The sequence below is a fragment of the Erythrobacter sp. CCH5-A1 genome, assembly GCF_001557115.1.
In the GTDB taxonomy this organism is placed as follows: Bacteria; Pseudomonadota; Alphaproteobacteria; order Sphingomonadales; family Sphingomonadaceae; genus Erythrobacter.
Window position 1 is genome coordinate 56,429 of sequence record NZ_LSKQ01000202.1, and the last position, 41,527, is coordinate 97,955.

A 41,527-nucleotide genomic window follows, 5' to 3' on the forward strand; every position below is an offset into this window, starting at 1 on the left:
GCAGGTCTTCACCGTCAGCGGTGCGGACTTCCGGGCCAACCCGGCGCTCGGCCACGAAGTGTTCGGCCCCTCCTCGATCATCGTCACCTGCGCCGACTTGGCCGAGGTTGCGGCGATCCTCGAAGGGATGGAAGGCCAGCTCACCGCGACGCTCCACATGGCTTCCGCAGATCACGAGGCGGCGCGCAACCTCCTCCCGATCCTCGAGAACCGCGCGGGGCGGATCATCGCCAATGCCTGGCCCACGGGCGTCGAGGTGACCCACGCGATGGTTCACGGCGGCCCCTTCCCCGCCACCTCCGACGGGCGCAGCACCTCGGTCGGGACGCTGGCGATCGCGCGCTTCCTGCGGCCCGTCAGCTACCAGGACCTGCCTGCCGCACTTCTCCCAAAGGCGCTGCTCGACGGGCCGAGCACGGTGCTAAGGCGGGTCGACGGGCGTTATGAGGCGTGAAAGGTGACGGGCGGATGGGAGTGCGAGGCATGACACGCAGGCAGGCAATCGAAGCGGGCACCGCTGCAGCGGCAGCGATGGCGGCAAGCGGCGCGTTGGCAAAGGGCCCCGCGGCGGTGGCGAAGGGCCAGCCGCTCCCTGAAGGCGTTACGCTTCCCGCCACGCCCCCGCCCGCGCCGCGCCCGGGCAGCGTCGGCTTCGCGATCATCGGGCTGGGCGATTACGCGCTCAAGCAGATCATGCCGCGTTTCGCCCAGTCGCAGCGCTGCCATATCGCCGCGCTGGTCTCGGGCAATCCCGACAAGCTCGCGCGGGTGGGCGAGGCCTACGGCGTGCCCGCGAGCGCCCGCTATTCCTACGAAAGCTTCGCCGAAATCGCCGCCAACCCTGCCGTCGAGGCGGTCTACATCATCCTGCCCACCGGCCTCCACGCCGAATGGGCTGAGCGTGCCTTCGCGGCCGGCAAGCACGTCATGTGCGAAAAGCCGATGGCGCTCTCGGCCGCCGAGTGCGAGCGGATGATCGCCGCCAGCGAGCGCGCGAAGCGGAAGCTGATGATCGGCTACCGTTGCCATTTCGAACCCTTCAACCGCGCCGCGATGGAGCTGACCGCCACCAAAGCGCTGGGCGACTTGCGGCTTATCCGCACCGAGCATTCCTACCGCCTCGGGCCAGACACACCTGCCACCAACTGGCGCATTGCCGCGGCCCAGACCGGCGGCGGACCGCTCGAGGATTACGGGATCTACGGGCTGCAAGCCGCGCTCTACCTCTCGGGTGAGATGCCCGAACGGCTGAGCGCGTCCGCCTTCCGGCCTGAGGGCGACCCGCGCTTTGCCGAGGTCTTCGCCCATGTCGCGGTGCAGATGCACTTCCCCTCCGGCGCGGTGGCGCAGGTCGTCACCTCCTACGATTCGGCCGGGATCAACATGGTCGAGGCGCGCGGGACTGCGGGCGCGCTCAGGATGCATCCGGCAACCGGCTATGGCGGCAATACGCTGGTGGTCGAGAACGGGCGCGAGCGCCGCACCTTGGAGCCGGGCGATCCCGAAGTGCAGTTCGCCGCGATGCTCGATCACCTCGCTGCCGCCGTGCGCGAGGGCGCGGTCGTCATCACCCCGGGCGAGATGGGCCTGCGCGATCTGCGGCTGATGGAGGCGGTCTACGCCTCGGCCGCAAGCGGACGCAGCGTGGCGCTGAACCCCGACGGCACGATGCGCGGCTGAAGGGGGCGGGGCTAACCGGCCGAGAGCCCCGCAACCGCCTCCTCGAACGGCGCCTGGTCGACCGTGATCGCGCCCGAGCGCGGCCGGTCGAGATCGAGGATCACGCCGAAAGCGAGCGCGATCAGCAGATAGAGCGTGGTCGAGGCGACCCGGTGCCGTGCCCGCGCCGCGGCGAGCGCATAGCCGAGCATCGCCGCAGAGATCGTCGCATAGACCGCCAGCAGCCACAGCACGCGCGCGGGCAGGTGCGCCTGGGCGAGCGCCTGGCGCCGCACCGCGCTGTCCTCGACCGCGTCATAAGCCCCTGCCAGCGCCACGGTGAGGGGGCCGGAGGGAAGCTCGCGCATCGCCGCGCGCACCTTGTTCGCGAGCGGCGCGCGCAGGACTGCTGCCCGCTCTTCGGCCGCGCGGCGCTCTGTCCCGTCGGCCATCTCCGCCGCGGCGAGCCGCGCTGCGGCATAGGCCTTGAGGTCCGCCTGAAGCGGCCCCGCGCGTTCCGGCGGCAGGCCCTCGGCAAGCATCGCCAGATAACCGACCGCGCTCGTCTCCTTGAGCATCAGCTCGCGGCGATCCTCCAGCCGGTCGAGCGCCATCGAGAAGGAAAAGCCCATCAACAGCGCGAGCAGGCCGAGCACGCCCGAGAGGATGAACCCCTCGTCGCTCCCCGCCGCGTCAGCCTTGTCGCTGGCCGCCGGGCGCAGCCGGGCGTGAACCCTCAGGGCCAGCTCGTGTGCGGCGATCATCGCGACAAGCAGCGCCGGCACCAACACCAGCAGCGACAATGACCAGAAGCCGTCCACAATACCCCCCAAAAAACCGGCCCACCTCGACGAGACAAGAGTAAAGGCCGGATGCCCGCCCTGTGAGCGCCGCCCGTGCCTATCATCGCGCAATGTCATGGGGAATCCCCTTGATCGTGGGCGGCGCGAAAGCCCTTGCCGGTCCCCGGTGAACCTTTCGTCGAAAAAGCGTCACGTTTCGTCGGCTCCATGGACCGCTGCCCCTCCGGCCTGCTAGCAATGGCGCAGCGGGGGAGCTGGCCTCACGGGAAGGGCCGTGCCGGGAACGGTCGTTCGGGCTTATGGCCCGTGGCCGCATCGTCCGGCAGCGCGTCTCCCCCGCTGCTGATCAATGGCCCGATTGCCTTCGGATCCCCCGAAGGACAGGGGCGGCCCGGGTGTGGAGCATAGAAATGGACCGAAGGGATTTCCTGGCGCTGAGTACGTTCTTCGCCGGAGCCACGCTGTCGCCATCCGTCTTCGGCAAGGCGATCGCCGCCGAACAGCTGCAGGACGGGATCGACATCGCGGTCAAGAAGCGCCTTGCCGACGCAGCGCTCGGCGCGGCGACGGCGGCAGGGGCAAGCTATTGCGACGTGCGCGTCGGGCGCTACCTGCGCCAGTTCGTCATCACCCGCGACCGCAATGTCGAGAACATCGTCAACACCGAATCGACCGGCACCGGCGTGCGCGTGATCGCTGATGGCTCGTGGGGTTTTGCCGCGACCGGCACGATGACCGAGGACGCGGTCGCCGAGGCCGCCCGTCAGGCGACCGCGATGGCCAAGGCCAATGCCCGGATCAACGCCCAGCCGGTCAAGCTCGCCCCGACCCCGGGCGTGGGCGAGGTCAGCTGGCGCACCCCGATCAAGAAGAACGCCATGGAGGTGCCGATCGCCGACAAGGTGAACCTGCTCATGAGCGTCAACGAAGCGGCGCTCGGCGCAGGTGCGAATTTCGTCAATTCGCTGCTGTTCCTCGTCAACGAGCAGAAGTATTTCGCCTCGACCGACGGGTCCTACATCGATCAGGACGTGCACCGCATCTGGGCGCCCTTCACCGTTACCGCAGTCGACACCACCACCGGCAAGTTCCGCTCGCGCGAGGGGCTTTCGGCACCGATGGGGCTGGGCTACGAATACATGGACGGCCGGAGCGAGGACAAGTTCGTCCTCTCCAACGGGCTCACCACCTACGGCAAGTCCTACGACATGAAGGAGGACGCCATCGCCGCCGCCAGAGACGCGCGCGAGAAACTGAAGGCGCCTTCGGTGAAGCCTGGCAAGTACGATCTCGTGCTCGATCCCAATCACCTTGGCCTCACGATCCACGAAAGCGTCGGCCATCCGCTCGAGCTCGACCGCGTGCTGGGCTACGAGGCGAATTACGCCGGCACCAGCTTCGCCACGCTCGACAAGCGCGAGTCCGGGTTCAAATACGGCAGCGAGATCGTCAACCTGTTCGCCGACAAGACCCAGCCCGGATCGCTTGGCGCAGTCGGCTATGACGACGAGGGCGTGAAGACCAAGCGCTGGGATCTGGTCAAGGACGGCATCCTCGTCGACTACCAGACCATCCGCGATCAGGCGCACATCCTCGGCAAGAGCGAGAGCGATGGGTGCTGCTATGCCGATAGCTGGTCGACCGTGCAGTTCCAGCGCATGGCCAATGTGAGCCTCGCGCCGGGCAAGGAGAAGATGAGCCCCGAGGACATGATCGCCGGTGTCGACAACGGCATCTACATCGCCGGGCGCGGCTCCTTCTCGATCGACCAGCAGCGCTACAACGCGCAGTTCGGCGGGACGGTGTTCTACGAGATCAAGGGCGGCAAATTGGGCCCGATGATCGAGGACGTCGCCTACCAGATGCGCACCCCCGAATTCTGGGGCGCGTGTTCGGCGATCTGCGACGAGAGCGACTATCGCATGTTCGGTTCCTTCTTCGACGGCAAGGGCCAGCCGAGCCAGGTTTCGGCGGTCAGCCACGGTTCGTCGACCACCCGGTTCGACGGCATCAACGTCATCAGCACCGCACGGTCGCTGGGTTAAGCGCGCGCAGGAGACTTAAGACATGAGCATTCTGACAGAAGCGCAGGCCAAGGCCATTCTCGACAAGGTCATCGCCTTTTCCACCGCTGACGAGTGCAGCGCGCAGATCGGCGGCGGCACAGAAGGCAACGTGCGGTTCGCGCGCAACGATATCTCGACCTCGGGGATCGTCGACAGCATCGATCTGGGCGTGCAGGTCGCGTTCGGAAAGCGGGTCGGCACCGCGTCCATCAACCAGTTCGACGATGCCTCGCTCGAACGGGTGGTGCGCCGCGCGGAGGATCTCGCCAAGCTGGCACCGGAGAACCCCGAATTCGTGCCCGCGGTCGGCAAGCAGACCTACAAGGCGACCAACACCTGGAGCGAGGCGACTGCCGCACTGACTCCCGAAGCGCGCGCCAAGATCGCCGAAGCCGCGATCCTGCCGTGCCGCGACAAGTCGCTGGTGGCGGCCGGCTTCCTCGAAGACGGCGCGACCTTCTTCGCCCACGCCAATTCCAACGGTAATTTCGGCTACCAGAAATCCACGAGCGCGGATTTCACCTGCACCGTGCGCACCGAGGACGGACGCGGGTCGGGCTGGGTCGGCACCAATGTGCAGGATGTCGCCGGCTTCGATGCCGGCAAGGACGTGCAGATTGCGATGCGCAAGGCGGCGGCCTCGGTCGATGCGCAGGCGCTGGAGCCGGGCAAGTACACCGTCATCCTCGAACCCGCAGCCGCGGCGGGGCTCATCAGCTTCATGATGGGCTTCTTCGATGCGCGCTCGGCCGATGAGGGGCGCAGTTTCCTGTCCAAGCAGGGCGGCGGCAACAAGATCGGCGAGCAGATGATGGACCCGCGGGTCAACATCTACACCGATCCCTGGCACCCGCTGGTCCCCGCCCTGCCGTGGGATGGCGACGGCCTCCCGCGCGAGAAGGCGCCGATCATCGAGAACGGCAAGATCGCGAACCTCGAATATTCGCGCTACTGGGCGCAGAAGCAGGGCAAGCCGGAAAGGGCCGGCTGGGGCAACGTCATCATGGACGGCGGCACCAAGTCGACCTCCGAGCTGATCGCGGGCACCGAGCGCGGCATCCTGCTGACCCGCACCTGGTACATCCGCCTCGTCGACCCGCAGACCGTGCTGCTCACCGGCCTCACCCGCGACGGCACGTTCTACATCGAGAACGGCCAGCTCAAGTACCCGATCAAGAACTTCCGCTTCAACGAAAGCCCGGTGATCATGCTCAACAACATCGAGGAGCTGGGCCGTTCGGTACGGGTCAAGGCGGACGAGGGCGGCTCGATGCTGCTGCCGCCGATGAAGATCCGGGACTTCACCTTCACCTCGCTGTCCGACGCGGTCTGACGGTCAGGAAAAACGGGCGCGGGATTTGTGAGCAGATCAGCCATGACCCGCGCCGGTTTTCTGCGCCTGCTGGCAGGCGGGCTCGCAGGCACGCTGCTCGCCCGCCCGCTGGCGAGCGCCGCGCAGCGTCCTGTGGGCGGCTATGATTTCTGGTTCACGCGGCTCAAGTACAATTCGGGCGACTGGGACGTCGACCAGCGCATGCCGGCGAACCTCATCACCTCGCTGATCGATTACACCACCCTGCGCGTCGACCCCAAAGAGCGCGTCGTCGCCCTTGCCGATCCGGCGATGCTTTCCGCGCCGTTCTGCTACCTTGCGGGGCACAAGGCGGTCGAATTCTCCGATGCCGAGCGCCGCAATTTCGAACGCTACGTCCGGAACGGCGGCTTCGTGTTCGTGGACGACTGCAACCACGATATCGACGGGCTCTTCGCCAAATCCTTTGAAGCGCAGATGGCGCGGATCTTCGGCGCGGAGGCGATGAAGAAGCTGCCCAACACCCATCCGCTCTATTCGAGCTTCTTCAAGTTCACCGGCCCGCCCGCGACCTCCTTCGAACTGAACGGATGGGGCGATGACCTCATTCACGATTACCTCAAGGGCATTACCATCAACGGCCGCCTCGGCTTGCTCTACAGCAACAAGGACTATGGCTGCGAGTGGGATTACGACTGGCGCAACAAGCGCTTCCTCGCCGAGGACAACACCCGTTTCGGGGTGAACATCGTCATGTATGCGCTGAGCAATTGAAGGGCTGGAACAGGTGGCAGATGAGGTTGCGGTGAATGCCGCCGGGATCGAACAGCGCATGGCGAGCCTCGCCGGGCTGAAGCGCGCGATCGCCACAGCGATCGTCGGGCAGAGCGATGTGGTGGAGCAATTGCTGATCGGGCTGCTCGCGGGCGGGCACTGCCTGCTGGAAGGCGTTCCCGGCCTCGGCAAGACGCTGCTGGTGCGCACGCTCGGCGAGGCGCTGGAGCTCGATTTCCGCCGCGTGCAGTTCACCCCCGACCTGATGCCGAGCGACATCCTCGGCACCGAGCTGCTGGAGGAGGATCACGGCACCGGCCACCGGAGCTTCCGGTTCCAGAAGGGCCCGGTGTTCACCAACCTGCTGCTGGCAGACGAAATGAACCGCACGCCGCCCAAGACCCAGGCCGCGCTGCTCGAGGCGATGCAGGAGAAGACCGTCAGCTATGGCGGCCAGACCTACCAGCTGCCCCGCCCCTTCTTCGTGCTGGCGACGCAGAACCCGCTCGAACAGGCGGGGACCTATCCGCTGCCGGAGGCGCAGCTCGACCGCTTCCTGCTGCTGGTTCGCGTCGGCTATCCGACCGCGGAGGAGGAGCGCGACATCCTCGCCATGACCACCGGCAAAGCGGGCGAGGCGGTGCCCTGCGTGATGCGGGCCGAAGACGTGCTGGCGCTGCAGCGCGACGTGCGCGAGGTTTACCTCTCCGAAGACCTGCTCGGCTGGATCACCACGCTTGTCCGCGCGACCCGGCCCGGCGATCCGGCAGCGCCCGCCGCGGTGGCCGACTACGTGCGCTGGGGTGCGGGTCCGCGCGCTGGCCAGGCGCTGGTCCTGTGCGCCAAGGCGCGGGCGCTGCTCCACGGCCGGTTCGCCGCCACGCGCGAGGATATCGCCGCCCTTGCCGCCCCGGTGCTGCGCCACCGCCTGCTGCTCTCCTTCGCTGCCGAGGCCGAGGGCAAGAGCGCGGACGATATCGTCGCCGCCCTGCTTGCGCACCTGCCGCCGCCCTCGGCCTGATCCATGGCGCCCCCGCCGCTCACCATCCCGCCCGAGGTGCGCAGCCGACTGAAGCGCCTGTCCCTGCGCACCCGGCGCGACATGGGTGACCGCGGCTTCGGCATGCACCAGAGCCGCAACAAAGGCGCCGGCATCGAATTCGCGCAATACCGCGCCTACGAGCCGGGGGATGAGCCGCGCCGCATCGACTGGAAGCTTTTCGCCCGCTCGGACAAGTTCTTCGTGCGCGAAGCGGAGGAGGAAAGCCCGATCGCGGTGTGGATCCTGCTCGATGCCAGCGCCTCGATGAGACAGACGGACCGGGCGCGGCCCGGTTGGTCGCGGATGGACGCGGCCAGGCTGCTCGCGCTGTGCACCGCGCAACTTGCGCTGATGCAGGGCGACCGCTTCGGGTGGATCGGACTGCGGGATGGCGGGCTGGTGGTCGCCGATCCGCACCGCGGCCGTGCGCAATTCGAGCGAATGCAGATCGCCCTTTCGCGGCTAGAGGCGGCGGGGAGTTTTCCCGACGCGGCCACCCTCGCGCCCCTCTGGGAACGCATCGGCGCGCGCGATCTGGTGCTGTTCCTGTCCGATTGCTTCGACGAGCGCGGCATCGCCATGATCGAACGCCTCGCCAAGGCGGGGCGCGAGGTGCTGGCGGTGCAGATGCTGACAGTGGAGGAGCGCGACTTCCACTTCGATGGCGGCTACCGCTTCATCGATCCCGAAAGCGGCGCGGACCTGATCGGCGACGGTGCGGCCTTGCGCGACACCTTCCTTTACCGTTTCGCCGCAGCACGGGCGATGTTGGCCGAACGGCTTGATGCGGCGGGCATCCGCCACACCGCCCACGTGCTCGACGAGCCGATCGACCGGCCGCTGCATGCCTTCTTCGGCCGTGGAGCGCTGCCGGCGTGACCCCCCTGCTGCTCGCCCCGTTCGGCCTTGCCGCGCTGGCAGCGCTGATCGTGCCACTGCTTGTCCACCTGCGCCGCCGGACCGAGGAGGTGCCGCTCGATTTCGCGGCGATGCGCTGGCTCGAGGCGCTACCCCGGCCCCGGCGCCGCATCCGGTTCGACGAGTTGCTGCTGCTCGCGCTGCGGCTGCTGCTGGTCGCGCTGTTGGCGCTGCTGCTTGCACAGCCGGCGGCGCTGGGGTGGGAGGACAAAAGCGCGCGCGTGCTGGTCGCGCCCGGGGTCGACGCCGCGGCGGCGCGCACGGCGGCGGGGACGGAAACGGAGGCGCATTGGATTGCGCCCGGCTTTCCCGCTCTAGCCAATGCACCACCCCAAGGCCCGGTCCTGCTCTCCAGCCTGATCCGCCAGTTCGATGCCGAGCTGCCGCAGGGCGCGCCGCTGACGATCCTCGTGCCGCCGGTGCTGGGCGGGGTCGATGCCGAGCGGCTCAAGCTCACCCGCAAGGTCACATGGCGAACCCTCGCCGCCGCACCCGGCGCGGCAGGTGCGCAGCCTGCCCCAGCCCCGGCCCTCGCGGTCCGCTACGCCGAGGGCCGGACCGCCGCGCCCTTGCGCTATTTCCGCGCCGCCGCTGCCGCTTGGGAAGCGACCGCAACCTTCACCGCCGAGGCGGGGGACACTCTCCCCCCGCGTGGATCGGTGCTGGTCTGGCTGCACCCCGGCCCCGTCCCTTCAAACGTGACCGATTGGGTCGAGGCCGGCGGCACCGCGCTGCTCGCAAGCACGGCGGAGATCGCGATGCCTGCCGCGAGCGGACCGCTGTGGGCGGATGCGGGCGGCAATACGCTGGTCGAGGGCGGACCGCTCGGCACGGGCCGGGTGATGCGCTTCACCCGTCCGCTCGAACCAGCGGTGATGCCCGATCTCCTCGATCCCGGCTTTCCGGCCGCCTTGCGCGATCTCGTCTCGCCCCTCGCCCCGCCGCCTGCGCGGGTCGTCGCAGCCGCCGCTTCGCCTGCGAGCGGCGCCGCGCCCTACCCCCTCCCCCCGCGCGAACTGTCGGCGTGGCTCGCTGTGCTGATCGCGCTCGTCTTCCTTGCCGAGCGGATGCTGGCGAGCCGCGCCCGGAGATTTGCAGCGTGAGCCTCGAACTCGGCCCCGACCCGTGGCTTGCCCCCGCGCGCCGCCGCGCCGCTGCGGAGGCAGTGCTGGTGTGGAGCCCGCTCGCATTCGTTATCGCCGCGCTCGGCGTGGCGCTTGCCGGGATCGTGGCGGGCGCAGGGCTGCTGATCCTCGGGGGAATCGCCATCGCCTTCGTCGCCACGCGCAGCGCCGCGCGGCGCGACACTGGCTGGCTGGTGCGCCGCCTCAACGCGCGCGAGGCAAGCCTCGAAGACAGCGCCGCGCTGGTGTTCTCGCCCGGCGAGCGCTCCCCGCTCGAACGGCTTCAGGCCGAACGCATCGCTGCGCGTGTCGCGGCGGTCGATCCCGCCGGACTCGCCGATGCCTGGCCCTGGCGCAGGATCGCGCTTGCGTGGGGCCTGGGCATCGCGGCGCTGGCAGGGGTTGCCGTGTGGCAGATGCACACCAGTGCCCCGCCCCCGCTCGCCCCTGTGGCGGGCAGCACTGCCGCAGCGCCGGGCGAGCCGCGCCTCACGGGGCAGCGCGTGCGGATCGTGCCGCCCGCCTATACCGGCCTTGCGCCCCGTTACGCCGAAGGCCTCGACATCCGCGCGCCGCAAGGCACGCGCATCGAATGGACCCTCGCCTTCGCGCCGGAGCCACAATCCGCAGGTCTGCAACTGGTCGGCGGTCAGCGCGTGGCGCTGACGCAGGGCGCGGAGGGCTGGACGGGGGCGCTGCGGCTTGATGTGCCCGCGCTCTACCGCGTCACCGCGCAAGGCATGCGCACCGCCCTCCCCGCCCACCGCCTCGAGCCCATTGCCGACGAGCCGCCGCAAGTGCGCGTGGTCGAGCCTGCCTCGGGCCTTGCCACCATGCAGCCCGGCCAGCGCAGCTGGCGCATCGTGTTCGAAGCGGCCGACGATTACGCGGTCGATACCCTTGCCCGCCTCACCGTCACCACCGCGATCGGCGAGGGCGAGAACGTGCGTTTCTCGGAGCGCAACATCACCGTCACCGGCACCGGCGATCCGCGCCGCCGCCGCTTCACCATCGATCTGCCGCTCGGCGGATACGGCCTCGTGCCGGGCAGCGATCTCGTCGCGCAGCTCACGGTCGCCGATACCCGCTCCCCCGGCCCGCAAGTGGTGCGCGGCCCCGGCGTGATCCTGCGCTTCCCCGCGCCCCGGCCAGCCGAGGCTGAAGGCCTCGACCTTATGGCCAAGCAGCAGATGCCCGCCTATTTCCGCAGCCAGCGGCAGGTGATCATCGACACCGAGGCGCTGATCCGCCAGCGCCGCAGCCTCAGCGCCGACGAATTCCTCGTCCGTTCCGACACCATCGGCGTCGACCAGCGGTTGCTGCGCCTGCGCTATGGCCAGTTCATGGGCATGGAGGCCGAGGAGACCCCCAAACCCCCGCTGCCCACAGCCGAAAAAGACGAGCACGGGGACGAACCCGAAGAGCCCGAACATTATGACGGTGACGGCCACGACCACGGCGAGGCGCCAGAAAGCCCGGTGTTCGGCGATCTCGGCAATGTGCTGGCCGAATACGGCCACACCCATGACGAGAGCGAGGCGGCGACCCTGCTCGATCCCGGCACCCGCAACCTGCTCAAGCTCGCGCTCGATGCGATGTGGGAGGCCGAGGTCAATCTGCGCAGCGGCAGGCCCGAGGCGGCGCTCCCGTTCGAGAACAAGGCGCTCGATTACATCAAGCGCATCCAGCAGGCGACGCGGATCTACCTGCCCAAGATCGGCTCGCAACAGCCGCCGATCGACATGGCCCGTCGTCTGACCGGCAAGCGCGTGGGGATCGTCGGTGGCCCTGCACGGCTGACCCCCTTCGTGATCGAGGATGCGGTACCGGCGACAGCATGGCGCGCTCTCGCCCAGCCCGGGGCAATCGACCTTGCCGGGCTTGAGGGCTGGGTGCGCGGCAACAGCGCCCGGATCGGCGATCCCCTCGCGGTGCTCGCCGCCATCGACGCGGTGCGCGGCCAGCCCGGCTCGCGCGCCTTGCGCGAGAAGCTGCGCGGGCAATTGTGGACCGTGCTCACCCGCCCGCCCGCGCAAGTCCGGCGCCGCGGCGATGGCGGCGCGCTGGGTCGCCGCTATGCCGAGGGGCTGCGCTGAATGATCGCGCCCGAAACGCTCGCCGCTGTGCTGATCGCCGTGGGCGCGCTGGCCGCGGCGGTGCGGATCGCGCTGCTGCGGCGCGGCTGGCTGGCGTGGCTGCTTGCGGGCCTTTCGCTGGCGAGCGGCGCGCTCCTCCATCTCGCCCTCTTCCCTCCCGCAATCCCGCTCGGCGGCGAGACGCTGCTGGTGGCCACCGCCGAGACGCCTGCGGGCACGCGCGCCGGGCCGAGCGAGCGGCTCGTCGCCCTGCCCGAAGCACCTGCTCTCGCCGGAGCCGAGCGGGTCCCCGATCTCGCCACTGCGCTGCGCCGCTACGCTCAGGTGCAGCGCCTGCGCATCGCCGGTCGCGGGCTGACAGCGCGCGATCGCAACCATGCCGCCGGCATCCCCGCCACCTTCACCTCGATGCCGCCCCCGCGCGGGTTGATCCGGCTCGATCCCCCCGCCGATACCACCGCAGGCGCCGTCTTCACGCTCGCGGGCGAAGTGGCGGGCATGGCGGGCGGCACGGCCGAACTCATCGATCCGGCCGGACAGCGGGTCGACAGCCGCGCGCTTGGCGACGCGGGGCAATTCACGCTCGGCGGCACCGCGCGCGCGCCGGGGCTGGCCACATTCACGCTCCGCCTGCGCGGGCGCGACAAGGCCATCGTCTCGGACACTCTCGTCCCGCTGCGTACGCTGGAGAACCGCCCGGTGCGCGCTCTGCTGATCGGCACCCCCTCGCCCGAGACCAAGTATCTGCGCCGCTGGGCGGAGGATTCAGGGATTGCGCTCAAGAGCCGCCTCGATGCCGGCGCGGGCGTCGATCTGGGGGGCGACGGGGTGCGGATCGATGCGGCAAGCCTTGCCGATAGCGACATCGTGATCATCGACGACCGGTCGCTCGCGGCGCTCGGCGGCGGCGGGCGGGCGGCTTTGGCGCGGGCGGTCGCAGGGGGGCTGGGCGTGGTGGTGGTGATGACCGGCCCCGCGACCGCCGGCACGCGCGAGACGTGGCGCGATCTGGGCTTTGCCAGCGAGGGCGGCGGCGAGATGGCACCGGTGGCGCTGGCCCCGCTCGCCCCGGACGCCGAGGCGCTCGCGGCACGGCGCGGCCCGCCGCTGCCCGATGCGGCGGAGGATCTCAACACGCTCGATGATCCCGCCCCCGAACTCGGGCGCTGGGCGCTTCGCACCGGGCCGGAGGTGGTGCCGGTCGTGACCGATGCCGAGGGCGCGCTCATCGCGGGCTGGCAGCAGCGCGGGGCCGGGCGCGTGGCGGTGTGGACGCTCGCGGGCAGCTTCGCGCTGGTGCTCGGCGGGCAGCAGGATCGTTACGCGCAGTGGTGGAGCGCGGCGCTGAGCGCAGTCGTGCGGCCCGACGCCGTGTTCCGCCCCGATGTTCCCGCGCTGGTGCGGGCCGGAGAGCGGGCCGCGATCTGCGGCATTGCCCCGGGCGCGCGGGTTGTCGTGCCCGACAAGGCCGAAATCGCGCTCGTCATCGACCCCGCGGCCGGACCGCGCGGATGCGCCGCCTACTGGCCGCTCGCACCCGGCGAGCACCGGATCGTGCAGACGGGCCGCGATGGCGAACAGATCTTCGCCTTCCCCGTCTTTCCCGAGGCTGCCTTCGCATCGCTGCGGGCCGCCGAAACCGGGCGGGAGACAATGCGCTGGGCCGCCGAGCAATCCGCGAGCGCCGCCCGCACTCTGCCGGAGCGACGCTCGCCCGCGTGGCCCTACTTCCTCGGGTGGCTGGCGGTCACCGGCGCGCTGTGGTTCGGGGAACGGCGCCTGCGCGCCTTGCCCGCGACCTGAGGGCGCTAAGCTGCCCCGGTGGCGGCCGCCGCGTCCTCACCCATGGCCGGCCATCGGCACCCTCAGGATGAAGCGCGCGCCGCCTCCACCCTCGGCATCGCTCTCGTCGAGCCGCAATTCGCCCCCGGCGGCCGCAGCCAGCGAAAGGACGATCGGCAGACCGAGCCCGCTGCCCCCGCTCGCGCGGCGGGTGGTGAAGAAGGGCTCGAACACCCGCGCCCGGTCACCCGGCGCGATGCCGGGGCCATCATCGGCGATGGTGATGTGCGCCATGCCTGTCACCGGCTCGGGCTTCGCGGCAAAGGTGATCCGCCGGGCTCCCGCCTGCCGCGCATTGTCGATCAGCGCCCCGACAATCGCCTCTAGCGCGGCTTCAGGCATCGCCAGCAGCGGCAGGCCGGGCGCGATATCGGCGTCGACCGCAAAGCCCGCCGCGCAGGCATCGGCCTGCCGCCGCAGGATATCGGCAAGATCGGCCCGCGCCGCCGGATCATTGGCGCCAAGGTCCGCCCGCGCCATCTCGAGCAGCCTTGCGGTCAGCATCGTCAGCCGCGCCGCATCGCCATCGGCATTGGCAAGAAACCGCCGCCGCTCGTCGGGGGCCATGGTCTCGCCGTGATCGGCGAGGATTTCGAGCGTCCCCCTGATCCCCGAAAGCGGGGTCTTGAACTCGTGGCTCACCGCATGGGCGAAATCGCGCAGGTAGCGCGAGCGCCGCTCGATCGCCTCGGCCATGCGGGCGAAATCGGCATAGAGCGCCTGGATCTCGGTCGCGGCGGTGCGCGGCGGTTCGGGGATGGTCTCCTGCCGCCCCGAAGCGAGCGCGCGGCTTGCCTGTGCCAGCGCCTCGACCGGCTGGACAATCCCGCGCGAGAGCACGCCCGAGAGCACCACCAGCACGCCCAGGATCGCGACAATCCCGAAGGCGATCTTGCCGCGATCGGCATAAAGCCCCTTGAACAGCGCCCGTGCGGAGCGCGACAGCAGCAGCACGCCGACGACCTTGCCGTTCACGATCACCGGGCGGGCATGATGCACCCTCAGCGCGGCGGCGCGGCTGAGCCATTCGAGATCGTAACCGGCCCGGTAATCGCCATTGCGGCGCAGCACGGTCGCAGGCCGCCCGGCGAGCGCGGCGCGCACTTCGGGCAGCGCGGCGAGGCTTTGCGCATTGCCTTGGGCGGCAACCAGACCCTGCCGGTCGAGCAGGACAATGGCCGAAAGCGTCACCTGCCGGGTGCGCGCCGCCACCGGCGCGAGCGTCCGGGCGGCGGCAAGCGCTTGCGGGTCGGGGACGGCCGGGACCTGTGCGGGCGCGGGCCGCTCGGGCAGGATCGGGGTGCTGCTGAGGTCGATGGTCGGCACCTCGGGCGCCAGATCGCGCGGGTCGGGCAGCGTGGCGGGCGGCGCTCCGGGCCAGCCTGCCGCCGCGGTTGCCGCCAGCGCCGCCCCTTGCGCGACCAGCTCGGCCTCGGTCTGGCGCACCAGCGTGTTCTCGTAGACGCGCAGGAACATCGCCGCGATCCCCGGCAGCGCGGCGACGGTGAACAGCGTCGCGAAGACGATGGTGCGCAAGCTCAGCCGCGGCCAGCGCGCCTTGAGCCATTCCTTGGCGGCGCGGATCATCCCGCTGCCGCGCTGCCGGACGAGCAGGGCCCGAGCGCGTAGCCGATCCCCGCACGGGTCTCGATCAACCCCGCCCCGCCGACTGCGGCGAATTTGGCGCGGATGTTGCGGATGTGGCTGTCGATGGTGCGGTCGGTGACGGCAAACCCGGGGCCGTGCAACCGGTCGATCAGCTCGTCGCGGCTGAACACCTTCCCCGGCCGGGCCGCAAGCGCGCGCAGCATGGCAAATTCGGTGACGGTGAGGACCACCTCGCGTCCGTCCCAATGCGCGCGCCAGCCTTCGGTATCGAGCATGAGGCAGCCGTGAGTGACACGCGCCCCCTGTGGCTCGGGCGGAGCCGCAGCGCCGGCACCTCCGCCCGCGCGGCGCAGGATCGCCTGCGTCCGCGCCACCACCTCGCGCGGGGAGAAAGGTTTGACGACATAGTCGTCTCCCCCCAACTCGATCCCCAGCACCCGGTCGATCTCGTCATCGCGCGAGGACAGGAACAGGATCGGCACACTGCTGGTCGCGCGTACCCGGCGACACACCTCGAGCCCGTCCATGCGCGGCATGTTGATGTCGAGGATGACGAGATCGGGCGGGCAGGCCGCGATCATCGCCACCGCCTCCTCGCCATCGGCGGCCTCGTGGCTGGCCAGCCCCGCCTTGCCGAGCGCGAAGACCAGCAGCTGGCGGATGTGGGGATCGTCGTCGACGACAAGGATGGTGTGGGGCATGCTCCGCAAGATCACCGGATTTCGCCTTTCGTCAATCCGCGACGATAGGGCGGCACAACCGGCAGGTCCGGTTCGCCGGACACAGGCGCGGGGGGCGCGGCGGGCTGGTCCGCGACGGGCGCGGTCTCGGCAGCCTCGGGCGCCTCGACAGGAGGCGGCGGAGGCGGCGGCGGGAGAATGTCGCCGCCGCAATCGCGGCCGTAGGGGGCGGCCACGGCCACGCGGGTGTCGCCCGCCAGCATCGCCTCGGCCCGAGCGAGCCGCCACGCGCCGCGCAAGGTCCAGGCCTGCCAGTCGGCCTGCCGCGCGGCGAGCTCGGCATAGGCCTTGCCGCTGATATAGACGGCCCGCTCCTGCCGCTCGGCCCCGATCGGGGCATCGCGCAGCTCGATCAGCGGGATCAGCGCGGCGCTGTCCAGCCGTTCGAGATAGCACAGGTCGAGCGCGACCAGCTCGCTCGGGTGATCGACATTCCAGCGCGCCGCGACCGCGCCGAAATCGACGATGCTCGCCCCGGTCAGCGCGATGCCCGCGGTCAGGGCATTGGCGTTGATCAGCCAGGCCGCGCTCCTGTTGGTGGCGAAGCGCCAGCCGATCAGCATCAGCCCGCAGGCGACCAGCACCATCCACACCAGTGCGGCGATGCGCAGTTCGGTGAGCGAGTAGGCCGCGATGTAGTCGGCAAGGCGCAGCATGCTCGAGGCGACCAGCAGGATGTTCTGCGCGACCCAGACCAAGACCAGCCGGCGCACCCAATCGTGGCGCGCGAGGGCCGTGCCGGGGCGCAGGACGGCAAGGACGAAGAGGCCCGCCAGCAGCGCGGTGGCGATCAGGGTGTAGGCGCCGCGGTGCGCGTAATCGGCCAGGGTGATGTCCCCCGGCAAGGGCGCGCCGCTCCACAGGAAGGCGATATCGAGCCCGTTCTCCAGCGCGAAGACTGCGTTGAAGATGCCGAGCGTGATGAGCGCGGAGGTGACCGGCGGGTCGGGCAGGCGCGGCAGGATGCCCCAGGTCCCGCCCGCGATCCGCAGCGCGCGCGGGCGCAGGGTCGGCCAGACGAAGCCGAGGATCACGGTCCACAGTATCGCGTGCAGGATCAGCGTGCCGGTATCGGGCAGCCGGACCGCATCCAGCGCTTGCCCGAGCACCGGGTTGGCGCTGGCGAACAGGGAGAGGAACACCGCCCCGCCCGATAGCGGCAGGACAAGGTTCATCACCAGCGCCCGCGCGCTCGAGGATCCGCTGCGTCCGGGCAGGCGGAGCATGCGCCAAAGGTCGCCGGGCGGGCCGAAGGGTGCGCGAAGGCCCAGGAAGCCGAGCCGCACGCCCCACAGAATGGCATTGTCGAACACGTGGCGCACCAGCAGCGCGGCGCTGCCGATCGCGGCGAGGAACAGCATCGCGGCAAGCAGCGAGGGCTCGAGGACCAGCATCAGCACGTAGAGCGCGGCGCAGCCAAGCGCGATCCATGCCCCGCGGGCGCGGAGCACGGCGGGGCGGGCGAGGATCAGCGCTGCGAGCCAGACGAGGGCGAAGCCGCCGATCACCGATCCGCCCCCGTAGCCGTAGAGCAGCAGGTCGCCCACCGTTATGACGGCGGCGGCTGCAGCGGGTTTTGCAAGGAAGCGGAAGCGCGAGAAGGCAGGCGGGGCAATGGCATGGGGCATGTTCATTCTCCGGTTGTCGCCGGAGGATTTGCCGCCTGACGGTGCGCAGAAGATGGTGCCCGGCTTGTGCTGCCCGCATGATTTTCGTGCAGAACTTGTGCAGACGGGCTGCCAAACCCCTCTGTTTCATCGACAACAACCGCAATACAGTCGACGAAGGCGCGTTGTGTGCGGTCGCATCGCGCTGTAGCAACTTATGGTGTTCCGGGGACTTGGCACCGTCGGGGTCAAAGACCGCGCAAGTCGGTCGGGGCAGAAAAGGGGTTGCACTTGCAGCGTGACAATCATCGCAACGCGGCTGCTGAGCCGCATGCAATGACGGCGGCATGGCGCGCGGCATGGTGTCTCGCTATCGCCGCGCCCGCGCTGTCCGGCTGTGCGCTCTCGCGCGAGGATCCGCCCGCCATGGCAAGCGCCCAGCCTCTTCCCGAGCGATGGGTGCTCGCGCCTCCGGGCGAGACCGCGGTGCCGCTCGATCGCTACTGGACGATGCTTGACGATCCGCTGGTGAGCGAATTCGTCGCCAGGGCGCAGGCCGAGAACCTCGATCTCGCGCAGGCCGCCGCCCGCCTCCGGGCAGCGCGGGCGGGGCTGCGGCAGGCCGAGGCCGAGTTCCTGCCGACCATTTCGGGCAGCGGCGGCGCGCAGCGCGATGTCGGCGATCTGGCGCGCAATGGCGTGCAATTCTCGCTCGGCGCCAATGCGCAATGGGAGGCGGACCTGTTCGGCCGGATCGACGCCTCGCGCGATGCCGCGCGCGGCGATCTTCAGGCTGCGGGCTATTCGCTCGGCGATCTCGAGCGGGTGATTGCGGCGCAGGTTGCGACGCAAGTGATAAGCGCCCGCGCGATCGCCGGGCAGCTTGCCATCGCCCGCGAGACGCTCGCCGTTCAGGACGACAACCTCCAGATCGCCCGCTGGCGCAATCAGGCGGGGCTGGTCTCCAGCCTCGATGTCGAGCAGGCGCGCACCCAGCGGGCGCAGACCGCGGCCTCGATCCCGCTGCTCGAAAGCAACCTCGTCGCGGTCGCCAATGCGATTTCGACGCTGATCGGCGAGCCGCCGGGGCGGGTCTACCGTGCCTTCACCGAGGCCCCGCGCGCCGTGCCGGTGCCGCCGCAGCGTGTAGCGCTTGCCGCGCCGGCCGACCTGCTGCGTCGCCGCCCTGATGTGAGCGCCGCCGAAGCGCGGCTTGCGGCCAGTCTCGACCGCATCGGCGTCGCGCGTGCGCAGCTCTATCCGCTGGCGCGCCTCAGCGGCACGCTCAACACCGGCGCGAGCGATGTTGGCAACCTGTTCGACATCGTCACCGGCAATGTCTTTGCCAGCCTATCGCAGCTGATCTTCGACGGCGGGCGGGTGCGCGGGCAGATCGACGCCGCGCGCGCCAATGCCGACGGCTCGCTCGCGGCGTGGCGGCAGAGCATCCTTGCCGCGCTCGAGGAAGTCGAGAGCGCCGCGGTCGATCTCGATACCAGCGACGCCCGCGTCATCGCGCTGACCGAAGCGAGCGAGGGCGCGCAAAACGCCGCGATCCTCGCCCGCAGCCAGTATCAGGCGGGGCTGATCGATTTCCAGACCCTGCTCGTGACCGAAAGCCAGCTGCTCTCCGCCCGCAACGCACTGGTCAGCGCGCAAGGCGCGCGCGCGCAGGCCTTCATCGCGCTTGCCCGCGCCATGGGCGGCGGGTGGAGCGTGCCCGATGCCGCGGCCATCAATCCAGTTTCAGGGGAGCCCGAAGCGTGATCGATCTGACGAAACCGGCGGCAGATAGCCCCGGGGTGGACGAATTCCTCGGCACCAAGCCCGTCCCGCGCTGGCGGCGCTGGATGAAGTTCTGGCTGCCGGCGCTGATCCTGATCGCGCTGGCGTTGCTCATCGCCCGCTGCACGGCCGAGGCGCCCGGGCCCGACTACATCACCGAGCCTGTCACCCAGGCCTCGCTCGCGCTGTCGGTGACGGCCACCGGCAACCTGCGCCCGACCAACCAGGTCGAGGTCGGCGCGGAAGTCACCGGTCCGCTCGATCAGGTGCTGGTCGACGTCAACGACCGGGTCACCAAGGGGCAGGTGATCGCAGTGATCAACACCGAGATCATCGACCAGCAGATCGCCCAGTCGCGCGCCAATGTGGGCGCGGCGCGCGCGGCATTGGGCCAGGCGCAGGCAACCTTCGATATCGACACCATCCAGCTGAAGCGGCTGGAGGAAGTGCGGCGCCTGTCGGGCGGGCGCGTGCCTTCGCAGATCGAGCTCGAACAGGCCGAGGCCGCCGTACAGCGCGACCGCGCGACACTGGCTTCCGCGCGCGCCAATATCCAGGCCGCCGAAGCCTCGCTCAAGGCCAACCTCACCACCCGCAGCCGCGCCGTGATCCGCGCGCCGGTGACCGGCGTGGTGCTCGCCCGCCGGGTCGAGCCGGGCCAGACCGTGGTCGCCAGCTTCAACACCGTCACCCTGTTCGTGATCGCCGAGGACCTGTCGGAGATGCAGCTGCGCGTCGCCATCGACGAAGCCGACGTCGGTCAGGTCAAGCCGGGCCAGAGTGCGACCTTCACGGTCGATGCCTACCCCGGCAAGCGTTTCCCGGCGACGCTCCAGCGGGTCGATCTGGCCTCGAAGAGCACGGTCGAAGGCTCCGCCGGCGGCAGCAGCGGCGCGGCGGCCTCGGCTTCGGGCAATTCGGTGGTGAGCTACGAAGCGCGGCTCGATGTCCGCAACCCCGAAGGCCTGCTGCGCCCGGGCATGACCGCGACCGCGACCATCGAGACCCAGAACACCGGCACCGCCTTGCTGGTCCCCAACGCCGCGCTGCGCTTCCGCCCCGACACCAAGCAGGAGGAAGGCGGCGGGGTGTTCCAGCCGCAGATCGGGCTCGAGGACGGCAAGCAGCAGGCGACCATCGGCGAAGGAAGCCGCCAGCAGGTGCAGGTGCTCCAGGCCGACGGCACGCTGAAGGCGATCGAAGTCATCACCGGGCGCAGCGACGGGCGGCTGACCGTGGTCCGGGGCAAGGACCTGAAGCCCGGCATGAAGGTCGTCACCGGCGTCAAGGCGGCCGGCAAGTGACAGGCGAACCGCTGATCGAGCTGAAGGGGATCACCAAGACCTTCGGCACCGGAGCGGCGGCGTTTCAGGCGCTGAAGGGCGTCGATCTCACCATCATGCGCGGCGAGTTCGTGGCGGTGATGGGGCCTTCTGGCTCGGGCAAGTCGACGACGATGAACATCCTCGGCTGTCTCGACGTGCCCACCGGGGGTGTGTTCCGGTTCAGGGGCGTGGAGGTGCAGAGATTGGACCGCGACCAGCGTAGCCTGCTCCGGCGGCGCTATCTCGGCTTCGTATTTCAGGGCTTCAACCTGCTCGCGCGCACCACCGCGCTCGAGAATGTCGAACTGCCGCTGCTCTACCGCGGCGAGAAGAAATCCGTGCGGCGCGCAGCGGCAATGCGCGCGCTCGATCAGGTGGGGCTCGTGCCCTGGGCCGACCATACGCCGGCCGAGCTTTCGGGCGGCCAGCAGCAGCGCGTCGCGATCGCCCGCGCGCTGGTGACGCAGCCCGACGTGCTGCTCGCGGACGAGCCGACCGGCAACCTCGACAGCGAGCGCTCGGTCGAGATCATGCAGCTGCTCCAGCGGCTGAACGGCGAAGGCATCACCATCCTGATGGTCACCCACGAGGAGGACATGGCCGCCTATGCCGGCACCATCGTCCGCTTCCGTGACGGGCTGGTCGAGCGGATCGAGCGCGGCGCGCTGGCCGAGGCGGGCGCCTGATGCTCGGTACCTCGATCCTGCTCGCGCTGCGCGAAATCCGGCGGCACATCCTGCGCTCGATCCTGACGACGCTCGGGATCATCATCGGGGTCGCGGCGGTGGTGACGATGGTGACGCTCGGCAACGGGGTCACGGCCTCGGTGCAGAACGAGATCTCCTCGCTCGGCGCGAGCAATTTCATCGTCTTCCCGGTGCGCACCGACCGCGGCACCATCCGCCCGTTCGACGACGCCGATGTGCGCGCTGTCGGCCAGCAGATCGCCGGAGTCGAGATCGCGGCGGGGCAGGTCAATGCCAATGCCACCGCCTTTTACAACGGGCAGGATTGGGACACCCGGGTGCAGGGGGTGAGCAACGATCTGCTCGCAGCGCAATCGGTCAAGGTCGACGAAGGCCGCCTGTTCACGCGCGACGAGGAGGAATCGGGCAAGAACGTCTGTCTGCTCGGACTGAAGGTGCGCGAGGCGATCTTCCCGCCCTCCGGCAGTCCGATCGGTGCGCGGATGCGGATCGGCGATGTCTCGTGCGAGGTGATCGGGATGGTTGCCGAGCGCGGCCAGGGCGGCAATGGCGCGGATGACGACGATGCGGTTTACCTGCCGATAAAGAACGTCCAGCGCCGGTTCCGCGGCAACGAGAACCTCGATTTCTTCGTGGTCAAATACGATCCGTCCTATTCGGCCAAGACGGTGCAGGATGCACTGGTCGGCCTGCTGCGCGAACGGCGGCTGTTGCAGGACGGGGCGCCCAATGATTTCAACGTGATTGACACCGCGCAGGTCAACCAGGCGCTCGGCGCTGCAACCGGCGCGCTGACCGCGATGGTGGCGGTGATCGCCTCGATCAGCCTGCTCGTCGGCGGAATCGGGATCATGAACATCATGCTCGTTTCGGTCACCGAACGCACCCGCGAGATCGGCATCCGCCTCGCCATCGGTGCGCTCGCGCGCGAGGTGCGGCTGCAATTCCTGACCGAAGCGGTGGTGCTGTGCGCGCTGGGCGGGCTCGTGGGGATTGCGCTGGGCTTCGTCGCCTCGATCGGGCTGGCATCAGCCATCGACGTGCCTTTCGCCTTCGATCCGGCGATCAACATCCTTAGCTTCCTGTTCGCCGCCGGGATGGGGGTGGTGTTCGGCTACTACCCCGCCAGCCGCGCCTCGAAGCTCGATCCGATTGACGCGCTGCGGCACGAATAGCGCCCGGCCGCCGCTTCGGCAGCGTTGGCGCGCCCGGCAGGACTGTCCGCGTCGCTTGCGCGCCGCGTTCATCTGCGCAGCCTGCGGCTGCTCCGATTCCGAACAAGGCTCGGGCCTTGAGAGCCCGCCAAATCCCCCGCCCCGAAGGGACGGAAGATTTGGCGCGCCCGGCAGGACTCGAACCTGCTGCCTCAAGATTAGAAGTCTCGCGCTCTATCCAGATGAGCTACGGGCGCGCGCCGGATGGGGCATTAGCGCGCTTTGCGCGCCAAGGGAATCGCGCTAACCGTCCGGGCGATGGAAAACACCGCTTCAGCCGCCCAATCCGCCGATCCCGCCGCCGCCTTCGACCGCGATCCGACCGACGGGATCGTTGCGACCAGCCGCGCGCCGGTGACCTTCCGCTTCTATGATCTGGTGATGGCAGGCTTCGTCACCATCCTGCTGCTCTCCAACATCATCGGCGCGGCGAAGCTCACCTATGTCGACGTGCCGTTCTGGCCCGAGGGCCTGTGGCCCGCCCCTGATGGCACCTTCATCTATGGCGCGGGCATTCTGTTCTTCCCGCTCGGCTACGTGATCGGCGACGTGCTGACCGAGATCTACGGCTTTGCCAAGGCGCGCCGGGTGATCTGGGTGGGGACGGCGGCGATGATCTTCCTCGCCTTCATGTCCTACGTCGTCACCGCCCTGCCCCCGTTCGGCGGGTGGGAATGCGCGGCGAGCGGCTTTGGCGGGGAGCGTCCGCCCACTACCACGGCCGACCCCGCGGTGCCGGGCGGGGCGATCTGCCAGATGACCTACGAAAGCGTCTTCGGCAGCACCTGGCGCATCGTCCTCGCCTCGATCACCGCTTTCTGGGCGGGCGAGTTCGTCAACTCCTTCGTGCTTGCCAAGATGAAGGTCTGGACCAAGGGCCGCGCCCTGTGGACCCGCACCATCGGCTCGACCTTTGTCGGCCAGGCGGTCGACAGCCTGATCTTCTACCCCGTCGCCTTCCTCGGCATCTGGACGACCGAGGCGGTCATCACCGTGATGATCACCAACTGGGCACTGAAGGTGGCGTGGGAGGCGGTGCTGACGCCGGTCACCTATGTGGTGGTGAACCGGCTGAAGCAGGCCGAGGGTGTCGACCTGTTCGACATCGACACCGACTTCTCGCCCTTCGGGAGCGAGAAGCCAGCGTAAACCTACATCACGATCTCGTCGACAATATCGACCCGCCAGCCGAGGCCCAACCGGCCGGCGAGCAGCTTCATGTCCTTCTCGGTCGGCGCGCCGAACAGCGCGGCGTGGCTGGCGGCGAGTTCGAGCACCAGCATGCTCTCCTCCACCCGCAGGCGGCTGACCTCGAGCGAGCGAGCGCTCTGCGCCCCGAGCCTTCGCGCGAGCCGCAAGGCAAGGCCCCAGCGCACCGCCTCCTCGAGCGCCTCTTCGCTGGCGAGCGCGCGCACTTCGCTCGGGAAGGACAGCTGGTTGCCATTGGCCGCCACCGCCGCGGCGAGCATTGCGCGACCCTTCCCGTCGACGCCGATCCAGCGCTTGTGCAGCGCCCAGTTGATCGCCTGCGGCAGGCGGATGTTCGGTTCGATCTGCATCGAGGCAAGCGCGAGCATGGTCGCCGCCAGCCGCAGCCGCTCCGAGCCGTGGCCCCGCGCAGGGGCGGCGTCGAGGGTCCAGGCCGCCATCCGCGTCGCCAGCTGGGGCTGCGTGCCGCGCTGGCCGGCGAAGGCCGCAACCCCTGCGAGCAGCGGGTCGGCTGCGCGGGTGGCTTCCGGCAGGCGATCGTAGAGCAGCCCCTCGCGCAGGCCCCACGAGGAGAACACCACGCGCTCCGGCGCCAGCCGGGCAAGCAGCGCCTGGAGCAGCACCGCGGCGTCGGGGAGCTTTTCGGCACGCATCGTCGAGATGCGTTCGCGGGTCTTGAGCGCGTCGCTCTCGCTCGCCGCCAGCGCCGTGGCCAATTCCTGCGCGCCCGCTGCGTCGAGCTCGAAGCCGTGCGGATCGCTCAGCGGCCAGCCCTTCGCGGCCATCGCATAGACCGCCATCGCCCGCCACGTGCCGCCCACTAGGTAGAGCGCGCCATTCTCGGCCGCGGGATTGGCGGCAAGGTCCCACCCGCCCTTGCGGATCGCCTTGTCGAGCGACTTCTTCATCTCGGCACTGGCCGTCTTGGGGTTCTTGCCGCGATGTTCGGGCAGGCGCAGCGTGCCCAGCGGAAGCGAACTCGCGCCCTCGCAGGCCCCGCCCGCGACGCGCACCAGCTCGAGGCTGCCGCCACCCAAGTCGGCGACGATCCCGTGCGCATCGGGGAAGGCCCCGATCACGCCGTGAGCGCTGAGCAGTGCCTCTTCCTCGCCCGATATCACCCGCGGCTTCAAACCGATCGCGCGCAGCTCGGCCACGAATTCCGGGCCGTTGGCCGCATCGCGCACCGCCGCGGTGGCGACGGTCTCGATGTCCTTGATGCCCAGATCGGCGAGCAGCAGCGCGAACCGCCTGAGCCCCCGCATCGCCAGCGCCATCGCCTCGTCGGCCAGCCTGCCAGTGGCGGCAATCTCGCGCCCGAGCTTGGCGGTGACCTTCTCGTTCAGCAGCACCGTCGGCGCGCGCATCGTGCCGCCATAGACGACAAGGCGCACCGTGTTCGAACCGATGTCGATGATCGCACGCTCCGCCCCCGCACCGCCGAGCGAGCCGTTGCGGTCTGCCCGCCGCTTGCCCCAGATCATGCCACAGCGCCCCGTCGCAGCGAAAGCTTGGGCACCGCGCCCGCCTCCAGCGCCCCGCCGCGCCCGGACAGCGAGGGGTTGGTCATGAAATAGCGGTGGCAATTGAAGGGCTTCACGCCTTCCTCGGTCTCGACCCGCGAATAGCTGCCGTCGGAATGCAGCCACCAGCTCTGCTCGCTGTCGAGCATGTTGGCGAGCAGCACCTGCTGCAGCACCTGATCATGCACCGTGCGGTTCAAGATGGGGATCAGCGTCTCCACCCGGCGGTCGAGATTGCGGCTCATCATGTCGGCAGACGCGATGAACACCGCGGCATGGGCGCTCGGCATCGGGTGGCCATTGGCGAAGGCGTAGATGCGGCTGTGTTCGAGGAAGCGGCCGATCACCGATTTGACGCGGATATTCTCGGACAGGCCGACGAGTCCGGGCCGCAAGCAGCAGATCCCGCGCACCACCAGTTCGACCTGCACCCCGGCATTGCTGGCGGCATAGAGCCGTTCGATCATGCCTTCATCGGTCAGCTGGTTGCACTTCATCCAGATCGCCGCAGGCTTGCCCTTCTGAGCATTGGCGATCTCGGTATCGATGCGTTCGTAGATTTCCTGACGCAGATCGATCGGGGCGATGTGCAGCCGTTCCAATGCGTGGGGCTCGACGTAGCCGGTGACGAAGTTGAACATCTTGGCCGCGTCGCGCCCCAGCTTGGGGTCGGCGGTGAAGAAGCTCAAATCGGTGTAGATCTTGGCGGTGACCGGGTGATAGTTGCCGGTGCCGAAGTGGCAATAGGTGCGAAAGCCCTCGCCCTCGCGCCGCACCACCATCGCGACCTTGGCGTGGGTCTTCCAGTCGGTGAAGCCGTAGATCACCTGCACCCCTGCGCGCTCGAGCGCGCTCGCCCATTTGAGGTTCTGCTCCTCGTCGAAACGGGCCTTCAGCTCGACCACCGCGGTGACCGACTTGCCCGCCTCGGCCGCCTCGATCAGCGCGCCGATCACCGCCGACTGGCTGCCGGCGCGGTAGAGCGTCTGCTTGATCGCCACCACATCGGGATCGGCTGCGGCCTGACGGATGAAATCGACCACCACCTCGAAGCTTTCGTAGGGGTGGTGGATGACGATGTCCTTTTCGCGGATCGCCGAGAAGGCATCGCCGTCATGCTCGCGGATCCGCTCGGGAAAGCGCGGGGAGTAAGCGTCGAACTTCAAGTCGGGCCGGTCTTCGCGGACGATCTCGGCGAGGCCGTCGATCCCGATCATGCCGTCGGTCTTGATCAGCGCGGCCTCGTTGATGCCGAGCTGGTCGAGCAGCAGGCTTTCGGCCGCCGGATCGAAATCCTCGTCGATCTCGAGCTGGATCACCTGACCGCGGCGGCGGCGCTGGATCGCGCTGCGGAAGGTGCGCACGAGGTCTTCGGCCTCTTCGGCGATTTCGATATCGCTGTCGCGCAGCACCCGGAACAGCCCGTCGCCCTCGATCGAGAAGCCGGGGAAAAGCTCGCCAGCATAGCGCTGGATCAGCCGCGCGATCGAGATGTAGAGCGCCCCACCCTGCCCCGATCCGGCACTTGTCACCGCATCGGGCACGCGCACGAAACGCGGCAGCGCGCTGGGGATCAGCACCATCTCGATCAGCTGCTCGGCCGTCGCCTCGCGCTTCAGCGTGAACAGCAGGCCGAGCCCTTCGTTCTGGACGAAGGGAAAGGGGTGCGCGGGGTCCAGCGCCTGCGGCGTGATGATCGGCAGGATCTCGTTGAGGAAGTAGCTTTTGAGCCACTTGTGGACCTCGGGGCTGACCCGTTCCTCGTCGGCGACGTGGATGTCCGCTGCCGCAAGGCCCGTGCGCAGGCTGCGCCAGATCGCCTGCTGGCGCTGCGACAGGATGGCGAGCGTATCGCGGATCGCGGCGAGCTGTTGCGAGGGGCTGCGTCCGTCGATCGAGGGCGCATCGAACCCGCGCTGCACCTGACCCACAAGGCCCGCCACGCGGATCATCATGAACTCGTCAAGATTGCTGCCCGAGATCGACAGGAACCGCAGGCGTTCGAGCAGCGGGTAGGCCTCGTTGCAGGCCTCGGCCAGCACGCGCTGGTTGAACTGGAGCCATGAAAGCTCGCGGTTGAAGAAAGGGGATTCGTCCGGACCGAGGGTCGCCATCTGGGTGGTGCCCGCCGCGCTGGTGGCAGCGGGTTCTGTGCCGGTCGGTGACGTGCTCATCGCTTCCCTGTCCCGCCCGCCCCCGCGCCTTTGCGGGTCAGGCCTTGTCTTGCGCGCCATGATGCGCCGGGCGCGCATGTGTTCGCAAGCGGCTTACGTGTAAATGCGAAGGACGCGCTTGTCACATATTCGTCAAACGCGGAACGGCCCGCCAAACCGCAGATCAGACAAGCGATCTACTATCCGCAATCGAAGTGATCCCGCGCTTCCCGTTGGCGTCGCGGCCGAGTTGCACGATCACGTCGATCACGCTTGCGGCATAGGCGATGGTGTCGCTGCGGGTGAGGCCGATGCCGGTCTGCATGACCATCAGCGACAACTGCTCCAGCGCGCCGCGTAGGGAATTGGCGTGGATGGTCGAGAAGCTACCCGGGTGCCCTGTGTTGATCGCGCGCAGGAAGCTGACGCTCTCCGCGCCGCGCAGCTCGCCCAGCACGATGCGGTCGGGGCGCAGGCGGAGCGCTGCCTGGAGCAGCTCGTTGGCGGTGACCTTGGCCTCGCCCAGCTCGCCTTTCACGGCGACAAGTCCGACCGCGTTCTCGCCGGGAAAACGCAATTCGGGGGTATCTTCCACCAGCACCACGCGCTCTTCCGGCGGGATCTCGCCGAGCATGGCGTTGAGGAAAGTGGTCTTGCCGGTCGAGGTGCCGCCCGAGATCAGGATCGTGCGCCGCGCGCGGATCGCGGCGCGCAGATAGGCGATCGGCTGGGTCTGCGGATCGGGCAGGTCGAACTGCATCTCGCCCACCAGCGGCCCGGTGTCATAGGCATCCAATGGCAGATCGAGCCGGCGGTGGCGGCGGATCGCCATCACCCAGTGCTTGCGGCTCGCCGGAGGCCCGCAGAACTGGACACGCGCGCCATCGGGCAGGGTTGCGCCCAGCAAGGGATGCTCGCGGTTGATCCCCTGATGGCTCACCCGCGCGACCTGTTCGGCAAGGCGCTGGACCAGCCGGTCGTCAATCTCGGGCGTGTCGATGCGCTGCATGCCAGGGCTGGCGGCGTCCTCGATCCACACCTCGCCCGGGCGGTTGACCATGATCTCGGTCACGGTGTCACGTTCGAGCCAGCGGCGGAAAGGCGCGAGATAGGCGTCGAGATAGACCGACCGCTCGGCGGAGAGCGGCGTGCTTGCCGCGCCCTCGCCTGTCTCCAGCCGATGCACGTCCGCGCTCATGCCTGTCAGCCGCCGACCGCGGTGAAATCGAGATCGCGCGCGGTGTAGACGCGGATCGGCTCGCCCGCGCGCACGCGGATCGTGGGGCTGATCTGGCCTTGCGATTGCACCGCCGAGTTGGCTGCGTTCTGCGCGCTGCCCGCCAGGATCGCGCCGCCGATCCCGCCGGTCGCCACCGCGCCGAGGCCGCCGACCACCGAAAGCAGCAGGCCCGAGCCGAAGCGCTTGAAGAAGTGGCTGTTGACGTCGCCCTCGATGCCCGTCGCCCCGTCGAAGCCGACTGCGGGCGAGGCGAGGTTGACCGAGACGCCGTCGGGCCGGATCAGGCGGGTCCAGATCACGTAGGCGCGGCGCTGGCCCTGCTCTACCCCTGCGCGGTACTGGCCGATCAGGCGGGTCGAGCGCGGGACGAGCACGCGCTTGCCGTCGAAGCTGCGCACGTCCTGGTTGACCACCGCGCGGACATAGCCGGGCACGTCGGTGTTGATCGCGGTCTCGAGGATCGCCGGGATCAGCGTGCCCTCGGTCACGGTGGTCGACGGGTTGGTCATGGCGCGCGCCTGGGCCGGCCCGCCGCCCACGCCGCCGATGCTGCTGGCGAAGCCCGCCGCACCGCCCGTGGCGCCCACACCTGCCGGGGCCGGCGTGCCCGGGGCGGGCGCGGAGGGCGCCTCGCCAAGGCGCAAGCCCCGTGCGGAGCTGCCGTCGAAGGCGAGCATCGGGCTGCCATAGGGATTGGCGGCAGGCACGCTCGCCGCGCCGGGATTGCCGGCAAAAACCGGCATCGGCGCAGGATCGCCCTGCGGCATGACCGGCACAGGGGCCGGCTGCATCTGCGCGGGATCGCCCATCGGCTGCGCGGGCTGCATCACCGGCACGGGCGTGGCCGGTGCGACGGCGGGATTGCCGATCCCCTGCGGCTCGGCCGTGCGCGCGGCGTTCATTGCCCAGAAGGTCACCGCGCCGAGCAGGCCGACCACGGCCACGCCGGCCGCGAGCCCGACTCCGTCACCCTTGGCCTTGCGGTCGGTGACCGCGGGGAAGGCCGCGCGGCTGGCAAGATCGATGATCTCGGCAGATTCGCGGGTGCGCGGATCGACACCGTCCTCGTTGCCTTCTCCTGAGCCTTTCTTGGACGGCAAACGCATGGCCAGACGCATCAGATGCTCTCCTTGGCAGGGTGGTTCGGTTGAACGATCATTTCTTGCCCTTCCCGCGCCTTGCGGAAAGTCCGGCCTGCCGCGATGACGGCGGCATCGGCCCGGTGTTGGTGAGGGTGGCGCTGTCGCGGCCCGATCGCAGGATGATCTGCGGCGGCACCCCTTCGACCACCACGGTATCGCCGCGGGTGGTGTAGTTGACCGGCCCCTCGTCACCTTCGGCATTGGTGATGAGGATCGCGGGGATCGGCATGCCGGGGCCCCAGGTCAGATACACCGCATCGCCATCGTCATAGGCGCGGTTGGGCAGGAGCTCGGGCGTACCCGCGCTCGACCAGGCGAAGTTGAGCTTGGGCGGTTCGGCCGGCTTGGGCGGGGTCACGGGGCCGCCGGTGGCGGGATCGATCGCGTTGGCGGCGAGCTGCGCCTTCGCCTCGGCCTCGGCCTCGGCAGCAAGGCGCGCTTCCTCGGCCGCCTTCTCGAGTTCGGGGTAGCGGAATTGCAGGACGTAGAGCGCGGACGCCTTGGGGCTGGCGACGAGGTCGAACAGATAGGTCCGCTTGTCGGTCACCACGGTCATGTTGGTGCGCGCGGCCGGTTCCAGCGGCTTCACGAACAGGATCGTCTGCGCCTTGTTGGGCTGCACCTGCCAGGCCGCCGAATCCCCGATCGCGACGTTTTCGATGATCTCGTCGGGGGCAAACTTGATGGTGGTCTGGACTTTCACCCGGCCATCGATGCGCACCACCGCGTCGGCATCGTAAACAAGGGTCTGGAGCCGGCTGTCCTGCGCGGCGAGCGGGGCGGCAAGGGCAAGGGCAAAAGCGAGGCTCGCGAGGAGCGAGGGCCGGGTCATTGATAGGTCTCCGTGGGGGGCATCGTCGGCTTTGGGGCGGGCGCGGACGGGCCCGAGGGCGCGGGGCGGAAGCGGTTGCCGATCCCGCGGGTGCGCTGCGGTGCCGCAGTGAGCGGCACCACCTGCCCGCCCGCTGCGGCAGCGGCGATCACGCGGGTATCGCGGGCCGCACCGGCATCGCTGCCGGTGTCGTTGGCGACCACCACCTGCGGCGGCGGCGGCGCCACATCGGCGCGGCGCGCGGTCGCGAGCGGCGTGACGGGGGCGACATTGGTGTTGCGCGGGGCCGTGCCGGCGCCTTGCGGCACGGCAACCGGGCGCAGGTCTTCGACCGGGCGTTCGCGCTCCTCGCCCGGCACGAGACCGAAGACCTGCCAGTTCGCGACCATCGTGGTGGCGACCTTCAGGGACAGCAGCATCAGCGCGACATGCACCGCGCCGATCAGGAAGAAGGCCATCGCCGCCTGCTGGTCGATCTTGCCCGGCACCGCCACCAGCGCGGCTAGCACGGGAACCGAAATTTCGAGCATGATCGACCCGCCCAGCACGGCCAGCAGCGGGGTGATCGCCATCATCGTCAGGCCCTTGAGCCAGCCGGTGAACAGCCCGCGCGTGCCGTCGAACAGGGCCAGCACCACGAAGATCGGGCCGATCGCAAGCAGCAGCGCCAGCGCGATGCGCGCGGTCACCAGCATGCCCACCGTGCCCAGCAAGAGCAGCATCGCCCCAAGCCACATCATCCCCGGTGGGGAGAAGGCGCTGATGTTGGAGGTATCCCCGCTCGCCTGCTGGATCGCCTGGAACACCACGTCGAGTTTCTGGGCGAACACCATCGTGGCGCTCTCGCCGCGTGTGCCGGTGAGGATCCCTGCGATCTGATCCGGGCCGCCGATGAAGATGTTGTAGAACACGCTCGAGAAGGCGACGAAGCTGGTCGCGAAGGTCAGCACCAGCCCCAGCGTCATCATCTTGGGGACAAGCGCGCGCACCGAGATGTTCGAACGGCCGAGCATCAGCGAGATGCCGAAAAAGCCGACATAGAGCCCCAGCACGATGGTCAGCGCGAAGGCGAGCTGGCCGTCATCGCCGAACAGGCGGTTGAAGGCCTGTTCGGAGACATTGCCGGCGATACAGTCGACCGCGGTCAGCGCCGAGGAGACGCCGGTGCCCATTGCCTGGGCGGCCTGATCGCAATTCGCGCTCATTCCGCCGCCTGCCACATGCTGTCGTCCTCGGGGTCACCCGGACCGTCGGGCCAGGCGCGGCCGGTGAGCGGCGGATACCACGCGGACGGCGCATCGCCGACCGCTTCGCGCAGCAGATCGAGCCTGCGCACCGCGCTCTCGCGGCCCGAAAGGATCGTCAGCACCTCCGGCGCGCCCGACAGGTCGAGCCGGACCACCACGCTCGCATCGGGCTGGCGCACGAGGAAGCAGCGGCTGTGCGCGGGCAGCGAGCGGATCAGCGCGAATTCGTGAGCGGTGAGGCCGAAGCCGTCGCAATAATCCTCCGCCCGCGCGCGGCTGTTGGGCATGAACACCATCGTCGCGGTCTGCTCGACCAGCGCGGTCGAAATGCGACTATCGAGCGCGTCGCGGGCTGACTGTGTGGCAAACCCGACCAGCGCATTGCGCTTGCGCAGGGTCTTGAGCCAGTCGCGGATGCGCGCGGCGAAGACCTCGTCGTCCAGCGCCTTCCAGCCCTCGTCGATCAGGATCATGGTCGGCTGCCCGTCCAGCCGCTCGTCGATGCGGTGGAACAGGTACATCATGGTCGGCGTCCGCAGCCGCGGGTTTTCGAGCAGCGCGGTCATGTCGAAGCCCATGACGCGGGTTTCGAGATCGAGCTGGTCGCGCGCGTTGTCGAACAGCCAGCTGTGCTCGCCCTCCCCGATCCATGCGCCGAGGCGATCGGCCAGATCGCCCGGCTCCGGACGGCGGGCACCGGCGAGCAGTTCCTTGAAATGGCGCAGGCGCCGCAGCGAGGGATCGTTGGCGTAGGTCGCATCGACCGCGGCGGAGAGCGTCGCGAATTCCTCGGGCCCGTCGGCCTTCAGGAGTACGGCGAGCCAGTCGCGCAGGAAGGCGCGGTTGGCGGGCGTGTCGGGAAGCGCGAGCGGGTTGAAGCCGGTCGGCATCCCCGGTGCGATCCGATCATAACGCCCGCCGATCCCGCGGATGAACAGCTCCGCGCCGCGATCCTTGTCGAACAGGATGGTGCGCGGTTTGAATTTTTGCGCTTGGGCCGCCAGGAAGTTCATGACGACCGTCTTCCCGGACCCGCTCGGCCCGATGACCGAAAAGTTGCCGAGGTCGCCGTGGTGGAAGTTGAAGAAGAACGGCGTCGCGCTGGTTGTCTCCAGCAGCGTCACCGCATCGCCCCAGTGGTTGCCGCCCGCCTGCCCCAGCGCAAAGCCGTGGAAGCTGCCGAAGCCTGCCATATTGGCCGAGGAAATCAGCGCGCGGCGGACGATATATTCCTCGTTCCCCGGGAACTGCGCCCAGAAGGCGGGCTCGAGGTTGGTGTCCTCGCGCACCGCGATGGCGCCCGTATCGGCGAGCGCGGCGGCGCAGGCGGCCATCGCGTCGTCGAGCGCGGGGAGCGTCTTCTCGCGCACCAGCACGGTGAGGTGGTGATCGCCGAAGCCGACCGCCCCGTTGCCGAGGCTGTCGCGCGCGGCGAGCATGTCGGCGCGTTCGGCTGCGGCCTCTTCATCGACCGAGCGCGAGCGGCGCAGCGCAAGGTCGATGCGCTCCTTGGCCGTGGTGCGCTCGTTGGGGGCGTAGCTTTCGGTGACGACCATCTCGAACGGCAGGCGCAGCAGATTGTCGAGCAGGCCCGGCGAGGTCGCCTCGGGATAGTCCTTCAGGCCGAGGATCGCGGCGAAATCGGGCGCGGCGCTGCCGCGCAGTTCCATCGCATCGAGCCCGAAGGAGGCGCGGCGATAGGGCAGCATGTCGCCGATGTCGGTATCGGGGGAAGGCCGGCGCACCGGGCGCATCTCGCCGTTGTAGAGCGCGCTGAGCAGCTCCAGCATCTCGGAATTGGTGCCGCCGGTGCCGGGTGCCTGATAGTCCCCGAGCACCGCCGCGCCGTAGCTCTGGAGCGAGGCGACCAGCCCGGTGATCGCGGCCTTGAGGCTGCGGACGTCCTTGGGATCGGCTTCCAGCTCTTCCTGCCCGGCGCGGCTGAACATCTTCGCGATACGCTCTGGCAGGCCGGTCTTGCCGCGCGCAGGGCGGCGGATCAGCGTGACGAACTGGTCGTTGATGAACAGCGATCCGCCCGCCAGCCGCTGCTTCCAGCGCGCATCGATATGGCGCGAGAGCGGGTCGGGGAATTCGGCATCCAGTTCCACCTCGACCCGGCGGCGGATGACGTGGTGATACATCACGAAGCGCGCATCGAGGGTCGAACGCAGCATCACCTCGCGGGTGGCGGCGTGGGCGTTGAGGGCATCGCTGTCCTCGGTCTCGAACAAGAGGCCCGGCACCTGGATGGCGCTCATCACGCTGCCGTCCCGCAGCAGCACGGTGTTCTCGTCGATCAGCCGGTCATAGGGCAGACGGTCACCGACCAGGGCTTCCTTCGCGCTCCACGCGGCGGCTCCGATCCATTTCACCATGACGATACGTCCTTAAGGCGCATAGGAGTTGCACCCCCAGCGCTTGTAATTGGGAACGCGCGGGCACTTCGAAACCTTCGTGATCCACAGGTCGAAGATACGCGGTTCGCGCAAGGAAGCGAAGTAGCCGATGCCGTGCATCACCCCCGGGATCAGCAGGAAGCCGAGCAGGAACAGCCCGTTCTGGATCAGCAGGTTGCGCAGGATCAGGAAGGCGATCGTCGTCACCATCATGTTGATGATGAAGAAGTTCATCGTCACGCCGGCGAACATCTGCGGGCGGGTGAGCGCGCGGTGGACGGGGTGGCGGACGAGCTCGCTCATGTGCTTAACCAGCCGCTTGCTGGATGCCGGCAACGATGGTGGTCGCACCGAACAGGATGAAGACGCCGATGATCACGGTCGCGCCGAAGCGCCAGTTCATCCGGCCGGTGAGCATCATGAAGCCGATCGCGGCGACCGCCATCACCGCAATGGTGGTCGCCACCGTGCCGAGCAGCGTGCCCTGGAGCCACAGCAGCGCGTTGTTGATCGGACCCGAACCGGCGGGATCGGCGCCTTGGGCGAAGGCAGCAGTGTGGGCCGAGACCAGCGCGAGGGCGGCGGCAAGACGGACGGGAATACGGACCTTGGGCATCATGTCTTTCTCAGTTTCTCGATGTTCATTCGTGCGCGTCAGGGCGCCCGGTTACTGGCCGGGCGCGCGCGCATGGTTGGACAGCCGCCCCATGATGGCGGCCACATACTGCTTTGTCTCGCGGATATTGGGCACCCCGCCCGATCGCTCGACCCGTCCCGGGCCGGCGTTGTAGGCAGCGAGCGCCTTCTCGATGTCGCCGCCGAAGCGGTCGAGCTGTTCGCGCAGGTAACGCGCCCCGCCTTCGAGATTGGCGAAAGGATCGCGCGGGTCAACACCGAGATAGCGCGCGGTGCCCGGCATCAATTGGGCAAGCCCCTGCGCGCCGACCGGCGAGACCGCGTTCTCGTTCCAGCGGCTCTCCTGCCACACCACCGCCTCGAGCAGCGCGGGCGAGATATCGAAGCGGGCCGCAAGCTCGGCGATCTTGGCGGCATAGCGCGCTGGCACGCCGGCGGCGTGGCGCGCCGGGTCGGCGACGGCGAAATCGGGAACGGCGAAAGCAGGCCCCTCGCCAGGCTCGGCCTGTCCGGAGGGAGCAGGCGCAGCAGCCGGTCCGGGAACGGCGCTCTGACCGGCAAGCGGCCCCGCCACCCAGCGCGCGCCGCCCGCATCCAGCTCCAGCACATCCGCGCGCGCCTCGGCCGCGGGGCCGAAGGCGAGCGCCGTACCCGCAGCAATTGTCATGACGCGGCAAGCCGCGGCGAGAATCATGTCTCGGCCCTCCAGAGTGTCTCCCTTTGTCTATCCTAAATGACAGGCAGGTGACAGTATGAGGAAAGCCACGGGATGATTACCGGTGGGTTACCGGGGCGGCACTACGCGCAATTTCGCGCAAGCGGCTCCCCGGCGCGCCCTGTAAAACGGTCACTGGTCGCGGAAGCTCAGCGTGCCTGCCGCGCCCGCCGCGCCGCGGAATTCGCCGCGCTCGAGCATCCTTAGCGCCTTTCGCGCCAGCCGCCGCGAATCGGTGGCGGTGCCGTCGGCGGTCTCGAGCTCGATCACCTCGTTGCAGGCCAGCGCCTGCCGGAAGGCATCGCGCGCCCGCACCTCGTCACCCGTCTGGGCATAGGCGATGCCGAGATTGATCAGCACCGCGGCATCCTGCGGATCGGCGGCGCTAGCCTTTTCCAGCGAGGCGATGGCCTGCTCGGCGCGGCCTGCAGCGATCATGCGCGCGGCGAGTTCGGGGGCGACGGGAGTGTCTGCAAGCGGGGGTGCGGCGGCGAGCGCCAGTGCAAGAAAGGCTACGGACATCGGTATGGCTCCTCTTCGATCAGGCAGGCATCATGCCTGTGACGGGGAGCGAATGCAACATAACTGTAACATTGTCTTTTATTTGTAATTTACAAGCTCAACCTTCTGATTATTTTCTATATTTTCGTGACACCTCCCCCAGCGCCGCAGCTCCTCCGAGGGAATCGCTTTGTCATATTTGTCTTTCTTCAGTCATATTACAGCAAATGCCATGCCACTGTCATGCTGCAACAATTCGGTCATGAACGCCCCCTAGCCAGCCTTCAGCGCAACAGATCAAGCGCCTAACTCGATTCTCGGCTCAAGAGGGGACCCACGCTCGTGAAAAACATCCAACGCACTCTGATTCTGGGTTGCAGCCTGGTCGCTCTGGCGGGTTGCGGCGCGGATGAGATCGTTTCGCCCGGCACCGGCGGCGACATCATCATCAACAACCCGGCGCCCACCCCGACCCCCACTCCCACCCAGACTCTGGTGACCCCGGCAGGCGGCTGCCCGACCATCGCGACCGCCGGCGGCCTGACCGACGCCGGAACCATCTCCGGCCCGACTGGCACCTATCGCGTGTGCACCCTGCCTGCGACCATCTCAACCTCCGACACCCTGCCCTTCATCCGCGGCCTGCTTTACCAGATCCAGGGCGCGACGCAGGTCGGCACCGATCAGGGCTTCGGCACCACCAACACCTCTGTCACCCTGACCATCGAGCCGGGCGTGATCCTGTTCGCCCAGGGCAACTCGGCGCTGATCGTCAACCGCGGCAACCGCCTGATCTCGAATGGCACCGCGGCCCGCCCGATCATCTGGACCAGCCGCGACAACGTGATCGGCGTCGCCAGCGACAACAGCCAGCAGCAGTGGGGCGGCGTCGTGCTGCTCGGCCGTGCTCCGGTGTCCGACTGCGCGACCGGCGGCGTGAACACCGCAGCGACCCCGGGCGCCAACCCGCAGTGCCAGCAGAACCTCGAAGGTTCGGCCGTCACCGTGCCCTATGGCGGCAACCAGGCGGCCGACAACTCGGGCTCGTTCACCTTCAACCAGCTGCGCTTCTCGGGCTTCGAACTGGCGCCGGGCAACGAGCTCCAGTCGCTGACCACCGGCGGCGTCGGCTCGGGCACCACCATCGCCAACGTCCAGTCGTTCAACAGCTCGGATGACGGCGTCGAGTTCTTCGGCGGCGGTTTCAACGTCCGCAACCTCGCGGTGATCGGCGCGTCGGACGACTCGCTCGACGTCGACACCGGCGCGCAGGTCAATGTCGACACGTTCATCGCGGTCCAGCGCTCCAGCACCGGCGACTCGATCATCGAGCTCGACTCGAACGACAACGTCGCCACCCCGATCAACGCCATCCCGCGCACCCGTCTGCAGGTGAACAACGCGACGATGGTCGAGCGCATTGCCGGTTCGAACGCCGCGATGCTGCGTCTGCGCGGCGGTGCGGCCTTCGGCCTCACCAACACCGTCATGAACCGTCTCGATGGCACCGGCACCCACTGCGTGCGCGTCGACGAGCAGCTGACCGTGGACAACCTGATCGGTTTCAACTCGGTGGTCTGCGACGGCGGTGCCTCGAACCAGGTGCGCGGCGTTGCCACTGCGGCTGCGGCGATCACTGCGGGCTCGAACGTGAACCTCAACTTCACGATCACCCTCGTCGACACGGTGGTGAACGGTACCGGCGAGACCGGCGTGACCGCCTTCGACGCCACGCCGCGCTCGAGCTTCTTCGCGCCGGCCCGCACCTTCATCGGTGCGGTGCAGAACGCGGCCGGGCTCGACACCTTCCGCGGCTGGACCTGCAACTCGGCGGTGTTCAGCTTCGGCGGCACCGGCACTGCCTGCACGACCCTGCCGGTCTTCAGCTGATCGCGCCTTTCGAAACGGGGGGGCGCCGCGTCGTGACGCGCGCCTCCCCTTTCTTTCTATGTGGCCCCGCGCGGGCCAAATCTGTTCAAAGGCCTATTCATGAGGGGGTCTCGCATTATGTTGACCGGCAAGCGCCTGGCAGGGCTGCTGCTTCTCACCACGTCGCTCACCCTGCCCTCGATGCTGCACGCGCAGGACGTGACCGAGGACACCGCGACCGAAGCGGAAGCGCCGCAGGATCCGCTCACTGAAGAGGTCGAGGGCGAACCGCCGGTCGAAGAGGCCGACATCTCGATCCCGGGCGGCGAGATCATCGTCACCGGCCGCCGCGGCCGCAATCCGGAGCGCTCCTCGGGTCAGGTGCTCAACGTGCTCACCGAAGCCGACATCGCCCGCACCGGCGACGGCGATATCGCCGGCGCGCTCGGCCGCGTCAGCGGCCTGTCGCTGGTCGGCAACGGCCGCGTCTTCGTGCGCGGCCTCGGCGACCGCTATTCGCTCGCCCTGCTCAACGGCCTGCCGCTGCCGAGCCCCGAACCGCTCAGCCGCGTCGTCCCGCTCGACATCTTCCCGACCAGCGTGATCTCCTCCTCGCTGGTGCAGAAGTCCTATTCGGCCAACTTCCCGCTCGAGTTCGGCGGCGGGGTGATCAACCTCACCACCAAGGCCGTGCCCACCGAGGACTTCCTGACGCTCAGCATCAGCGGCAGCGGCGATACCGAGACCACCTTCGAGAACGGCCTCAGCTATTTCGGCAGCGACTGGGACGTGTTCGGTTTCGACAACGGCAACCGCGACATCCCGTCGAACCTGCAGGCCTTCTTCGACAGCGGCGAGCGGATCGATTCGGTCAGCCCCGCCATTACCGGCCCGATCGCAGCGCAGCTGTTCCCGACCAACCTCGTCACGCTTCAGCGCATCCCCAACCTGCGCGCCAATTTCAGCGCCAATCTCACCGGCGGCTTCTCGGTGGAGCTGGGTGACGACACCTATCTCGGCGTGATCGCGACCGGCGGGATCTCGAACAAGTACCGCAACCGTTCGGTGCTGAGCCAGGTCGGCAACGGCGACCTCAGCCAGCTCAACGAATCCGGCACGACCTTCATCACCGACAACAACGTGCTGGTGAACGCGTTGATCGGGGTGGGTCTCGACATCGGCGAGCACACGGTGCGCTGGACCAACCTCTACATCCGCGACACGCTCAAGACCGCGCGTCTGGGCGAGCGGACCGATTTCCTGCTTGGGGTCGACGGCTTCGACTTCATCGAACAGCAGACTGGCTGGTTCGAACGCCAGCTGATCGACACGCAGCTCGTCACCGAGCTGAACTTCGGCAAGCTCGGCATCGACCTGCGCGGCGGCTTTGCGCGCACCGACCGCGAGGCGCCGTTCAACGCGACGATCGAATATGTCCGCACCGGCAACCCGGGCGACCCGTTCGGCGACCGCTTCGTAGCCAATATCGGTGGGATCGGCGGCCAGCAGTTCGCCAATCGCCCGCAGGTGGAATTCGACGACCTGCAGGAAGACCAGTATTTCGGCGGGATTGACGTCTCCTACGAGCTGCTCGATTCGCTCGACGTGACGGTCGGCTATTCCTACTACGACACCAGTCGCCGTTCCTCCAGCCGCTCGTTCCAGCCGCTGGTGTCCTGCGGCACGGTGTGCAACGCTTTCCTCACGCCCCAGGCGGCCAGCTCCCTGATCCTCTCGCTGGGCCTGCGCCAGCCGGGCAGCATCATCACCGGCGCGACGACCGCCACTACACCGGGTCCTGTGACGCTTCCCAATGGCACCGTGGCGCCCGCCGGAAGCCGGTTCTTCGACGTTACGATCCTCGAACGCTCGCCCTTCCCGGTGTTCGACGCGGCGCTGGTGGTCCACGCCGGCTACGGCCAGGTCCGCTGGGCGGCGACCGACCGCCTGTCCGTCGAAGCCGGGGTCCGCTTCGAGGACGGCTCGCAGACGGTGGCGATCGACCAGACGATCTTCAACACCCCAATCGCCGGCGCGACTCCCACCAACATCAACAATGATTACCTGCTGCCCGGCGGGACAATCACCTTCGAGGCGACCGACGATCTGCAGCTGCGCGTCTCGGCCTCGCAGACCATCGCCCGCCCGCAGTTCCGCGAACTGGTCGAACAGCTCTACTTCGATCCGGAATCGAACCGCCGCTACATCGGTAACCCGTTCCTGCAGGACAGCGAGCTGACCAACGTCGAAGCGCGCGCCGAATACTACCTCGGCGGTCGCAACAAGGTCAGCCTGGCAGGGTTCTACAAAGACATTTCGAACCCGATCGAGAACTTCCTGATCTTCGTGCCCGGCGAACTGCGCACCAGCTTCGCCAATGCGCCGGGGGCCGAACTCTACGGGGCCGAGCTCGACGCCTCGTACGCCTTCGATCTCTATGACTGGGGCGGGTTCTTCGCGACGAAGCAGCTGCTGGTGCTGGCGAACTACACCTACAGCAAGTCGAGCATCACGGTGGCAGCGGGCGATCTCGCGCCGGTGCCCGGCACGCCCAACCAGGACGCGAGTCTGCTGTTCGATGCCGGCGCGCCGCTGGTCGGCCAGTCGGATCACGTCGCGAACCTCTCGATCGGCCTCGAGGATACCGAGAAGGTGCAGCAGTTCACCTTCCTCATCAACTACGCGAGCGAGCGCGTCACCCTGCGCGGCGGGCCTCTGCCGGACGTGGTCGAGGACCCGGGCCTGACGGTCGATTTCGTCGCGCGCGGCGAATTGAAGCTGGGCGGCGTTCCGCTCGAGCTGAGCTTCGATGTGCGCAACATCTTCGGCCGCGACAATTTCGAGTTCCAGGAGTTCAACGGCAACCGCATCGAGATCAACACCTTCGATGTGGGCACGAGCTTCTCCGTCGGGCTCAAGGCCGAGTTCTGATCCGGTCCTGACTGCAAACGCAAAGGCCGCTCCCTTCGGGGGCGGCCTTTTTCGTTGGGAGGGCGCAACGACAGATTGGCGCACCTCGTCAGACCAGAAGAAGTCCGCACATGGGACAAAAGCTAAGCTGCGAGCATGACCGCGAGTAGGTGGAAAACAGACCTACGGCGCAAGCTGAATCCAGATGGTCGGCACGTCATATTTGGCAGCCCATTGCTGAGCGGCGGCCAAAGCAGCTTCAAGGCTAACGTCATCTTCGGCAAGTGAGCCATAGCCAACCCAATCACCATTAGCTTTGAACGAACCGCCTGACCCGGAAAACCTGCCATCGTCAGATGCCTCAATCCTTAGCCAACGCATATCGTCACCGTGGTCGGGCATGTCTTCACCGGGCGAAAGGTAAACGACACTGGTCATCAGGCCATTCTGATCTGCATCACGAATGACCGCAATGGGTCGATGCACGAACCCGCTTCGCGGGAGTGTCGCTGGCGGCGAGGGTGATGTA

General features: G+C 68.6%; 33 protein-coding genes and 1 tRNA gene (1 of these 34 only partly in view). 17 read left to right on the forward strand and 17 right to left on the reverse strand.

Features of this window, described 5'->3' with window-relative positions:
- Together AX708_RS12120 and AX708_RS12125 are read left to right on the forward strand one after the other, a co-directional pair.
- A protein-coding gene (locus AX708_RS12120; protein WP_197426389.1) for an aldehyde dehydrogenase (NADP(+)) crosses the window boundary here: on the forward strand, positions 1–454 show its final stretch. Its footprint begins 1,109 nt before the window's first position; the window shows 454 of its 1,563 coding nt (coding positions 1,110–1,563); the start codon falls outside the window, past its left edge; the stop codon is at positions 452–454.
- A 29-nt stretch (positions 455–483) separates the two neighbouring features.
- Positions 484–1,680 carry a Gfo/Idh/MocA family protein gene (locus AX708_RS12125; protein WP_197425819.1) on the forward strand — a complete coding sequence of 399 codons (1,197 nt, stop codon included), beginning with the start codon at positions 484–486 and terminating at the stop codon, positions 1,678–1,680.
- Between the two features lie 11 nt (positions 1,681–1,691).
- Here AX708_RS12125 and AX708_RS12130 read toward each other — a convergent pair whose 3' ends face one another.
- Positions 1,692–2,480 carry a hypothetical protein gene (locus AX708_RS12130; protein ID WP_066524952.1) on the reverse strand — a complete coding sequence of 263 codons (789 nt, stop codon included), beginning with the start codon at positions 2,478–2,480 and terminating at the stop codon, positions 1,692–1,694.
- A gap of 392 nt (positions 2,481–2,872) precedes the next feature.
- Between AX708_RS12130 and AX708_RS12135 the strand changes: the two genes are divergently transcribed.
- Genes AX708_RS12135 through AX708_RS12170 form a run of 8 tightly spaced genes read left to right on the forward strand, consistent with a single transcriptional unit; the run spans position 2,873 to position 13,597 of the window.
- Entirely contained in the window at positions 2,873–4,507 is a 1,635-nt protein-coding gene (locus AX708_RS12135; RefSeq protein WP_066524954.1) for a TldD/PmbA family protein, read from the forward strand.
- A 22-nt stretch (positions 4,508–4,529) separates the two neighbouring features.
- Positions 4,530–5,861, forward strand: coding sequence for a TldD/PmbA family protein (locus tag AX708_RS12140; protein ID WP_066524956.1), 1,332 nt, complete (start codon positions 4,530–4,532; stop codon positions 5,859–5,861).
- Between the two features lie 42 nt (positions 5,862–5,903).
- Positions 5,904–6,614 (forward strand): DUF4159 domain-containing protein, encoded by a 711-nt coding sequence (locus AX708_RS12145; protein WP_066524958.1) that lies wholly within the window; start codon positions 5,904–5,906, stop codon positions 6,612–6,614.
- 46 nt (positions 6,615–6,660) lie between these two features.
- A complete protein-coding gene (locus tag AX708_RS12150) occupies positions 6,661–7,635 on the forward strand; it encodes a MoxR family ATPase (RefSeq protein ID WP_199797145.1) in 975 nt (324 codons plus the stop codon).
- A 3-nt stretch (positions 7,636–7,638) separates the two neighbouring features.
- Positions 7,639–8,535 (forward strand): DUF58 domain-containing protein, encoded by an 897-nt coding sequence (locus AX708_RS12155; protein WP_066524963.1) that lies wholly within the window; start codon positions 7,639–7,641, stop codon positions 8,533–8,535.
- Complete coding sequence (locus AX708_RS12160; RefSeq protein WP_066524966.1) at positions 8,532–9,677, forward strand: BatA domain-containing protein; 1,146 nt, start codon at positions 8,532–8,534, stop codon at positions 9,675–9,677. Before AX708_RS12155 ends, AX708_RS12160 begins: the two co-directional genes overlap by 4 nt.
- On the forward strand, positions 9,674–11,794 hold the full coding sequence (locus AX708_RS12165) for a DUF4175 family protein (protein ID WP_066524969.1): 2,121 nt from the start codon (positions 9,674–9,676) through the stop codon (positions 11,792–11,794). Before AX708_RS12160 ends, AX708_RS12165 begins: the two co-directional genes overlap by 4 nt.
- On the forward strand, positions 11,795–13,597 hold the full coding sequence (locus AX708_RS12170) for a hypothetical protein (protein ID WP_066524972.1): 1,803 nt from the start codon (positions 11,795–11,797) through the stop codon (positions 13,595–13,597).
- A gap of 36 nt (positions 13,598–13,633) precedes the next feature.
- Here AX708_RS12170 and AX708_RS12175 read toward each other — a convergent pair whose 3' ends face one another.
- From AX708_RS12175 to AX708_RS12185, 3 genes are read right to left on the reverse strand one after another with little or no spacing between them, the layout of a single operon-like run.
- Positions 13,634–15,223, reverse strand: a complete 1,590-nt coding sequence (locus AX708_RS12175) for a HAMP domain-containing sensor histidine kinase (RefSeq protein ID WP_066524974.1) — start codon at positions 15,221–15,223, stop codon at positions 13,634–13,636.
- Positions 15,220–15,945: a response regulator transcription factor gene (locus AX708_RS12180; RefSeq protein ID WP_066524976.1), complete on the reverse strand. Its 726-nt coding sequence runs from the start codon at positions 15,943–15,945 to the stop codon at positions 15,220–15,222. Before AX708_RS12180 ends, AX708_RS12175 begins: the two co-directional genes overlap by 4 nt.
- An 11-nt stretch (positions 15,946–15,956) precedes the next feature.
- Positions 15,957–17,612, reverse strand: a complete 1,656-nt coding sequence (locus tag AX708_RS12185) for a DUF4153 domain-containing protein (RefSeq protein ID WP_067490167.1) — start codon at positions 17,610–17,612, stop codon at positions 15,957–15,959.
- Positions 17,613–17,927: 315 nt separating this feature from the next.
- Here AX708_RS12185 and AX708_RS12190 point away from each other — a divergent pair, with 315 nt between their 5' ends.
- Genes AX708_RS12190 through AX708_RS12205 form a run of 4 tightly spaced genes read left to right on the forward strand, consistent with a single transcriptional unit; the run spans position 17,928 to position 22,583 of the window.
- Positions 17,928–19,358, forward strand: a complete 1,431-nt coding sequence (locus tag AX708_RS12190) for an efflux transporter outer membrane subunit (RefSeq protein WP_066524981.1) — start codon at positions 17,928–17,930, stop codon at positions 19,356–19,358.
- Positions 19,355–20,680, forward strand: a complete 1,326-nt coding sequence (locus AX708_RS12195; RefSeq protein WP_197425821.1) for an efflux RND transporter periplasmic adaptor subunit — start codon at positions 19,355–19,357, stop codon at positions 20,678–20,680. The genes AX708_RS12190 and AX708_RS12195 overlap by 4 nt, the downstream gene beginning before the upstream one ends.
- The gene (locus AX708_RS12200) at positions 20,677–21,387 is read left to right on the forward strand and encodes an ABC transporter ATP-binding protein (RefSeq protein WP_066524983.1); all 711 of its coding nucleotides are present in this window, start codon (positions 20,677–20,679) and stop codon (positions 21,385–21,387) included. Before AX708_RS12195 ends, AX708_RS12200 begins: the two co-directional genes overlap by 4 nt.
- A complete protein-coding gene (locus tag AX708_RS12205; RefSeq protein ID WP_066524986.1) occupies positions 21,387–22,583 on the forward strand; it encodes an ABC transporter permease in 1,197 nt (398 codons plus the stop codon). The genes AX708_RS12200 and AX708_RS12205 overlap by 1 nt, the downstream gene beginning before the upstream one ends.
- Positions 22,584–22,742: 159 nt before the next feature.
- On the opposite strand, the gene AX708_RS12210 is transcribed toward AX708_RS12205, so the two are convergent.
- Positions 22,743–22,819: transfer RNA gene (locus tag AX708_RS12210), tRNA-Arg, on the reverse strand.
- Between the two features lie 61 nt (positions 22,820–22,880).
- On the opposite strand from AX708_RS12210, the gene AX708_RS12215 reads away from it, so the two are divergent.
- Positions 22,881–23,771: a queuosine precursor transporter gene (locus tag AX708_RS12215; RefSeq protein ID WP_082745375.1), complete on the forward strand. Its 891-nt coding sequence runs from the start codon at positions 22,881–22,883 to the stop codon at positions 23,769–23,771.
- A gap of 2 nt (positions 23,772–23,773) precedes the next feature.
- Here AX708_RS12215 and AX708_RS12220 read toward each other — a convergent pair whose 3' ends face one another.
- The 11 genes from AX708_RS12220 to AX708_RS12270 form a co-directional block, all read right to left on the reverse strand.
- Positions 23,774–25,315: a Ppx/GppA family phosphatase gene (locus AX708_RS12220; RefSeq protein ID WP_066524988.1), complete on the reverse strand. Its 1,542-nt coding sequence runs from the start codon at positions 25,313–25,315 to the stop codon at positions 23,774–23,776.
- On the reverse strand, positions 25,312–27,468 hold the full coding sequence (locus tag AX708_RS12225) for an RNA degradosome polyphosphate kinase (RefSeq protein WP_066525066.1): 2,157 nt from the start codon (positions 27,466–27,468) through the stop codon (positions 25,312–25,314). The genes AX708_RS12220 and AX708_RS12225 overlap by 4 nt, the downstream gene beginning before the upstream one ends.
- A 223-nt stretch (positions 27,469–27,691) precedes the next feature.
- A complete protein-coding gene (gene virB11, locus AX708_RS12230) occupies positions 27,692–28,705 on the reverse strand; it encodes a P-type DNA transfer ATPase VirB11 (protein ID WP_156443243.1) in 1,014 nt (337 codons plus the stop codon).
- A 5-nt stretch (positions 28,706–28,710) separates the two neighbouring features.
- Positions 28,711–29,865, reverse strand: a complete 1,155-nt coding sequence (locus tag AX708_RS12235) for a TrbI/VirB10 family protein (RefSeq protein ID WP_197425823.1) — start codon at positions 29,863–29,865, stop codon at positions 28,711–28,713.
- 37 nt (positions 29,866–29,902) lie between these two features.
- Positions 29,903–30,721, reverse strand: a complete 819-nt coding sequence (locus tag AX708_RS12240) for a TrbG/VirB9 family P-type conjugative transfer protein (protein WP_066524990.1) — start codon at positions 30,719–30,721, stop codon at positions 29,903–29,905.
- Positions 30,718–31,926 (reverse strand): type IV secretion system protein, encoded by a 1,209-nt coding sequence (locus AX708_RS12245; RefSeq protein ID WP_066524996.1) that lies wholly within the window; start codon positions 31,924–31,926, stop codon positions 30,718–30,720. The genes AX708_RS12240 and AX708_RS12245 overlap by 4 nt, the downstream gene beginning before the upstream one ends.
- Positions 31,923–34,346: a VirB4 family type IV secretion/conjugal transfer ATPase gene (locus AX708_RS12250; RefSeq protein ID WP_066525002.1), complete on the reverse strand. Its 2,424-nt coding sequence runs from the start codon at positions 34,344–34,346 to the stop codon at positions 31,923–31,925. The genes AX708_RS12245 and AX708_RS12250 overlap by 4 nt, the downstream gene beginning before the upstream one ends.
- A 12-nt stretch (positions 34,347–34,358) precedes the next feature.
- Complete coding sequence (locus AX708_RS12255) at positions 34,359–34,670, reverse strand: type IV secretion system protein VirB3 (RefSeq protein WP_066525004.1); 312 nt, start codon at positions 34,668–34,670, stop codon at positions 34,359–34,361.
- A 4-nt stretch (positions 34,671–34,674) separates the two neighbouring features.
- Positions 34,675–34,986 (reverse strand): TrbC/VirB2 family protein, encoded by a 312-nt coding sequence (locus AX708_RS12260; RefSeq protein WP_082745376.1) that lies wholly within the window; start codon positions 34,984–34,986, stop codon positions 34,675–34,677.
- Between the two features lie 48 nt (positions 34,987–35,034).
- Positions 35,035–35,670 (reverse strand): lytic transglycosylase domain-containing protein, encoded by a 636-nt coding sequence (locus tag AX708_RS12265; RefSeq protein ID WP_066525006.1) that lies wholly within the window; start codon positions 35,668–35,670, stop codon positions 35,035–35,037.
- A gap of 180 nt (positions 35,671–35,850) precedes the next feature.
- Positions 35,851–36,240: a tetratricopeptide repeat protein gene (locus tag AX708_RS12270; protein ID WP_066525014.1), complete on the reverse strand. Its 390-nt coding sequence runs from the start codon at positions 36,238–36,240 to the stop codon at positions 35,851–35,853.
- A gap of 321 nt (positions 36,241–36,561) precedes the next feature.
- On the opposite strand from AX708_RS12270, the gene AX708_RS12275 reads away from it, so the two are divergent.
- Positions 36,562–38,109: a hypothetical protein gene (locus AX708_RS12275; protein ID WP_067490169.1), complete on the forward strand. Its 1,548-nt coding sequence runs from the start codon at positions 36,562–36,564 to the stop codon at positions 38,107–38,109.
- Between the two features lie 117 nt (positions 38,110–38,226).
- Complete coding sequence (locus tag AX708_RS12280) at positions 38,227–41,019, forward strand: TonB-dependent receptor domain-containing protein (protein ID WP_066525027.1); 2,793 nt, start codon at positions 38,227–38,229, stop codon at positions 41,017–41,019.
- Positions 41,020–41,181: 162 nt separating this feature from the next.
- Here AX708_RS12280 and AX708_RS20500 read toward each other — a convergent pair whose 3' ends face one another.
- Complete coding sequence (locus AX708_RS20500) at positions 41,182–41,436, reverse strand: hypothetical protein (protein ID WP_066525029.1); 255 nt, start codon at positions 41,434–41,436, stop codon at positions 41,182–41,184.
- Positions 41,437–41,527 lie beyond the last annotated feature (91 nt).

Excerpts from the sequence above, each read along its gene's own strand:
- AX708_RS12125 (WP_197425819.1), top strand. The coding sequence starts at position 484 with ATGACACGCAGGCAGGCAATCGAAGCGGGCACCGCTGCAGCGGCAGCG.
- AX708_RS12135 (WP_066524954.1), top strand. The coding sequence starts at position 2,873 with ATGGACCGAAGGGATTTCCTGGCGCTGAGTACGTTCTTCGCCGGAGCC.
- AX708_RS12140 (WP_066524956.1), top strand. The coding sequence starts at position 4,530 with ATGAGCATTCTGACAGAAGCGCAGGCCAAGGCCATTCTCGACAAGGTC.
- AX708_RS12145 (WP_066524958.1), top strand. The coding sequence starts at position 5,904 with ATGACCCGCGCCGGTTTTCTGCGCCTGCTGGCAGGCGGGCTCGCAGGC.
- AX708_RS12155 (WP_066524963.1), top strand. The coding sequence starts at position 7,639 with ATGGCGCCCCCGCCGCTCACCATCCCGCCCGAGGTGCGCAGCCGACTG.
- AX708_RS12170 (WP_066524972.1), top strand. The coding sequence starts at position 11,795 with ATGATCGCGCCCGAAACGCTCGCCGCTGTGCTGATCGCCGTGGGCGCG.
- AX708_RS12175 (WP_066524974.1), bottom strand. The coding sequence starts at position 15,223 with ATGATCCGCGCCGCCAAGGAATGGCTCAAGGCGCGCTGGCCGCGGCTG.
- AX708_RS12180 (WP_066524976.1), bottom strand. The coding sequence starts at position 15,945 with ATGCCCCACACCATCCTTGTCGTCGACGACGATCCCCACATCCGCCAG.
- AX708_RS12185 (WP_067490167.1), bottom strand. The coding sequence starts at position 17,612 with ATGCCCCATGCCATTGCCCCGCCTGCCTTCTCGCGCTTCCGCTTCCTT.
- AX708_RS12190 (WP_066524981.1), top strand. The coding sequence starts at position 17,928 with ATGACGGCGGCATGGCGCGCGGCATGGTGTCTCGCTATCGCCGCGCCC.
- AX708_RS12205 (WP_066524986.1), top strand. The coding sequence starts at position 21,387 with ATGCTCGGTACCTCGATCCTGCTCGCGCTGCGCGAAATCCGGCGGCAC.
- AX708_RS12215 (WP_082745375.1), top strand. The coding sequence starts at position 22,881 with ATGGAAAACACCGCTTCAGCCGCCCAATCCGCCGATCCCGCCGCCGCC.
- AX708_RS12220 (WP_066524988.1), bottom strand. The coding sequence starts at position 25,315 with ATGATCTGGGGCAAGCGGCGGGCAGACCGCAACGGCTCGCTCGGCGGT.
- AX708_RS12225 (WP_066525066.1), bottom strand. The coding sequence starts at position 27,468 with ATGGCGACCCTCGGTCCGGACGAATCCCCTTTCTTCAACCGCGAGCTT.
- virB11 (WP_156443243.1), bottom strand. The coding sequence starts at position 28,705 with ATGAGCGCGGACGTGCATCGGCTGGAGACAGGCGAGGGCGCGGCAAGC.
- AX708_RS12235 (WP_197425823.1), bottom strand. The coding sequence starts at position 29,865 with ATGCGTCTGGCCATGCGTTTGCCGTCCAAGAAAGGCTCAGGAGAAGGC.
- AX708_RS12240 (WP_066524990.1), bottom strand. The coding sequence starts at position 30,721 with ATGACCCGGCCCTCGCTCCTCGCGAGCCTCGCTTTTGCCCTTGCCCTT.
- AX708_RS12245 (WP_066524996.1), bottom strand. The coding sequence starts at position 31,926 with ATGAGCGCGAATTGCGATCAGGCCGCCCAGGCAATGGGCACCGGCGTC.
- AX708_RS12250 (WP_066525002.1), bottom strand. The coding sequence starts at position 34,346 with ATGGTGAAATGGATCGGAGCCGCCGCGTGGAGCGCGAAGGAAGCCCTG.
- AX708_RS12255 (WP_066525004.1), bottom strand. The coding sequence starts at position 34,670 with ATGAGCGAGCTCGTCCGCCACCCCGTCCACCGCGCGCTCACCCGCCCG.
- AX708_RS12260 (WP_082745376.1), bottom strand. The coding sequence starts at position 34,986 with ATGATGCCCAAGGTCCGTATTCCCGTCCGTCTTGCCGCCGCCCTCGCG.
- AX708_RS12265 (WP_066525006.1), bottom strand. The coding sequence starts at position 35,670 with ATGACAATTGCTGCGGGTACGGCGCTCGCCTTCGGCCCCGCGGCCGAG.
- AX708_RS12270 (WP_066525014.1), bottom strand. The coding sequence starts at position 36,240 with ATGTCCGTAGCCTTTCTTGCACTGGCGCTCGCCGCCGCACCCCCGCTT.
- AX708_RS12280 (WP_066525027.1), top strand. The coding sequence starts at position 38,227 with ATGTTGACCGGCAAGCGCCTGGCAGGGCTGCTGCTTCTCACCACGTCG.
- AX708_RS20500 (WP_066525029.1), bottom strand. The coding sequence starts at position 41,436 with ATGACCAGTGTCGTTTACCTTTCGCCCGGTGAAGACATGCCCGACCAC.